Genomic DNA, 53,820 nt, shown 5'->3' with positions numbered 1-53,820 from the left:
TAGCCGCCGCAGTGGCAACCCTAACGCCGTCATTCCGTAAGGCGCACTTTTTGAATAGCGGTGGCGATAGATCTGAATGCCGCATCAATGTCGATGCCGTTGACATCATAAAAATGGCTGATGCTCGAGGCGCAGTTCTGCATCTCTGCCCGACCCTGGCTACTCACCTGAAACCCAATGGTGAAAACAATTACGCCGTTTGCTTTCGCCCGGTTGCAGACCGCATACATGCTGTCTCTAGCACTGTTCCTGTTCTGCGATGTGTAGTTGTCCTGTTCTTTCGCTCGTGGGTAGTCATAAACATTTGGCCGGCGCTGCTCGGTAATGTCACCATCTGTCATCAGAACGATGAACTTTATCGTGTTCGGGTCATCGAAACGGGCAGGACGGCTGGAGAACTCTGCCGGCACCATCCCGTGGGAAGCGGCGTACGCCATCAAAGGCTGAGCGGCGGGTTCTAACAGCAGCATGCCCCACTTGACGGCAATAGCAGTACCAGTCCCGTCATACATTATCAGAGAGTCGATACGGCTCTTGAGGTAGTTCGCGTCGTTGGTGATGTAGCTTATCGAGGTATCCTCCAGGGGACACCAGGGCCAGCCTAGCCCAGGGTAAGAAACACCCTGATGAGAATTAGTGAAGTGAGCAACCTGTGTGCGCTGGTTGAACGGGATAACGCCGGTTGCGTAGTCCCCCGCGGTGAACTCAACACACGACGAATGGTTGTGCCGTCGCGGAATGCCAAGTCCCCCGAACGCCATAGCTCCTGGGTTTACTGAACCTGCATAGGGGACGATGCTGACCGAAGTGTAGGCGGCACTTTCTTCGTTCAGAATAGTCTCAATGAACTGCTTAGCTGCGGGCTTTAGAAGGCGAATACGGGATGGCGAGCCGTTCCGCATGGACCCGGAGATATCAAGAACAAGGGAAATCTCGATGTTCTGCCGCTTTTCCACCGCTGTAGCCCTAGCGGTCACGTCTATGCTCTCTATGCTAATCAGGCGCAGAAATGACGTTTCCATGTTGTAGGTCGCCGTGACAGTTACCTCGCGGTTATTTGTTGAACTATCTGCATCAACTTGCACATCAACATCAGTAATAAACGGCAAGGACTTAAGGTACTCACCCACCGTAGCTTCGATCGGTTGGGTTTGACTGAGCGATGCCGCCGCAAGAACAGCGCGATCGACGCCATCCTGAAGTTGAACGCGATACGACTCGTGCCGAGCGACATCTGTTGCGCCGCCAGCGAGGACCAGCATGGGAATTAAGGAGAATGCTGTAAGGACAGCGACGTTTCCGTTGGTTGCTTGATTGAACTCTTGGATCAGGTTCTTGATTCGACGCACCTGCAGGCCCTCTCATGAACGCACTGCCCTGTCGAAATCTAACAAAACGCGGTTTACTGCGGGTTAACTCTGGTGTTGCTGGGGGCTACCCTTAAACATACTATGCACAGCCGGATGGATAGGCTCGCAAGCGCGATCCAGATCGGCGGAGGCAAATGCGCGGGTGATGAGGTTTGGGCTGTTTCGCCCTGCCCGACCGAGATAGCGTAAGCGCATGAGCCTCAACATCACCATAGACCTAAACGAACCCAACCGCCTGCTGGATTGCCAGGTGCGCGTGATCTCCGTAGAGGAGCACCACCTTGGCATTCTAGAACTGGACACAGACCAGGGCTTCCTACCGATCTCGGTCAACAGGAGCGCGGCGGCGACGCTCATCTCCGCGCTTGCCGAGTTCATGGCCGCCACAGAGGTGGACGAAGAAATCCCGATCGCCAACGACGACGACCCGGTGGACTGATGAAGCACGCCACACTGCTAATTGCCGCGGTCTTGATGCTGCAAGCTGCCCTGCCCGCGGCAGCTCAACCCCATCCCCGCTTGCGCTTGGAGATGTGCGGCAATCAGCCAAACACGCCAACCAAGACCTGCGTGGTGGATGGCGACACGCTGTGGCTGCACGGCGAGAACATCCGGCTCAAGGACTTCGACACGCCCGAACCTCAAAGCAGCATCTGCGGTGGCGATCGGGAAGTCACGCTCGCTAAGCAGGCCAGTACCAGGCTCTTGGAACTGCTCAACTCAAACGAGTGGACCATCGAGCGCTTCGGCCTCGACAGCACCCGCAGCAAGCGCCGCCTCGCCACCATCAGGATCGACGGCCGGGATGTGGGCGACATCCTGATCGAGGAGCGGTTGGCCAGGGCATGGCCGAACGGCAAAGAGTGGTGGTGCAACTAATAGGCGTGCCTCAGCTAGTGAGATGCGGACTGAGACAAGAGGTTTACGATCAGCACCCCGGCGATGATGAAGCCCAACCCGACGAATCCCCAGAGGTCCAGCTTCTGGCCGTAAAGCACCCAACCTGCTGCTGACACCAAGACAATGCCCGCGCCAGACCAGATGGCGTAGGCCAAGCCAACCGGAAAAGTACGAAGCGTCAGCGATAGGAAATAGAACGCCACTCCGTAACCCACCACGACCACGACAGACGGCCAGAGTTGGGTGAACCCTGCGGAAGCCTTGAGCGCCGAAGTGGCTATCACCTCACATACGATAGCGATGGCGAGGAACAGGTAGGGTTGCATGGGAGCGCTCCTTGTCACTTGGAGCGACTTCCAAATCAGGTCTAGACTATCCCGTCACGTTCACGAGCGCGTGAGCGAACGAACTCAATGGTGCAACTGATGATGCGGGGCCCTTCAATACCGAAGCTCAAGCCAGCCCTGATCGGCATGGTCGAGGATCTCATCGGTCCAGGTGTTGGGGCCGAGGAGGATGAGCGGCAGGATAAGGCCGGGGCGCAGGCCTTCCTTGACGAACTGGACCGCAAGGCAGACGGAGCGGCGAAGCGGAAGTGAAGCCTGCCTACCAGTGGACCGATGACGATGATGAGGTCGCCTTCGACGCGATCACCGTCGGGATAGGCAACGATGCAGCGGCTTTAGAGGAGCTCGGCATAGAGTTTGGCGAACCTGCGGCTTCGGTCTACTGGCCGGATTGGGTCGCCCAAGGCGACAAGGTGCAGGCCGGGATGCAGGGCCCCTACCCCGTTCCTGCTGCTTTGGAAATCGCCGACGTCCTGCGTAAGGTTTGGGCCTTTGACCGCGTGGTCATCAGCCTGCAGGAGCGCTCGCTTTGGCGGGATGAGTGGGGCACACTTACGGAGTTTCCGGGGTATGACTGATGCGTGACGAGCTATCGGGCAGAGAGCGCCAAGTGGCAGAGCTTACGGCGCAGGGTCTGACGTGCGCCGAGGCGGGGGAGGTTTTGGGACTCTCTGGTCGGACTGTAGAGGTCTATCGGGCCCATGCGATGATCAAACTTAAAGCGCGGAACGCTGCACACCTTGCCGCACTGCTGAACATGGAGACCTTAGCTGCGCTCACGGCTCGGATTGACAACCTGGAGCGCCAAGTTGACCAGCTGATGGTCCGCATCACCAAGCAAGAGGCCTGACGATGTGCGGCCGCTTCACCAATGAAATGAGCTGGGCGGATCTCCACGCTCTCTATCAGCTCAGCGATGAGCTTTACCCCGTGGCGCCGTCCAACATGCAGCCGCGGTACAACATCGCGCCGACTCAGGATGTGCAGTTCGTGCACCACGATAAGGCCGGCCACCGGGAGCTTGATCAGGGCCGCTGGTGGCTGGTGCCGTTCTGGGCCAAGGAAGTGCCTAAGGCGACGATGTTCAACGCTCGCATCGAGACGATCGACAGCTCTCCGGCTTTCCGAGAGCCGTTCAAGAAGCGCCGCTGCCTGATCCCGGCCGACGCCTATATCGAATGGACCACCAATCCCGAGGACGGCAAGAAAGACCCGTGGCTCCTCTGCCTACCGGAGCACCGTGGCTTCAGCTTTGCCGGGCTCTGGTCGCGCAACGACAACCTTGGCGTGACCAGCTGCACCATCATCACTGCGCCGGCTGTGGAGCACATCGCCCATATCCACGGGCGGATGCCGGTGATCCTGGAAGAGGATGCCTACGATGCCTGGCTGTCGGGCGATGCCCAAGGTGATGAGGCGAAGGCCCTACTGCTCGACAATCATCTCGACAGCCAACTGCAGTTCCACCGGATCAGCCGCGCCGTGAACAACAGCCGGTACGAGGGGACGGACGTGAAGAAGCCGGTGATCAATCCGCTGTAGGCGCACACCAAATCATGTAGACGGGCTGAGGCCACTCTCCATGCTCGGTGGTGGGAAAAGTTATGGGTTGGGGAGGAAAATATAGACCCTACGCATCCAACGGGATTAGCGCTTTACGTACCGCCGGATTCTATTATCGTTTTCCTAAGTGATTTGGAGAGCGCAGATGGACGCCACTTACCAGTTGAACGGCGCCCTAAAGCCGACCCTTAAGCGCTTCGCTGATCTGGACGGCCCTGACTATTTCCCCACGCCCAAGTGGGCCACTCACGCGCTAATCGATAACGAGAAGTTCGATGGCGACATTTGGGAGTGCGCTTGCGGCGATGGGGCGATGTCCAAGGTGCTGATGGAGACCGGCAACCCGGTTTACAGTTCCGACCTCTACCAGAGGCCTTTCGGCGAGACGGGCAAGGACTTCCTGACCGAGGATCGGCGCGCGGCAAACATCGTTACCAACCCTCCATACAACAGCGCTGAGGGGTTCGTTAAGGCTGGGCTTGAAAAGGCCGAAAAGAAGTTGGCGCTTCTACTCCGGCTGGCCTTCTTAGAAGGCTCTAACCGAAACCGCACCATATTCACAGTGAACCCGCCGAGCCGAGTTTGGGTGTTCAGCGAGCGGATAACCTTCTACCCAGCGGGAGCTGCCGTCGCCGGTTCAGGCACGACAGCGTACGCATGGTTTGTGTGGGACAAAGAGGCGCCGGGCTCAACCGAATTGAAGTGGTTCAAGCCCGGCTACAAAGCCGAGCATTCCTAAGGGCGCTTGAGGCCAGCAGGGGTGATGCGAAGGACGCCCCGGCTGGGCGCAGTCAAATAGCCCTCGGCTATAAAGTTGCCTTCGTTCTGGGAATGGGACTTGATGTTACGCAGCCGCTGCTCCCAGACCGGCTCGTTGGGCCGCGTATCTGACTGTGCAAGATCATCGTTGCTTAGTGGAATCACTGTTGGAATGAGTTTCTTCAAGGCAGAGAGCTTCGCCTCGCCGCTCTTGGATGCTTTCAGTATTTTTACGACCGCTTCCGAAATCTCAGCTTCAGTAGTTAGACCAGTCTTCGCCATCTTCGACTCCGTGATGAGCCGACAACGTTAGTCCGACTTCATTGTAGAGTCGATGGACCCCTTGCCGACAAACAAGCTGCAGCAGATGCCGCGACTCAAGCCTGGTGGGCGCATGTAGCCACGCCCATACCGCGGGACGTGGAAACCGAAATCGACGTGCTGGTGGCTCGGGTGCTCGTTGTGCCGCCACCTAACTACCTGTTCAGCGAGGATAGTGAGTTCCTGCGCAAGCTGATCAATGCTCTGCGGTTGCAGTTCGAGCCGCAGATGCGGGCAGGGGAGGTGCCAAAGGTCGTGGAGGACCTGCTGGCCAACTTATCGGTGGAGCTGTACCGCCGCAGGGTGGCTAAAGAGAATTGATCAGTTCTGACAGCAAAGGCCCACCATGTTAAGCAAGCAATGCGGCACGACGAAACTTTGTCTAATGGAAGGGTTATAACCTGCCCGTTCTGCTCAAACCACTTGGGCCAAGCGACCAACCAGAACCATTGACGCTCCGTTGGAAGATGCTGACGCAACTCAATCGCGGCGCAGCGCTCCGGATGTCGGCGGCCGGCTGGATAAGCCACAAAGCGCCCGCCCTCGCGGTGCCACTGGAGCCTTGCTGAGACCATGGCAGATCAATCGCGCTGACCAAACTTTTTGCGCACCCTCTGCTTGGCCCTGAGTGCATGGCGAACGTCTGAGGGTGCCGCGCCGAGCTTCTGCGCAATGTCTTGTTCGGTCATCTCCGGATGCAGCTGCTTCAACGCCCTGGCTCAGGTCTGAATGCTTGGAACAATGGCAATGGACATGGGCCGACTCCGGCACTTCTCGGCTGCCGGAACGGGGTCGCGTACAATCAGCATCAAGCGCGTTTAAAACTGCGCTTGAGCCGTTAGGGGTACGAGCAAACGGCAGCTCTAACGATGTAGCTCCAACGATGTACTCAACGCAGCGAACGGGGGCTCCATTTGCCAACACGTATGACACTGGTCAGGGGCTTCCTCGAGCAGGCCTTAGTAGTCCTACCTTACAACGATCCAACTTCGGTTGAGCTGGAAGAAATGATCGAGCGCGCTATTGCGCTAACCTACACGTCCAGCATCGCACATCGCAATGTTGGCCAGAACGTTGTCGATTTCCAAGTCGCCGCTGAGCGGCTTAGGCCCGCGTTGTAGTGGGGAGCCGGAGGCCAGACCGATGCTCCTGCAGCCCCTAAGGCTGGGCGGCACTGATGGTAGCGACTGCCCATCGTGGCCCTAGCTACACCCACCCACTTAGACCCCAACACCCCCGTTGGGGTCTTTACCCCACCCCATTGGAAGCGGCCGGCGGGGTATGGCACGAAGCTCGTCGCGCATCATTTCAGGCGCGCTGCAGGGGTCCATTGACTACGATTGGGCCAGCGATGGCCTAATTGTTACCCTCCATATCAACCCTGTGCGTCTAGCTGCTTAGGCAAGTTTGTTCTTACACAGGGTTGGAGGCATCTGCGCTTCCTCAGCAGCAGGGGGGGCGTAATCAGAGCCTTCCTCACGCTCGGTGAGTAGGCCGCCCCAGACTGGCTGCCAAAGCCCTGCCTCGCCGGTGACGAATAGTTCTGTATCGTACTTGTTCCCCATCCGGATTGCAGCGGCAAAGGCCTCCTCCAGCGGTAAGCAGATGGCGAGGTCGCTTGCATTCAGAGGTCGTGTAGCCACAGAACTTCTTGGAGCCGTTGCGGTGCCTCTGGGCGTCCCGTTCAATGTCCTCAACAGGTGCAGGGTCACTGCAGCGCTTGGAGCTACCAATGCGTAGCGGAACTGACCTCTGGAAGTCCCGGCAGACTGGCGGGTAAACATCTTGTATTGATCAAAGCTGGACACAGCTCTTCTCCCATTCAGGGGGCAAGAGCAAATATGTTCTCCCAGCCGTCCGCGCCCGGAAACCGGCAGACGATACTGTTGTGTACCATCCTTATGCCCGCCGTGCTACCAGATGCACGCTTTGAGCGGGCGAGTAAAAGCCGCGTAGCTTGCTTCAGCTACGCGGCGAGACTGGAACAGCGCTAAGAGACTAGTGGCCGGTGGTCGTACGCGTGTTCGTCGTGTCATGACGACGCCCGCGTAGGCCGAGAAGACCAGCAAGTCCGAGCAGGCCCAGCCAGCCCATGTCAAAGCCATCGTCGTCATTTTCGTCGACTTCCACCACAGCGGGCGCGGTAGGCGCTGGCGTCGCCTGAGCGAAGGCACCTACAGAACTGGCGGAAAGCAGTGCGACGGTAAGAACAACTGCAAGGGGGCGAGTTTTGATCATGTTTAGCTCCAAGGTTAGCCGGACCTCGTCGGCCAGGAGCAATTCTAACTCACGGCCCTGTGAATCGTTGCCAGCCTCATGTGCATGTCTCTCTTGGCTTTGTTGCGGAACTCCGAAGGCGCCGCGCCGTTGAGCCGTGCAGATGAGAGTCTGCAAGTTCCAAGGACCTTTTTTGGCGGTGGCCCCGGCTCTAGGAAGGGCTGGGGTCGTCCTTACAAGCCGTCCCATTGACCCTCAGCATTCCACCGGGCCATGGCGGGCCCGTTGCAGTCGCACCTATGTCAGCGCATCAGTCTGCCACCTATTGCCGGCCAAGCTCCGTGCTCGCCTCCGCATAGATCCGACGAGCTGCCGGAACCAGATTGTTCGGCTCTAGGAATCGACAGTCGCAGAGGGTTCTGGTTTATTCAAGCGAGCCTAGCTTTCGACCTGCTGCCCGCCTGATCAGGCGCAGTGCTGTTCATCATTAAGATAAGCCTATCCTTGATGATAGTCGTGCCTATCGACCGATTGGCTTGAAGGCTGCATGGGGAGCGTAAGCCGGACCTTAGGGGAACATGATGTCCGCGCCATACGACGTGACTGCACCGGTATCGGTTTTTGTCTTCGGCCACTGCCATGTTCGCTCGTCCGGAAAGTTGGCCACTCCGCCGCTCCACCTGCTGCGGGTTCTGATTTATGTGCTGCTCGAGGGGCGGGGTAAGCCCGTATCGAGGGGGCGTATCCGTGATCTGATCTGGTCCGACAACGGCTCCGAGCGGGCCAACGCCGACATCCGCCAAAGTATGGGTCGCATTCGCAAGTTCCAGCAAGATTACAACTTTGAGTTGCTCTCGGCAGATACCCAAACGGTCTGGCTCAACCCCGACCAGAACGTCTATATCGATCTGGCGGAGTTCATAGGTCTTATTGCAAGTCCCAGCCCAAGGGCGTGCGTGCGGATGTGCGAAATTTACCGCGGTGAGCTACTAGATTCGTCTGGCTCCGTGGGAAACGGGTTCGAGGAATGGCTTGCGTTCCAGCGCACCGCGTTGCTCCAGGACTTCAACAGGACGGTTTCAGCGGCACTGCAAAGCGGGACAGAACTCACCCCTCAGCAACGCCATTTTTGTGCCTCCCGTTTGCTACAGTTGGACGCCTGTCATGAAGGCGCCCACCGGGCTCTGATGTCTGACGCGGCTGCGAAGGGGGAGTTCTCGCGCGTTAAGCAGCTCTTCAACGCTTGCAGCAAGCAGCTGCACGAGGAACTGGGCGTTGGGCCGGACCACGAAACCGTCCGGCTTTATCAAGAACTGACCGGCAGGAGCCTTGAGGTCTAAGCTACAAAGGATGTTCAGGGAGGCATCGCAAATTCTCTTGCTCGCGTGGGCAGATTCACTTCTGCATCCCACCGGTGCCAGGGCCCCGCCCCATCGCACTCGCACCGACACCAGATGACGAGCCGCCCAACTTCAGCATCCTCGCGCTAGATAGCCCGTCGATCAGTGTGAGTTAAAGGACGGACCGGAAGGTGCCTCCTTCCGGTCCGTCAGGCTTTGGCTATTGAGCGGCGTCGCCTTCCACGGGGGTGTCCTCGGCTGCAGGACCTTCGGTGTCCCCAGCTTGCGATGGTAGGCAGGCGCCATCCACAAGCTGTTCTCCTGCATCACAGTTAGGCTCCGCGGGAGCTGCGTCTTGCTCGGCTGGAGCCACGTTCTCGTCGGTTACGGCATCTTCGGAATCATCCTGAGCTTGGGGCGTTTCGGAGGCACTTTCAGCGTCCGAAGCGGGCTGCGGTTCCTCCACGGCCTCGGAGGCTGGGGTTTCGCTTTCCGTCAGATCTTCTTCAGCTGGCGCGCTTTCCTCGGAAGTCGCATCTTCTGTGGCGGGAACGGCCTGGGTCCGCGTGTTCTCGGCTTCTGGTGCCTCTGTTGTCTCTGGCTCCGTGGTGCCGTCAGCTTCCGTTGACTCAGTCGCCTCAGTGGCTTCCGAGGTGCCTTCTTGAGCGGAGGCGGAGCCTTCGGCCTCCTCATCCTCGGCCGTCGGCGTCTCGGGCGCACCAGCCTTGGTCGTTTCAACTTCCTCCACCGGCGTTGCCTCGGTGGTTGCTTCCGTGGTGGTTTCTGTTGCCGCCTCTGTGCCCGCAGTGCCGCCCTCGGACTGGATCACCTCGACCGCTTCGGTTTGCTCAACAGCTTGCTCAGGTGCCGCTTCTTCCGTCGGTTCGGCGACGGTCTGGTTGAAAATCTGAATAGTGTCCCCTTCGCTCGAAACGCTCACCGCGCTGGGGTCACTGGCCTGTTCAACATTGTAAACCGTCACAGACTGGTTGATCTGCTGCTCGATATAGGTGACCTCCAGCACGTTGTTGACCACCACGTCCCCCGCCACCACCACCGGGCCGAGGAACTCCGTGCGTGTAAAGTAGTCGGGTTCATCCGAGCCGAAAACAATACTCACCGACAGATCGGGTTCGACAAAGCTGCGGGTTGGGACGAACACCCAATAGTCCTGCGGTAGCTCACGGCTGCTGATCTCAAGGGAAACAGCGTAGCCGTCATTTTCCGGCGGGAGTGGCGCCCAGCCGACAACATCGTCGCTCCGGCGCCAGCTGACCCAGGCCGGGGCCCATTGTGTGCCGGGCACCCAGCACCAGCCGAGCTTTTCGTCATCCAGCCAGCGGCCGTAATGGTAGGTAGCCCAGGCAAATGGCTCGTCGGACTGGAAGTACCAACCATAATCGGCCAGATAGACCCAGCGGCCTTCGGTATAAGGACGCCAGCGTGTATCGATGCCCGTTGGGCAGAAGACGTGACGATATTGCGGGTGGCGTACCCAAACCCCGTGTGGCTCAAGCTGGTCAAAGAACACACTGAAACTGACACTGGCCGATTGCGCCTGCGCAGGCGTGGTTGCCAGTGGGCCAGCGGGCATAAGGCTGGTGGAGAGCATAAGTGCTGCTGCTGCGCTGACGAGCATCCTGGTCTTGATCATAAGTGTCCTCCAATTGTGCAGGGTCAATCATCAAAAGTTCGCCCGGACATAGAATGACGCTGCAACGAGAAGCGTTCCTAAATACATGTTCAAAATCAGATGCTTACAGTTAGTTGGCACTGCTGTAAGGAGATCGTCAGCTTTCCGGTCGGCCCCGCCCGAGCTGAGTAGCGCTCCTTTCGATTTGCCAAGCCGTTATCGGTGTAGTGAGACTGACAAGATGGAAGACCTGCCACTCTTGGCTGTAATCGGCGCAACTTTCTTCGCAGCGGGCTTGGTGAAGGGCGTCACCGGAATGGGCCTGCCTACGGTGGCAATGGGCGTGCTAGGCGCTCTCCTAACGCCCCTCGCTGCTGCATCCCTCCTTTTGGTGCCATCCTTCATCTCAAACGTCTGGCAGATCTTCTCTGGACCTCGGCTCGGAGCTATGGTCGTTCGACTTTGGCCGATGATGCTGAGCATTGTTATTGGAACCATCTTCGGCTCAGCACTCCTGATAGGGGGCGACACTGAGGCGACGACAACGGCGCTCGGGATCGCCCTTGTCCTTTATGCAGCTTATTCGCTGCTCGCGCGTCCGCTTCGGGTTTCGCAGAGGCTCGAGCGGATCACTTCCGTGGTTGTCGGTGGGGTTACAGGACTGGTGACCGGCGGCACCGGTGTCTTTGTTATTCCCGCTGTTCCCTTCCTTCAGTCGCTTGAGTTTGACCGGGACGAATTGGTGCAGGCCCTCGGCTTGTCCTTTACAGTCTCAACCGTCGCTCTAGCTCTTGGGCTAGCGTGGAATGGGGACATCTCTAGCGATAATTGGCTTACCTCGAGCTTGGCTGTCGTGCCGGCGCTTCTTGGCATGGCCGTAGGGCACGTGATCCGAACGCGGATCAACCCGGCGATTTTTCGCCGTGTGTTTCTCTTCGTTTTGCTTCTCCTGGGCCTCGAAATGGCAGCGCGATCGCTGTACTGATGCTTGCACCGGTCGAGTTCCCTTTCACCCTGGCGCATTACACTCGGGTGGCAGCTTTTCTGAAGCAGCCGTCAAGAAGTAGGCCGACCACATTCCGCACCGAAGTAGCCGTTGGAGACCGTGACCCGATTATCTAAACGAGCAAGCGGCAACCCATACCTCTTCCGCTGATACCACACCCTACGGCTACTGGTGATTACGTACAATCAACATCAAGCCCCTTTGAAACTGCGCTTCAGCGGTTAAGACTAGGTGTAGGTGGCAGAGGCAAGATGTGCTCACAACAGCCAAGGGGTGCTCGTTTGCGCACACGCATGACACTGGTCAGAAACTTTCTCGAGCAAGCTATGGTCATCCTGCCTTACGGCCATCCAAGTTCGATCGAACTCGAGGAAGCGCTTGAGTGTGCAATTGCCCTTACCGCACGTTAGGACACGTACGGCTTGAAGGCGGCCACAACGTCATAGATTTTCCTGAAGCCGCCAGGCGCCTCAGACCTGCCCAGTAGTGGAGATCTCAGGCCAAAGTCTATGCTCCTTCACCCGCTCGGCTGAGCGGCACTGATGGCGGCGAACGCCCATCGTGATCCTTAGCCTACCCCCGCCCACTTAGACCCCAACACCCCCCGTTGGGGTTTCTTTTTACCGCGCCAGTGTGATTGGTCCGGCGCGAAGTGATGCTCGAGTGGCAACAAGATCACCTCAGCAGATTCGCCATAGGCGCCAATACCGGTGATGCCGGTGGCAAACGCCGCGTCGTGGATATCGCAATTGGGACGCCAGGTTCGGTCGGCCAGAAGGTGCATCCGTCGTCTTCGAACATGCCAAGCTCCGGGCAATAAAAAGCCGCCCGGAGACGGCGATAAGGTCGGTCATGCAACAGTTGCAAGGACGTCACTCCAGCGAAACGTGCCACTGCTAGAGGGGACCAGCACAGTCAACAGGAGACGACATGCTCACCCGACGCACTCTGCTTAAAGGCGCCGGCGCTGCTGCGCTGGTTATGCCCTTCGCCGGATTCGCTGCACCCGCCAGCGCTGCGCAATCCGACCCGCTTTTCCGGTTCGGCGTCATAGCCGATCCACAATATGCACCCTTTCCGAACAAGGTAGGCGGCACCCGGTACTATGCAAACAGCTTGTGGAAGCTGGACACGGCACTTCAGGCCTTCAACAAGGAACCACTTGAGTTTGTGACCACTCTCGGGGACATCATCGATCGGCACTGGGATAGCTTCGGCGACATCCTGCCGATTTACGACCAGCTGGAGCACCCCCACTTTTTCGTTCTGGGCAATCACGACTTCGAAGTAGGCCAAGACTACCTGCGGTCGGTTGTCCGCAATGTCGGGCTGGAGCGCTCCTACTACGACTTCCCTGGTGGCGGTTACCGGTTCCTAGTGATCGATGGAAACGACGTGAGCACATTTGCTCCACCGAGTGGTGATCCCCGCCTGGAGATCGCTGCCGAGCGTCTGGCCAAGTTGAAAGAAGCTGGCGCAGAAAATGCTCAAAGCTGGAACGGCTCACTCAGCGACGAACAATTCGCATGGCTGGAGGAGCGACTTAGCAGCGCGAAGGCTGCCGGAGAAAAGGTGATCGTTCTCAGTCACTATCCGGTCTATCCCGCCAACGTTCACAACATGTGGGACAGCGAGCGGATCGTTGATCTCCTCACCAGCTACGACAACTTCGCGGCCTTTTTCAACGGCCACAACCATGCTGGCAACTACGGCGCCATTGGCGATCAGCATTTCCTGAATTTCAAGGGCATGGTCGAGACTCCCGATCAGACCGCCTACTCAACCGTGAGCGTCTTTGATGATCGGATTGAGGTAACCGGCCACGGCTTGGAAGAGGACCGCAATCTCACCATCGCTTCGTAAGCTTATGCCGTGACATGTCGTACCGCGCTTCTTACGGCATCCTCAGCATGCTTCTGAGCCAAGGCTAGGTCACGACTGGCGAGACGCTCGCCAGTGTTCATTGCTTTCTCGGTGAAATAGCCCGCGTTGGGATGCCGGGGCGGGCTATAATCTGGCGACCCTATTAACCGCCCCGAACTAAGGACGGTGCAACGATGCGCTCTGGACCCTTTCTTTTCGGGCCTTCGATCAGGCCTTCGCGGATGGCTTGCTTGCGCGCATCTTTGCGAACTCGGCGTACAGCCTCCCCGGCCTGCCGCGCACGCTTCTCCGAGGGTTTTTCGTAGTAGGCGCGGAGCTTCATTTCGCGGAAGACGCCCTCCCGCTGGAGCTTTTTCTTGAGCACCTTCAGTGCTTGGTCGACATTGTTGTCTCGGACTTGAATCTGCAAATGGTTTCCTAGCTCGGTCGCCGCTTCACCGAACGGGACAAGCGGAGAAAGCGCCCTCTGGCGCCCCGGCGGCATGACCTAGCACGTTGATTGTCGGACCGCATAGGCCGGACCATCGCTTTAGTGATTGAGCCAAGCCCGGTCCTACCGTTGCGTACCCATGAGCCACCACGTCGATCCGAGCGAAGAAGCCGAAGCAAGAGAAGCCGAAAACCAATGCTTCCGAACCGAGCCTCAAGGGGTTTGCGGCACCGACTTCTGGCGCAGGCAAGAAGAAGTAAGTTAGCCGATTAGCCGTATGGGCTTACCCAAGTTCCAAGCAGTGAGAACAGACCCACTGCTTGGTCGCGGTGCTCTAGCCGCAGGAAATCTCGTCTATGATGCTGGTATCTTGGTCGAACCAGACATTCACTCGGTCGAATCGCAGATCCGAAGTCACGGCGCACTCTGTGCAGGCAGTGCGTAGGTCCTCGCCAACTTCGTCAGCTGGGAAACTGTCTAGCGGTTGGCCAACCAGCTCCTGAAAATCCGAGGCCTTGCACTGATCCCCGAAATAGTAGGCCGCCCGCTCTCCGTTCTGCTCGGCAATCCACACGCCCCCACCATTGGGGTGATTGATGATTGTGGAGCCTTCCGGAGCCCAGTACGTAAATGGCGGGGGCGGGTTGGCTTCCATCACCACCCGAGGCTCGGGTAAACCGCCCGCCTCACCTTCAGTGTCTTCCGCAACTGCAACGCCTGGCAGGGCGAGCAACAGAGCAGCCAAGCACCATCCTAATCCTGAAGTCCGCATGTCATTGCTCCCACGGGGCACCATCGAAGCAGATCATGGATCCGCGACGGAGCCTAGCCTGCCGTGCACGACTTCACCAGACCGCCTAGATTGAGGCTACGTGGCTCCTAATACCGCTTCGCTCACCTCCCCGCTGCCAAACTCATCAGTGCTGATCAGCGCCAGTTCCTGCTCATAGTCGCGCTCGGCGCTGGTCTTGAGCGTGGAGCTGCATGCGGCGTTCAGATGCTACATCAGCAAAGGACGGCCCCTAATCCAGCCTCGCCTCCTTGTCGGGTGAAGGCCTGCAACGCAGCACCGCAACAGCCACGTATTCGGGGGAGAGCTCTACCGCATAGCAGCCGCGGTTTTCCAGTTCCGCGGCGATTATCGTCGTCCCCGAACCACTGAATAGCTCCTGCCCCGTTGCGCCATTCAGATTGTATTCTCCGCCATAGGGTGGGTCGTCACACTCGTCAGTCGTTGTTGACGGCCAGGCGCGGGCCGGATGGGGGCGCAAACTTGCTGCCTTCAGCCACAGCGTCTGCTGCCTGCTGCTGGATTTCCTTCTTCCCGGGGCGTGGCGTAGCCGCTGACAGCGTCTCGCGCTCCTTGAGCACCGTTGCCGCCGCCGATGCCCCAATCAGCTCCAGCATCTTCGTTTGTGCCGATACGTTGCCGCCCATAGCGGAACGATACCGGGCCAGGAGCAGGTCCGCGCGGACCTTAGCGGCACCGCGATCCAATTCCAAAACAAAATGCTTGGCCAATGTGGGCACAGACAGCCCAATAGCCTCAGCTATCGCCTCCTGAGACATGCCTCCAGCCTTGAGAACACGGACCTTTTCGCGCTCTTCATCGGTGGCACATGCTCCCGCCGTCCGCTATTCTTGTTGCCAGCCATCGGTCAAAATCTCGGTGTGGAATAAAAAATATCGTGGTGAGGGGGACGCGGGTCCAGACGGAGATCGCCTTCCAGACTTTGGACCACCCCCCCTAGTCCCAATGCCTCAGCACCTCAACCTTGATGCCGGTTCGATCAACTCGGGTGTGCTGAGCGAAGCCGCCCACGGCGTGCACACCCTTGCCGCCGGTCGCTGTGTCCCACTGCTTGGATCGCTGCAGCTCCATGACCGCTAAGCCATAGGTCGCCGGGTCTGATTCATCGGGCTCTAGCTTCCGCAGGTCCAGGTCGTAGGGAGTGAGGCTCTTACGCACCTCTCGGGCGAGGTAAGGGGCTACCGCAGTAGCTTGATTGCACAGCACCCAAGCCTGTGGCGCGTCCATCGCCTCCGACCAGCCAATCAGAGCGGCCTCGAACCTGCCGGGTGGGAAGAAGCCCTGAGTGCGGGCGTACTGTTGAATGGCAGAACCAAAGCCATGGGCCACCTGGTCAAAGGTGGTGAAGCCGGGCTGCGTGATCGCATCCCAGATCATGTAACCCACTGCGGCCCAGCCGTTGCTTGCGATGGCTGCGTTCAGGTGGGGGAAGATCTGGACCTTATTGCCGATGCCGACCAGCCGCCCGGCCTGAGCATCATACAGCCCACCATCGGTAAATAGGTGGGCCGCGTGCTCCCTCACCAGGGCGTTAAGCGCGGTCACTTTTGGGCTTCCTTGCGCTTGGGCGTGCAAGCAAACTCTTTGTGGGTGGCGTCGATGGCCGGGATCGTGGCGCCGGCCATGAACGCACTCATACCAGCGCCGACCAGGGCAGCGGTGATGGATGTGAATATTGCCATTAGACGTTCTCCTCACGAGGTGAAATCAACTGACCCACAATGTCTGGCCATTCGTGCACACGATTGATGGTGACGCCTTCGGCATTGATGACTGCATGGTCGACATGGCCGCCGATGTAAAAGCCCTCGGCTGCGCCGTCGAGCGGCTTAGCCGTCCACTTCCGCTGCATGTCGAGCAAGGCCACTCCGGCGCTGACAAGACCATTGCGGATGCCACCAATGGCTGTGATGTGCTCACTGGAGAAGCCAGGCCCTGACGCGGCGATGCTGGTCCAGGTCGCTTGACGGGGACCGTGTGCGCTGCCCCGGTGTATGTGCAGCAGGCGCGGTCGAGTGCCTGCTTGCATGGTGGCAATGGCCAAGCTGAAGGAACCATGGCTGGCGAAGAGGGTGTCAGCCAACTCTGGCAGCGTCTCGATCAGGTAGTCGTTGGCGCTGTCCTGGTTGTCCTGGAAGGTGACAGTGGACTTCATGGAGTGGATGAGCAGCATTCCGCAGGCATAGGAATGGCCGGTGGCTACCGCTGCCATCGGCATCAGTGGAGACCATTGGATCTTGGTTTCGGCGCGCACCAGCCGCGCTTCACCATCGGTGGTTGCTCCATCCGAGACGATCTCGACGCGGTTGTGGTACGCCACTGCGAAGAAGGCGCTCAAGCCGCGAGCCCCAGCTGTTCAGCCATGGCATTCAGGCTGGCTGTCTGGTCCCCGAGGCAGGCAACAGCATCGGTCCGCCGGTTGAGCATGTCTATCTCGCGCTGCTGATTGGCCATGGCCTCGTTGAACCGCTCCAGTGGGGATTGGCCACCGCCGCCGCCACCGCTGCCACTGGTGCGAGCGCCACCAGTACCGGCAGGCTTGCCCTCTTTGATAGAAGCCGTTTGCTGCGCCAGCCTCGGGCGCGTGGCAAGCTGCTCTCGCCGTTGACCCTCGACATTGCTGCCGGATGAATGCCCCGCAGCTGCCGCAACAACGGCCGCCGCTGTGGCCACGGCTTCGGAGCGGGTTGCAAGCAGTTCAGCTCGCAATCCTTTGAGGCCATCCACAACCGCGAAGTTGACGGACAGCCCGCCGAGCTCGCGGAGCGCCTGCATTAGATCGTCTGACGATGTTTCCGCATCGCCGAGCAACGCGACGAAGGCGTCAACGCGGGCGCGCTGCTCTGGTGGCACCAAGTCGATGTTTTCGAAGCCCAGCATCACTGCCAAGGCGTTGCGGGCAGCAGCGTCCAGGTGCTCAAGCTTCTCCGCCCCATCGAAGGCCCGAAGCCCGTTGTCACCCAGACCGTCGAAGAAACGCCCAAGGCGCTCGAACTCATCAATGGTGTTGCTCAGGGTGGGGCCATACCCGCTACTTTCAATCCAACGGTTCACATCGGAAAGCCACTGCACGAACCGGCTGTCAGTAAGCCGCTCGACGGCTGCGGCCAAGCGATACAGGTCCGCCGAGAAGGCGGCACTCGCGCCGGTGGCTCGATCAAAGTCGCCAGCTGCTTGAACGAGCGTCGTCTGAAGCGATTGGAAGCTCTGGTCGATCGTAAGGACCGAGCTTGCCGCTTTCTCGCGAAGGCCCGCAGCGCCAAGCTGAAAGCCCCGGAAAAACACGTCGCTGGAGACTTTACCATCAACGACCAGCTGGCGAAGCTTGGCCACGCTGCCCCCGGCCTCGGTTATGCCGGCCGCTGCCGCCTGGGCAATGGTTGGGGCCCCTTCCAAGATCGAACTGAATTCTTCAGCCCGAACGGTGCCGGCGCCCAGCGCTTGAGACAACTGCGTCAGCGCCCCAGAGGCGGCTTGTGCATCGGTGCCGGCCACGCGCAGCGCCACGGCCACGTTGTCGGCGAACTGGGTCAAATCCTCGGCGCTGACACCAAGCTCGTTCTGCACCAGCGCAGCGCGACCATAGAGGCCGGCCAATGCCTCGAACGAGGCGCCGTTCCGCTTGGCGGATGCGGCCAGCTGGTCGTAAACCTTGGACAGTTGCTCGCCCTCAAGGCCCGCGACCTTGAGGCTGTTCGTGATGCGCGTGTTGGCGTCAAGGAGCTGTTTCGCGCCTCCGAGAGCCGCGCCACCGCCGGCGAACGCGAAAGCTTTGCCGAGAGCCCCGGATACGTTCAGCCCCGCCTTTTCGGCGCGCTTCTCGATCTTTCGCATCTCGGTGTTTGTCACGGCGTTCGCGCGCTGCATCGATCTTTCGAACTTGGTCGTGCTCGCCTCGAGCGATACGACAAGGCGCTCTAGGTCAGTTGCCAATGTCGCCTCCATCTTCGATGCGACGGGCCAGGTCGCGGAGATACTTGGCGGTGGCCTTCGCACCATCCGCGCAGATCGACAGGGCGACGGACTGGCGCATCAAAGGGCCGGCTATATCGTCCGGCTTCACGCCGTCGGCGAGGAGGCCGGAGGCAAGCTCCTGCAGCTGCGCGTCGATCTGTTCAAAGTGCTCTGCCATTGTCCTTGCCTATGCCTGTGGCGCTCATGGGCGCCGGAATGGTCTTTGAAGGAGGTGGTTGGGGCGCTGAGGGCTAAGCTATGCCGGGCCACCGCCCACGCTATCTGCTCGACCTCTGCCAAGGTCGGCAGCGCGGCCAGCGGACTTTCACAAATTATGCCACGCCGCCGTTGGCGGCGACGTGACGTGTCACGGTTTACGGAATGCCACCGCCACCATGTTAGCGACGGCGCGCTCAAGCGCCCGTCGCACTATCTCGGGATCATCACTGCCATGGCTGGGAAGATACCCGGCGTCTGAGAGTACGGCTTCGATCTGAACTTCATCTACCTCTATGGAATAGACGCGACGTCCGGCCTTACGCCGGCCGCGCCGGCGACGTTCGCGCTCTGCATGTGAATGCTGGGCGCGGCTCGATATCACGCAGCGCCACCAGGCTGTTGAAGACCAGTATTGCTCAAGCGGCACATTTCCGAGCTCACCGTCTCGGCGAACGCACGGAGCTGCCGATCGATTTCAGCATCATCCATGCCGACCTTGTCCAGTGTGCCGGCCATTCGGTTGCACACTTGGCTCCAGTACGTCTCGCGCTGGGGTCCTTCGGCTCGGCGCAGCAGCAGCACGGCCACGTGTCGGGCTTTGCCGATGTTGCGGCGTTGCGGAAAACAAATGATAGTCGCGCCCGCAGGCGCCGGCACTGAGGCTTCCATGACAATCTCCTGAGGCGGGGTCCATGCGAACAGGTCGAGTTGCATCATTTCCCAGCCTTCCTGGGTGGGTGGATTTGTTCTCTTAAGGTGTTGGGGTGAACTGGAGTGCATGTCGCGACATGAAGTGGAGTGCATGTCGGACCTGTTTTCTGATGTGAACTGTAGTTCATGTCGGGAATCGGCTTTTTGCTGCGGGTCCGACCCCGGCGCCGATCCATCTCCTGCTCCTTCAAGCGGGCCAGAGCGGCGGGAAGATTGTCAGCGATAAACTCATATTCGTTGGATTTTTGCCGATTACCTCGCCGCCAGTGAAGCCATCCGCTGGCCTGCAACCTGCCGAGGCAGGTGATGACGTTTCTCACCGTCATATGCGTGAGGTCGGACAACGTTTGTTGCGACGGGTAAAGCAGCCAGGTGGCACCGTTAAGGTGGTGCAGGAGTGCGAACGCCACCCTTACGTCACTGGCGTGCAGGTTGGGGTCGAACGCCATCGCCTTCATCATGTCCAGCTTCCAGCTGCTAAAGCTAGCTTGGACCAGCTTGGCCTCAGTGCGGTCGAGGTTGTCAGGCTTGCTCATGCTGCTTCACCATAACGATGCGCTCAGCGCTGGCAGTCCTCTGCCGACGCTGAAGGTTCTCTTGCTGACGGCGAAGCACATGCTGTCGGCCCAAGGCTTTGGACCAATCCGGGCGCCCCACTATGGCGTCGTAGTGCCAGGGCTCGCGCTTTGTCATCGGCCAGCCAGTCCCTTCTCCCCTTCGCAGTGCATCTCCCACAGCGCTTTGCGGGCCGCGGGCAAGGTGCAGAAGGTGGCGATGTACTGGTCGGCAGGACCGAAGGCCTCATAACCCCGATCGGTGAGGCGTATGGTGCCGATGGTCGTTGTGCCCAGGGAAACGGTCTCGGTGAGCTTCATGGCTTAGTACCACGCGCTGAGGGTCGCAGCCCGTTGGCGTCAGCTGCGCCTGAACAGACGACGCAGACGCCTGCGTCCTCGTCCATCTCTTCGGCACGTCTACAGACCGGGCAACGCCAGTTGAAGCCGTCGTGAAAAGGCATGGCAGGGCCGTACCAATACGAGGGGGTGGGGATAGGCTTTCTCATGCTGCCACCCCGAAATGTTCGGCCAGTGCGCTCCTGCTGACCACCCATTGAATGCCCACCTTCCGCGCTCCGGGCAGATAGCCAGCCTCGAGCATGGCGAAGGTGGCGCGCTCAGTCTTGCCGATGAGGCGCGCGATTGCTCGCGCACCCCATACCAGGTCTAAGGGTTCAGCTTGCGTCACAGGGCACCCCCGCCACGCTCACTTTTCGACGCTCTTGCTGGTGCTCCAGGTAGTCAGCGCCGACGGCGCTATCGACGGCTGCGTGCAGGGTGCGCAGCTTCTGAATGGCAACTTCCAGCACATCAACCACGCAGCCCTTTTCCTCGCCCGACATCAGCGCGGCCCGTGAAACGCTGACGAGGCTTAGGGCCCGGCTGATTTCGTCGTGCCCGGACAGGATGGCATTGAGCAGCTTGGGATTGAGGCGGGCGAGTTCAGCAGCGGTTTTCAATGCCGTGCCTCCCCGCATTCGGGACCGGGCATAGCCCGCACCGCCTCGTTCATCAGGGCGGTGAGCTTGTCATCGAGGTGATCGGACAGCTTCCAAATCTTCTCGATCGCCCAGCTTCTGGCCTCGAGCTTTTCCTTAGATACCCGCCCTTCAAGGTCATCCTCCACGTCGTGTGTGAGGTCGTTGGCCAGGAAATGCGCAATCTGTTTGAGGTCGTACAAGTCGCCCCAGGCGGCGGACAGCGCCGTGTGAACGGCGATGGCTTCAAGAGTGGCCATTTGCACCTCCTGCAGCCAGCAGAGCACGGCAGGCTAGGACGTCATCCAGCAGCGCGGCAGTACGGCGCTGAGCCTCGAAAATCAGAAAGGCGTGGGCGTTTAGGTGATCGCTCGAATCGTAGATCCTCACGAACGTCCCGTCTGGCCCTTTCTGGCCGTTGGCTTGATCCTCCATGAGGACCAAGAGCAGTGACACGCTGCGCAACTCCATGACGCTATGTTCCAGGCCTTCGAACGCCCTGAGCTGTGCGGTTGGTTGATCAGTCATTCGGACCTCCCGCAGTGCGCTGGCATTCAAGAGCACGGGCGAGCTCGTTTCGTGCTCCGTGGATGACAGCTTGGCAGTCATAGGCGAGCACGCTCACGGCATCGTGGTGCTCGGCGTCGAGCGCATGCGCCGCCATGGCGATGCCCTCGCACCGGATGGATGCGTTGCTGAGCTGATCGAGGATGCTGATGATCTGGCTGGTGGTGATGGTTCCGGGGGCCATGGCTACGCCTCCTCATTGCTGGGTATGGCTAAAGTCGGCGTCTGGAGTTTGGAAGAGGCGCTGGACGCATGAAAGGGGCTGGTGCCCATTCGCATCGGCCAGAGGGCACAACCTACGGCAGTGCACTTGCGAACCTCGGCCACGTTATTGCCGCTGCAGTCGATGCACTTGGCGCGAATGGCCTTGATCGGGCTCTCAGGCTGCTGGAGCAGGCGAAGTTCGGCCACTGGAATTTGGCGGGGGTCCTTCCCGACCATCTGGCCGCCATCAGCCTCGAAGCTCGACGGTTCGAGGAAAGTTGCGCCGCGTGGCAGCGGCGTGGTAATGGTCTGCATCATCAGTTCCATGGGAATGGGGTTGATAGGGATGCCGCCTTGCAGGGCGGTGCTCATTGGGCCGGGGTGGTTACAGCCACCTCGGCCTTTTCATTTTCGGGCAGCGCCCGCTCGAGCAGGACGATGATCTCGGAGTTCATCGAGCGCCGGTTTGCATCCGCTGCTCGGCGCAGCCGCCGCTTTAATGGCTCAGGCAGCCGGATGCCCAGCTGGGGATCTGTTTTAGGCATTCACCTTCTCCTATCGCAATAGGCGATAACGCATTAACCATCGCCTAGTGCGATAATTGCGTCAAGCACTTTTATCGCCTATTGCGATATAGATGTTGCGAGGATAGATTGATGGCACCGCAGGACACCCCCAGTCGGAAGCTCGATCAGTACATAGTCCGCTTCCCTGAGGGGATGCGGGACGTGCTGAAGGCGGAGGCTGAGAAGAATAAGCGTTCGATGAACGCAGAAATCGTGCACCGCTTGGAGCGAACGTTGGAGATGGACAGCTTCCAAGGCGAGAATGCCGACTATCTGGAGCACCTTGCCTCCGCCGCTGGGGATGAGTACGTGCCGACCCAGTTGGATGCTGATTTGGTTGCGGACGAGAACTCCTTGGACCGCGATATCGAGCGCGCCATTGCGTTGGCGACAACCAAGGCCGTTCTCGAGGTTCTCAAAATGCACGGCGTCAGGCTCGGCAAAGGTGAGCGAGATGGCCGCTAAGCCCGCGCTCATCCGCCAGGGCGACGTCACCCGCATCCTGAAGGGTGCTGCGGCTGCAGGCATTTCGATGGGGATCGTTGTTACGCCCGGCGAGGTCCGCTTTGTACCAATCGACACCCAAAAGCCGGAGCAACAGCTGTCCGATCTCGATCAATGGAGAGCCAAGCGCGATGCGCGGCAAGCCAAAGAGGCCGCACGTTTGAGAGGCCTCGGCCTGGATCCGGACGCGCCGAAGACCGGACGCGGCCGAACCAAGGCGAGAGGTGCATTGTAATGTCCGTAAGAAAGCGCACCTGGATCAGCAAGGGCGTCGAGAAAACCGCCTGGGTGGTCGACTACGCCGACGGCCAGGGCAAGCGCCGGCTGAAAACCTTCGGCAAGAAGAAAGAGGCGGACGCCTTTGCGGCGAATGCCACTGTCGAGGTGCGCGACGGCATCCACGTTGCCGACGGCGCCACCATCACCATCGAGGAAGCGGGCAAGCTGTGGCTGAAGTCCGGTGACGCGGCCGGCCTTGAGCGGACTTCCCTCGACCAGCGTCGCCAGCATCTGAACCTGCACCTAGTGCCGTTCGTCGGCCCCACCAAGCTGACGAAGGTTACTGTACCGTGGGTACGGGCGTTTCAGGACCAACTGCGCGAGGCGGGCCGCTCGCCCGCAATGGTGAAGCGGGTAACGGTCAGTCTGGGCAGTATATTAGCGGACGCACAAGGCCGCGGCCTCGTGGTGCGCAATGCCGTGCACGAAGCTTCACGCGCACGGTCTGGCACCAAAACGTCAGACAAGCGCGCCAAGGCCAAGCTTCGGGTTGGCGTGGACATCCCGACCAACTCAGAGATCCGTGCCATCCTTGATGCTGCAACAGGCCGCTATCGGCCCTTGCTGGTGACGATGATCTTTACAGGCCTTCGAGCCAGCGAGGCTCGCGGACTGCGCTGGGAAGACATTGAGCTCGGGAACGCCATTCTGCACGTGCGGCAGCGAGCCGACCGCTATGGCGACATTGGCATGCCCAAGAGCGAGGCGGGACAGCGAGCAATCCCCCTGCCCCCCATTGTCGTGAACACGCTCAGGGAGTGGAAATTGGCCTGCCCGAAGTCGGACGCCGGGTTGGCGTTCCCGAACCAGTCAGGCAAAGGCGACTATCACCCCAACATGGTGCAGCGCGGCCTATGGCCGGCGCAGCTGGCCGGTGGAGTGACCGTGGTGGCTGGGAAGACGGAAGACGGCACGCCCGTGTTGGCGCCGAAGTACCCCGGCTTCCACGCGCTTCGCCACTGGTATGCCTCCTGGTGCATCAACCGGAAGTCGGACGGCGGGCTCGAGCTCACGGCTAAGGCCGTCCAAACTCGGATGGGCCATAGCTCAATCCAAGTGACGTTCGACACCTACGGCCACCTGTTTCCGTCGGCGAACGAAGGCGAGGAGATGGCTGCCGCTGAGCGCGCACTGTTTGCAACATAGCTGCAACATGGAAGCGGACAGCCCCGGAAATACTGGGCCCTGCCAAACACTCTGACTCCGTCAATCTTGGTTCGAATCCAGGTTCCCCAGCCACACTCTCAGCAAAACTCTTTGTTCCCAGCAGGTTAGTGCCAACGCCGCCGGCCCGACTGCGTGGTTTCCCACCAGTTTGGCCACCAGACACGATTCGGTTTGCGGATTTGCAGGGGAGCAATGTTCGCAGCCAAAGCTGTCGTTCCGGTCAGTTGGGAGCATGCATCGACATGCGCACCGGACATTACACGCGCCTGAAAGGTCGCGTGACCTACTTCCGCCGGAAGGTACCTGAGTTCCTTCAGGTAAGGCTTGCATCTACAGAGATCTGTTACAGACTTGGGGTCATCTCCTCCGCTTTGGCAGAGCGGCTTGGCCGCAAGCTGGCCTGGCTCAATTCGCGAACGGCGCGACCCCGGCCCGAGTTGAGGGATGGGGCCGCGAGGCGCGCGTAGTTGGTTGGGCCTCCATCGGTCTTGGCTCCGTGGACGTTCCGACCAAAAGTGACCTGACACTTCTCACCCCGCGCCAGTCGAACTGCCGGAACAGGCGCAGTGCTGAACAGCGGCTTGGACCATTCCAAAGGTCCGAGCACCTGCGCCGGCATGCCGAGGGCCGCAACACCTTTTACGGTGCGGGTCTTTTTTGGTATCCGATCAAGGCCGCTGAGATTCCCCCGTTCGGTGTCATGCCGGGATCGATACGGACATACTCGCCTGAGATTCCAGCTTGGCGTCGCTGAGCTGCTCGATGAACATTCGCATGACGGGAGACGGTTGCCGGTCCCAACGCGTAACCAGCATATAGGGCTCGGAGCGTGTGCGCAGGGTCACCGGCAGCACGCGGACCGCCGCCGATTGCGAAAAGAAATTACCTACGTCGGTCGACAGCAGCGCTACCATCTGATGACTGTGCCGCATTAAAGACATGGTAGCAAAGGCAGACGTGGTTTCCACCAGATTGGTCGGGAACTGCAATCCATACTCATTGAACTCGCGCTCGAGTAGCCGGCGCATCGGCATATTGGCCGAGCAGACGATCCACGGATAGTCTGCGACATCCTCGAGAGTCACGGCGCTCAGCTTGGCGCAGGGATGTTGCACGCTGACTGCAATGCACAGCTGCTCATCCTTTACCTTGAGCGTGTGATACTGTTCAGGTCGGTGGCTGACGCTGGTGCGGCAAATGGCAATGTCGAGCCGGCCGTCATCGATAAGATGAAGTAGCCGGGCGCTGGTATCCTCGTGCACCTGAACCGAGAGTTGGGGCTGCTTGTGCAGCAAGCGGGAGAGGCTCTGCATGGCGAGTGGAACAGCGCCCATTATCATGCCGATTGACAGTCGCCCGCCGACCCCTTCGAGCACCGCCTTCATCTCGTCGCGCAGGTGTTGCATGTCCATCATCACCATCCGTGCATAGCGGATCACGCAATGTCCAAGCTCGTTCGGCTCCAAGCCGCGATAGTTGCGGACGAACAACTGCTCGCCCATGGCAGCTTCTATTTCCTGCAATGCCTTGGTCGCACCTGGCTGGGTCAACGCCACCGCGTCGGCCGCCTTCTGGATGGAGCCGTGGTCTTCAAGCGCGATGAGCAGTCGGAAATGGCGCAGGCGCAGGCGCGCCGCCATGGAATCCAAAGATGGCAGCACTGATATAACTCCCCCTCATACCATTATCAGAACACCTCATTATACACGCTAGTAAGCGGCCGCTAGAGAAACCAGCATGCGTGTAATCCAAGGACCCGCCATCTCAAGGCGGACACTTTGCGCATGAGGAGGGCTGGGGTTGAACAAGCCAAAATTCGTCATCTTTCGCTGGATGGAGCATTTGCTCGTCCTGGGCATGGCCGTGATGTGCCTCTTGGTCTTCTGGAACGTGGTGCTGCGCTACGGCCTGCGTTCGGGCATTCCCATCTCGGTGGAAATATCTCGCTTGATCTTCGTCTGGATCATCATGCTGGGCAGCGTCGTCGCTCTGCGTGAAGGCGCTCACCTTTCGGTCGACGCCGTTATCAACCGCTTGCCCACTCGTGCTCGCGTGGGCGTCCTCTGGATATCCCACCTCTTGATGTTGGGTTGCTGCTGGCTGGTGTTCTGGGGGTGCCTGCGCCAGACGCAGCTCAACTGGAACAACGTCCTGCCGCTTTCGGGCGTGTCGTCCGGCCTGATCTACGCTTCGGGTGTCGTCGCCGCACTCCTGTGGGCCGCCATCCTCCTCTTCAATCTATTTAGTTCGGCCCGCGGCAATCATGCAGCACTCACCACTGCGGCCCTGCCTCTCGAAGCGAGTCATGGAGCTGGCCAATGAGCCTCGTCGTCCTTATCGGCTCGCTCGGTGTAGCCATGGCTATCGGTATGCCCATCGCCTTTGCCCTGATGGTTTGTGCCGTCGCCATGATGTGGTTCATGGGCCTCACCGATCCCCAGTTCCTGGCCCAGAAGATGATCGACGGGGCGGACAGTTACCCGCTGATGGCAATCCCCTTCTTCATCCTGGCAGGTGAGTTGATGACCGCAGGTGGCCTTTCACGCCGCATCGTGGACGTGGCAATGGCCATGTTCGGGCACCTGCGTGGCGGTTTGGGTTATGTCGTCATTGGCACGGGGGTGATCCTCGCTTCCCTCTCCGGTTCTGCGATTGCCGATACTGCTGCCCTTGCAGTCATGCTGATGCCCCTGATGGTCCGGGCCGGCTATGACGTGGGGCGCACCAGCGGACTTATGGCTGCCACGGGCATTATCGCCCCCGTCATCCCGCCATCGATTGGATTCGTGGTTCTAGGCGTTACGGCCAACCTTTCCATAGTCAAACTGTTTATGGCTGGGATTGTACCCGGACTGCTGATGGCATTGAGCCTCGTCGCGGCCTGGTGGTTCATCTCGCGCCGGGACAATGTCCAAACCCTGCCGCGTCAGAGCGGCCGTCAGGTTCTCTCGGCCATCCGCAGGGCGATCTGGGCCCTGCTGCTTCCCGTCATCATCGTGGTCGGCTTGCGCATGGGCGTATTCACCCCCACCGAGGCCGGCATTGTGGCAGCGGCATATGCCATGCTGGTTAGCGTGGTGATTTACCGCGAGATGACGTTCAGAGGCCTCTACAACTGCCTCTTGGCTTCGGCCAAGCTCACCGCGATCATCATGCTGCTGGTCGCCGCATCAAGCGTCAGCGGATTCCTGATCACCGTGGCGAATGTTCCGGCGCAAGTGATTGGCCTGCTTAGCCCGTTCATCGATCAGCCGATATTAGTTATGGCCCTGATGATGTTGGGCGTCTTCATCATCGGCAGCGTGCTCGACTTTACTCCGTCCATCACCATTTTGGTGCCAGTTCTCATGCCGGTAGTAAACGCCGCCGGCATCGACCCGATCTATTTTGGTGTCGTATTCATCATCTGCGCCGCCATAGGCATGATCACTCCTCCCGTAGGTGCAGTGCTTAACACCGTTAGTGGTGTGGCCCGCATTCCGCTCGAACGCTCGATCGTGGGTGTCCTGCCCTTCCTGCTGGCCGAATGCGCCGTGCTCATCTTGCTGATCTTGTTCCCAGCCATCGTTACCGCCCCACTTTCCTTGTTCTTTTAAACGACCCAACAAAAAAACCGGAGGAACCAATGAAGCTAACGCAACTGCTCACCGCCACTGCCCTGATGCTAGTTGCAGCTGGCCTGCCCGCTACAGCCCAGACTGCCCGCATTGGCTACGTCCCGACCGAGGATCACCCCGTCGGCCAAGGTGTCAACAAGTTCGTCGAACTGGTGAGCGAAAAATCCGAAGGCCGCATTGAGATCCAAAAATTCGGCAATGGCACGCTCGGCAACGAGCCCCAGATGCAGTCCTCGCTCCAGGGCGGCATCATGGAGATGATGGTCGGACCGACCTCTAACCTCGTCGGCTCCATCCCCGAATACTTGATCTTTGACCTTCCCTTCTTCTACCCCGATTTCGAAGCCGTCGATAAGGTCATGGACGGACGCGTCGGCAACGCCCTGTTCGCCAAGCTCGACGCCCTCAACATGGTAGGACTTGCCTATTGGGATAACGGTTTCCGGCACATGACCACTGCGGTGCGCCCGATCAATTCGGTTAATGACGTAGCCGGCCTCAACATCCGCGTCATTCCTAATCCGCTGTTCATCTCCACCTTCACCGCACTCGGCGCCAACCCCGTTCCCCTGCCTTACCCTGAACTCTTCACGGCGCTTGAAACCCGCGCCGTGGACGCTCAGGAGACCCCTGTAGGCCTGATCTATTCCAGCCGCTTCTACGAAGTTCAGGATCATCTGGCACTGACCGGTCACGTCTACACGCCATACCTGCTGCTGGCATCGAAAACATGGTTCGATAGCCTTCCGGCCGAGGATCAGGCGCTGGTGATGGAAGCTGCCCGGGAGTCCGCCGATTTCCAACGCAACCTTTCGCGTACTGATGCGGACCGACTAATCGGGTTGCTCGAACAAGAAGGCATGGAAGTGACCCGACTGTCCGACGAGGAAATGGCACGCATGCGCGAGACCGTCGCTCCCGTCGTCGCGGAATTCACCGAAACCATCGGCGCCGATCTTATCCAGCAGGCGCGCGAAGACATGGGCGCCAATTAAGCAGCCCAGACGGGAGGCGGCTAACCGCCTTCCGAGTTGGGCCCTAGCTACGGGCCCCCACATTTCAAAGATAACGGAGTACTTTTCATGCGGCTGATTCAGTTCGAGCCGACCGATGGCGCGCGCGCCGTTGGCGTGGTTGACGGCAATGCCATTCTCACCCTCAACGGCACGGCCACGGTCCGCCAGCTAGCGCTGGACGCCATCGCTGCCGGCCATTCGCTCTCCGAAGAGGTCGAGGTTCGGGGCACGGGCGAAACGCATGACTACGATGCGCTCCTGGCAGCCGGTCGCGTCCTGCCGCCGCTCGACCATGAAGATTCGGCCCATACGGTTATAGCCGGCACTGGCCTGACCCATACGGGCAGCGCCGCGGCCCGCAGCCAGATGCACGCCAAGATCGCTGGCGCCGAAGCTGAACTCAACGACTCCATGCGCATCTTCAAGTGGGGCGTCGAAGGCGGCAAGCCCGAGGCCGGTAAGGCCGGGGTTCAGCCGGAATGGTTCTACAAAGGGGACGGCGCTATCGTGTCCCGTCCGGGCCAGCCGCTGCCGATGCCAGACTTCGCCGAAGATTCGGGCGAAGAACCCGAAGTAGTTGGGCTCTATGTTATTGCCCCTGATGGCGCGCCCTGGCGCGTCGGCTTTGCGGTGGGCAATGAGACCACTGACCACGTCACCGAAAAGAAGAACTACCTCTACCTCGCCCATTCCAAGCTGCGCTTTTGCGCCTATGGTCCGGAGCTGCTCATCGGCGACCTGCCGTCAAATCTTGTCGGCCATGTCCGTATCCTGCGTGACGGCGCAACTCTGTGGGAAAAGTCTTTCCCCACCGGGGAGGACAATATGTGCCACTCCCTCGCCAACCTCGAATACCATCACTTCAAGTATGACCAATTTCTGCGCCCTGGCGATGTGCATGTGCAGTTCATGGGCACTTCGGTCGCCTCGTTCGGCGATGGCATCAAGACCCAGGTCGGCGATGTGTTCGAGATCAGCATCCCCGAATTCGGCCGTCCGCTGAGCAATGCCATTTCCTTGGCCCCCTCTAGGAACGGCCTCAACCCGGTCAAATCGCTATAATGATGGTGACCTCGCGCCGGTAATGGCGCGGGGCCAACTCACGACGACCCGGGGGTAGTTCAACCATCCTCCTGCCGCGACGGCCTGACAATGTAGGCTAAGTCCAGCCGCCGTCGACGACCATGATCTGGCCTGTGACCATACGGCTGTCGTCCGAGGCAAGCCAAGTGGCCATGTTGGCGATGTCCTGGGGGTAAACGGGGTCTGGTAGGCACTGCTTCTCCTTGATGGTCTGGAGCGCAGCATCGTCAATCCACAGGGTTAATTGCCGTTCGGTCATGGTCCAACCGGGAATGATGCAATTAACGCGGACGCGGTCCGGCCCTAGGTCGCGGGCGAGTGCTCGCGTCAGGCCCTCGATGCCGGCCTTGGCCGTCATGTAGAGCGGCATGTTGCTGAAACCGCCGCGCCAACTGATCGAGCCGGTATTGATGATCACGCCGCCACCTTTGGCGCGCATGGCGGGAGCGACCGCACGGGCGGCCAAGACGAAATGCTTGAGGTTCACGGCGATGCGCTCGTCGAAGAACTCGGAGGTGACGTCATCTAGTCTATGGCGCTGATCATTGGCGGCATTGTTGACAAGCACATCGATGCTGCCATTGGCACCAACAATGGTGTGGATGGCGTCCTGCAAGGCCGAAGCGTCGGTGAGATCGGCTGAAACAAAAACCGGCCGCTCATGACCCGCAGCAACCACGGCTTCCACCAAAATTTGAGACTCGTCCCGGGCGATATCAACGAAGCCGACGCGCGCCCCCTGCTCGGCAAAGGCTTTGACATGCGCGGCGCCGATGCCGCTGCCGCCGCCCGAGATGAAGACCGATCGCCCGGCCAAACTGGGATGGATCGACCGCAAGGCGGTGTCGTCATAGGCCATGGTGAAGTTCCATTTCATCGTTCTTGGCGCTGGCTCGGCCGCGCCAGCCGCAAGCTGTGTTCGGCGCTCACGACAGCGCAGCAACGCTCCGCAGCGCCTGAACCGCGAGCCGATGATCCTCCACATCGGGCAAGCCGCTGACCGCCACGGCGCCGACCACCCCGACATCGCGCACGCAAATCGGCACGCCGCCGCCACTGGCGGCATAGTCGCTGTCGGGGAGCCGGTAGCGAGCCGCAAAGTTCCACTGCTTGCTCTCGCACAGAAGGCGCATATAGAGTGAGCTGTGATAAAAACGCAGCGCCACGGCGCGCTTGCGCCTTACCCAATCCACATTGTCCGGCGTCGAGCCTGGCATCAGCGCCAGGAAGACGGGCGTTGCGCCATGCGACACCTCAATGCCGATGGGCAGGTTGCGACGGCTCGCTTCCGCCTGGATAAAGGCGCCGATCTGCCAGGCCGTGGCGTAGTCAAAGCGGCTCAACAGCAGGTCTGCCTCCTGGGCGAGCAGGTCGTCCAGCGTTGGGGGGGTGGGTGTCACGATTGAACTCCGGCGATGTTGGGCTGTTCTGAAGCGGATAAAGACTGGGAGGATCTCGCCCCGTTAGGTGATGGAATAGCCGCCATCGACGACTAACGTCGATCCGGTGACAAACCCGGCCGCCGGCGAGCACAGATACAGCACCGCATTGGCCACGTCCTCGGGACGGCCCCATCGCCCCATCGGGGTGCGCGCCAGGATCGGGTCCGAACGTGCAGGATCATCGCGCAGCGCCTGCGTCAGCGGCGTCGCGATCCAGCCCGGTGCCACCGCATTGACGCGGATGCCGTCCCTGGCAAAGGCGATGGCGAGCGACTTGGTCAGCTGATTGACGCCACCCTTGCTCGCCGCATAGCCCGGCACCAGCCCACCGCCGAAAAACGACAGCATGGACGCAAGATTGACGATGCTCCCCTGCCCAACTGCCGCCAGCAGCGGCCGCGCCGCCGAACACATTCGCATCGTGCCATTAAGATTGACGTCAAGCACCTGCTCGAACACCTCTGGATCCAGTTCCTCGCCCCGCCGGATCATCCCCGCGCAATTGACCAGGATATCGAGCGCCGGCAGCTTGCCCACGAGCTCTCCGATGGCCGCGGCATCGCGCACATCGAGGAGGCCCAGTTCCGCCCCGGCAAAATCCGCATCCCCGGACAGCGCATCGATCTCGCGCTGCGCCACGCCCGTCGCAGTGACGTGGGCACCCGAAAGCACAAACGCCCGCGCCACGGCGGCGCCGATCCCCGAAGTGCCGCCAGTCACAAGCACCCGCTTGCCCGCGTACCAGCCGCGGGCCCAGTCGTAATTCACGGTCTCAGCGGATGAACTGGTCGACATAGTCCGCCCCCAACCCGATTTTGTCGTAATGGGCGCGGCACATGTCGATCTTGGTGAACACGTCCTCGTAGCCGACATGCTGGTTGTTCTCGTCGAGATAAACCATCGAGCCGGTGATGTTGAAGAAGGTGATCATCTCCTCCACATCCTCGGGCACCAGCAGCGTGTGAATTTCGCCGGGCGGCTCGAACACATAAGAACCCGTCTCGGCCACCCAGTCATGCTCGCGATAATGCCAGCGCCCCTTGATCACATAGCCATGCACCGGGTTAGGATGCAGGTGCCGCGACAGCACCCCCGAGCGGCGCACCCGCAACAGATTGCACCACTGTCCCACCAGCGTGTTGAGCATCAGCGGCCGGAACCACACACCCTCCGCCTGCGGCACCCAGACCCGCTCATCATCAGGCACTGCCTTGACCGCGATCTCGGGCGGCGCCAATGGATGCGCCGAGCCGTTCATCGTGCTGTACATTGCTGCATGTCCCTTACTTCTGCAGTGGATTCTCCGCCCGCCAGGCCTGATATTCTGGCTCAGCTTCAGCGCTCAAGGGATAATATTTGCGCAGATCGGCACCTTGCGACAGGCGCAATCGTGCAAATTCTTCCCACTCCGCATGCTTGCTGGCGCCTTCGATCAGCTTTTCGGCCAGCCCCACTGGCACCACAACGACGCCGTCATCATCGGCCACGATGATATCGCCCGGCATCACCAGAGCGCCGCCGCAGGCGATCGGCACATTGACGGCAAAGGGGATGAGATTGGTCTGAGCATGGTAGTTCGGGGTAACGCCCTTGACCCAAATACCGAGGTCGAGCTTGGCCGCTTCGGCGGAGTCGCGAATGCAACCATCCACCACGATGCCGGAGCCGCCCCGGCCGGCGAGATAGGTCAGCATCATCTCGCCGAAAATGCCGCTCCCCATGTCGCCGCGGGCATCCACCACCACCATGTCCCCATCCTGGGCGTAATACATGACATGACGGTGCAGCTGGCGCTCCGGGTTCTCATATTCGTCCGAGCCATAAAGGTCCTCGCGCTTGGGCATCATCTGCAGCGTCAGCGCTGCCCCAGCGACCGAACGGCCGGTCTTGAGCGGTCGCGGCCCCCGGATTTGGGCGTCGCGAATGCCGAGAAGGCTCAATTCGCTGCTCGCCGTCGCGGTGCCGATCTTGGCGAGCGCCTCGCAGTGGGCGCGCGATGGACGCACGATGTCCTTGATGTCTTCGGGAGATTGCATAACTAACGCCTTGAGAAGGGAAGAATGGTTGCCCGGCTGACGGGCATGTTGCAGTAGGACCCGAAGGGTCAGTCCCGGCAGTGCCTTAGCCCTGCTGGATCCGCTTGCCAGTTTGGCTGTCGAATAGGTGAATACGCGCCTGGTCGGCCCGCACGGGGATAGTTTCGCCTGGCCGCGCAGTAATGCGCTCGCGGAACACACCGACGACATCATGACCGGCCAGCCGCATGGCGACCTGGGTTTCCGAGCCGGTGGGTTCAACGGTGATGATCTCGGCCGGAAATCCGGTGGGATCGAGCACGAAGTGCTCGGGCCGGATGCCCAGGCTTACGGCACGCCCGTCCATCCCTGTCGGAGCGAAAGGCAGCGCAATGCCACTGCCATCGGCGGCCAGGAACTGGCCGCTCTGCAACTTGCCACCCAGTATATTCATGGAGGGCGAGCCAATGAAAGCAGCGACAAACAGGTTGTCCGGATAGTCGTACAGCTCGAGGGGCGTGCCGATTTGCTCCACAATGCCATCATGCATGACGACGATACGGTCGGCCATGGTCATGGCCTCGATCTGGTCGTGCGTTACATAAACCGTCGTGGTGCTCAGGCGCTGGTGGTTCTGCTTGATCTCGGAGCGCATCTGGACGCGCAGTTTCGCGTCAAGGTTCGACAGTGGCTCATCGAACAGAAACACTTTCGGGTCGCGCACCATGGCACGGCCCATGGCCACGCGCTGGCGCTGCCCACCCGAAAGTTGGCGCGGATAGCGATCGAGATAGGGATCAAGGCTGAGCATCTGGGCGGCCACGGCGACGCGGCGATTGATCTCGTCCTTGGGGGCGCGAGCAAGCTTGAGTGAAAAGCCCATGTTCTGCGCCACCGTCATATGCGGATAAAGCGCATAGCTCTGGAACACCATGGCGATGTCCCGTTCCTTGGGAGGCAGCGCATTGACGACCTTGCCGTCGATGGCGATCTCACCCCCCGAAATATCTTCGAGACCCGCCAGCATGCGCAGCAGGGTGGATTTACCGCAACCCGACGGACCCACCAGCACCACGAACTCCCCGTCCGCGATATCGATGGAAACACCGTGAAGAATTTCGACGGTGCCGTAGGATTTGCGAGCGTCGCGAATGGAAACTGAACCCATGGAGAAACCTTTCTCGAGCGAACCCGTCAGTCGTCCCAGCGCGGAGACTTGGTCGGGTTGATGTGGCGATAACCGCGATCGAGCCGGCGGATGGCATCCATGTGCTCGGGGGTCAGGGTGATGGTGGTGGCAGCCCAGTTGCTGACCAGATTGGTACGGCTGGCTGAGGCCGGAATGACGATGTGCCCCTCGGCCATGAGGAAGGCCAGTGCCACGGCCGCCGGGCTGCTGCCAAGCTCTCTGGCAATACCGACAAGCACGGGATCGCTCGCGACCTGCCCCTTGACCAGGGGCTGGTAGGCGGTGAGTTGCAGGCCCGCACCCCGCGCGTAGTCGCGCAGCTTGGGAACCTGCAACCAGGGATGAATCTCGACCTGGTTGGTCGCCAGCGCTCCCTTGCCCAGCAACTTTTCAGCCCGTTCAAGCAGCGCAATGGTGAAGTTCGACACGCCAATCAGCCGGGCATGGCCGGAGTCCTGCGCCTCTTTCAAAGCGCTCATATAGCTTTCGAACGGCACCGTTTCTTCGGGTACCGGCCAGTGGATCAGCAGCAGATCGACCTGGTCCACCCCGATCGTCTCGAGGCTCTGGCGCACGCTCGGCATGAAGTCGGCCGGCGCAAGGCGCGTATCGGCGACCTTGGTGGTGATGAACACTTCCTCCCGTTTGAGGCCCGCGCGCCGCACGGCTTCGCCAACCGTTGCTTCAGTGTCGTAGCTTTGCGCCGTGTCGAGATGGCGATAGCCGATCTCGAGCGCCGTCGAGATCGCCTCGATTCCTTCGGGACCAGTGCGCCCAAAGGTACCAAGGCCCAGGGGTGGAATAGATGTCGAGACTGCCATGAAGTCGGCCCTTTCGGTGGTTGGAACTAGCCCTTGGTGGCGCCAGCGGTCATGCCGCCCACAAACAGGCGCTGCATGGATAAGAAGAGGATCGCGATCGGCAGCGTCATCACCACTGAAGCGGCCATCACGGCGCCCCAGTCGGTGTTGAACTCGGTCGAGAATTCCGCCAACCCGATCGGCAGCGTCTTGACCGAGGAGTCCGTCGCAAAGCAGAGCGCGAAGATGAACTCGTTCCAGGTGGTAACAAAGGCATAAACCAGCACGGAGACGAGCCCGGGCACCGACAGCGGCAGCGTGATTCGGAACAGGCAGCCGATGCGGCTCGCCCCATCGATGATCGCGGCTTCCTCGAGCTCTACTGGAATGGCCTTGAAATAGCTCGTCAGCATCCACACGGAAAGCGGCAGCGTCAGGATCATGTAAACGAGGATCAGCCCCCAATAGGTGTTCACCAGGCCCAGCACGCGCAGGGTGATGAACAAGGGCACGATGATCGCCGCTGTCGGAAGTAGCTGCCCCACCAGCACAAAGCTTTGCAGCACTGGCTTGCCCCGGAAGTTGAAGCGGGCAAAGCCATAGGACGCAAAGATCGCCAGGATCAGTGCCAGCCCGGTCGAGCCGACCGACACCACCACGCTGTTGAGGAAGTAGCGCGGGATGTTGGATTCAAACAATACCTTCCGATAGTTCTCGAGCGTGGGCATGCTCGGCCACCAGATGGGCGGAATGGTATAGAGTTCCCGCAGCGTCTTGATCGACGAGAGCCCCATCCACCAGAACGGAAACAGGCACACAAACACCAGCAGCAGCGAGCCGATGATGATCAACGGCACCGGCAATCCCGTGCGCTTGAGCTTGGCAGGGACGGAAGCAACAGCGCTCATCGGGTCTCTCCGGCATTGGAGGCGAGGGTGCGGATATAGATAAAGACGACCACGATCGCGACGGCGAAGAACATCACCGACAGTGCCGCGGCCTGGTTGAACTGGGTACTCTCAAAAGCGGTGCGGAAGATCTGGATCGGGGTGATCAGTGTCCGGTTGGCAGGCCCGCCGCGGGTGATCGCATAGATGATGGTGATGTGGTTGAGTGCCCAGATCACGAGCAACAGCGTCACCGCGACGATCACCGGCCGCACCTGGGGCAGCATCACGTACCAGACCTCTTCCCAAAAGCTGGCGCCATCGATCCGCGCGGCTTCATAGAGATCGTTGGGGATGGATTGCAGGCCCGCCAGCACCATGATGGCGACAAAGGGAAACATCTTCCAGATATTAATGGCGATCATCACCGGCAGCACCGTGCTGCCGTTGGTCAGCCAACCCACGGGCTCGGGCATGATCCCGGGCGCTGTCAGCATATAGTTGATGATGCCGAATTCGGTGTGGAGCATCCAGGCCCAGGTCGTTGCGGCCACGATACCGGGCACGACCCATGGGATCAGCGTCACAGAGCGCACAATCGCGCGGCCCCGGAAGTTCTGATTGAGGAGGATCGCGGCCAATACGCCCAGGATCACCTGGAACACGATGGAGCCGAATACCCACCAGAGCGTGTTCATGAAGGCGGTGGGGGTGGCGCGAGCGCCCAGGATGCGGGCGAAGTTTTCCACGCCGACATAACTGCCCTTGTTGTCAGTGACGCTGAGCAGGCCCGTATAAGCCACCGGATAGGCGATCAGCAGGCCCAGCACTAAAAGGGCGGGCAGAACAAACAAATAGCCTGTGGACTGTCGTTGCATGGCGGCCACCGAAAGCGAGGGATAAACAATACCCCGGCGGCTTTTGACCACCGGGGTACGGGGAGAAGCAGAGTTTAGAGCAAGGCTTCGATTTCTTCGGCAGCGCCGTCCATGGCGGTCTGCGGATCCTCGTCACCCAGCAGGATGCGCTGGATGCCATCAAAATAGGCCTGGGTAATCTGCACCCAGTTCGGATGGGCCGGAGCCGGACGACCGAAGGGCAGCATCTGCTTGTAGACCTGCAGGATCGGATCGTCGAAGCGCGGCAGTTCCATAGCGCTCAGGCGGGCCGGGAAGGTGTCAGTCAGAGCGCCCTGGTTTTCCGCTTCGGCAAGGAAACCCACCAGGACCTTGGCCTCGTCAGGGTTCTTGGCGTCCGCCGGCACCACAAAGCTCCAGCCACCCAGCACCGCTGCCGTGTCTTTGCCCTCAGGATGCGGGATGGTCATCACCCCAATATCGATATTGGGGTTCTCGGTCTTGATCGAGTTCACGTCGAACTGGCCCGCCTGGTACATTGAGACGGTTTCGGCAATGAACAGACGCCGGTTGGCGGTGCCGTCATTTTCCAGGGTGGAGCTGGGGGAAATGCCATTCTTGTAAAAGTCGGTATAGAACGTCACCGCTTCCACCGTTTCGGGGCTGTTGACCAACACCTGCGTGCCGTCTTCCGAGATGATGCCGCCGCCATTCATCCACATGAAGGGCATGGAGCGGAAAATCGTGTTGCCGACTTCCCCGCCGCCGGTGATCGCAAAGCCGGAACGGCCGTCGCGCGTCAGCGCCTCACCTGCCGCCACCAACTCGTCCCAGGTCTGGGGCGGGTTTTCGGGGTCAAGACCAGCCTCGGTGAAGTGGCCCCTGTTGTAGATCACCGCAATGGATTCAATGCGGTAGGGCATGCCCCAGAGCTGGTTGTCGAAGGTGACGTAATCGAGCGCGGCCGGAACATAGTCCTCGCGATCCTGCAGCACGTCATCGAGCGGGATCACGAGATTATTCTGGGCATAGCCGTTCACCCAGCCATGCTGCACGTCGATCACATCGGGGGCAGCCCCGGACTGCAATGCAGTCAGCACGCGCTGTGGCAAACCATCGGTCGTCGTGATCTGCAGGTTCACGGTGATTTCCGGATGCGCTTCCTGGAACTTGGTCACCAGTTCACGAGCACGCGCCTCGTTGAAGTTGGGGGTCCACCACACAACTTCGCCGGCGAAAGCCATGCCGCTGCTCAGCGCCACGACCGAAACGGCGCCCGCCAACATGGTCTTGATCGTCGAATTCTTCATCATTCCTCCCATAGCGACAAGGTCGCGGTTACAACGCGCCGGCGTCCTTCACCGGCGGAAACTCGAACGGCCCGGACGCCGCAATCACCCGCCCACGGCGGCTCGGCCTCAAAGGCCCAGCGAATTTGCAAGTCTCCCGGCCAACAGCGGATCTTATGAGCGATCCAGTTCATATTTGAATTCTGTTAGTTCTATTATGCACTGTGGCGCAGAAGCCCACCTCTTGTCAACCAGTCTGGCCGTCAAGTTCTGCCTGCCCAGCTCAGTAGTGACGCCCTTCGGATCTGCCATCCTCAAAGCTGTGGAGCACCTGCCCGCGGCAGACGGTCAGTTCATTGCGCAGCCGCCAGGGCGCTTGTCGTCTCTGCCCCTCGGAATCCACCAGCTCGTCTCCACCCGCCTCGAGCCGAAACACCGCGAGATCGGCCTCGCCGCCAACGCCGAGCCGCCCAAGCTCAGGGTGCCGCATCACCGTTGCAGGGCTGGCCGTCACCAGCCGCAGCACCTCGACGAGATCCATCCCCAGCGCGCCGAACTTGGCCATAACCGCCAGCAGATCGAACACCGGTCCATCGACGTTGTGCGCATGCAGATCGGTGCTGATGGCATCGGGCAGCAAACCCTGATCCATCGCGAGCTCGGCGATCCGAAACGAAAAACTGCTGCCGCCATGCCCCACATCCATGCGCACGCCACGCGCTAGGGCGTCGCGCACGCTGGTCCGCAGCTTGCCGCGAGCATCCAGAACGCCGCCCCCAAGGGCCGGATTGTAGATATGGGTGAGGATATCCCCTTCCGCCAGAAACGGCAGCACCTCATCGATAGTCGGGGGCGCCGCGCCCACATGGACCATCAGCGGCACGCCGAGCATATCGGCGGCCTCACGTGCCAGCGGCAGCAACATGGGCCCGTTCTCGCCACAGGCATTGTTGCTCGCCCGCAGCTTCACCCCGGCGATCTCACCCCCATGGGTGTCGCGCATGCGCGCCAGTTCACGCAGATCGGCAAAGCGCCAATCGTGCAGCTCGCCCACATCCATGCTGAGATTGCCGGCTGCGGTCAGCCCGATATAAGACAGGTTGATCAAGGGCAGGATGCGCACCCGGCTGGGCCGGATCACATGATACAAAAAGCCCTCAAAGGTCGCCGCACCAGCGCTGCCGCAATCCACCCAGGTGGTCACGCCTGAACGAGGCCCCAGCTTGTCGGCATTGACGCCCAGCAGCGTGCCACCCCAATAGGCATGGGTGTGCATATCAATCAGGCCCGGCACCACAAGGGCACCATGGGCATCGAACTCCGCCCCATCATTCGTCGGCAAGTCACGGCTAATCGCCGCCACCCGCCCTTGCGCCAGCAGCACATCAGCCACCTGGTCAAAGCCCGACCCGGGATCAATCACGCGCCCGCCCCGGATAAGCAGCGGCTCGGGCGACTGTTCGCCCGAGTTCGCGCCCCCCACCGGCCAAACCCTAGTTGCCAAAGGTCTGCTTACCCGTCGCTACGCCCGACGTGTTCATCGACCCATCAAACAAGGGCACATTGGTCGCTTCATAGGGGAAGCGCGCGCAGGCTTCCTCGATCAACTCGACGCCCAGCCCGGGGGCGGTCGGCGCCAGCATAAAGCCGTTCTCGAACTGCAGGGTTTCGCGTACCAATTCCTTGCGCCATGGCACGTCAACGGAAACCGTCTCGAACACCGAGAAGTTCGGAATGGCGACGGACATATGGAGCGTCATCGCGTTCATCACCGGCCCGACGGGATTGTGTGGGGCAATGGGGATCAGATGCGCGTGCGCCGTGTGGGCAATGCGCTTGGTTTCCCCCAGGCCACCGGCATGGGACACATCGGGCTGCAGGATATCGACGGCCTTCTTGTTCAAGGCCTCAATGAAACGGGCCGGTTCATAGAACCGCTCGCCCGCCGCGATCGGCACCGGGCTGTTGGCGCGCACATCGGCCAGCGCATCGATGCTTTCGGGCGGCGTCGGCTCTTCGATCCAGGTCAGGTCATAAGGCGCCAGCGCCTTGCACATAGCAATGGCCGTCGGCACGTTGAGGCGACCATGCACGTCGAGCATCAGGTTCACATCTGGGCCGACGGCGTCGCGCACGGCTTCCACGATCTCGATGGTCTGCCGTCGCTGACGGCGATCCATTTCGAGATCGGCAACATCGAAGGGGTCCCACTTAAGCGCATTATAGCCCATCGCCACTGCATTGCGGGCATTGGCAGCATATTGCTCGGGCGTCGTGGCCCCAAAGAACCAGTGATTAGCGTAACAGGCAACTCGGTCGCGATATTTGCCACCAAGCAGCTCGAACACCGGCACGCCCAGCGCCTTGCCCTTGATATCGAGCAATGCCGCCTCGATGCCGCCCAGAGCAGTGCGGAACACCGCTCCGGTGCGCCAATAGCTATCCCGGTGCAACTGTTCGACCAGGGCATCCACGGCAAATGGATCCTTGCCGATCAGGACGCGCTCCAGCTCCTCCAGCGCAGCAACCACAGTGTTGGTTTTCCATTCCAGCGTGGCTTCGCCAACGCCGTCGATCCCCGCATCGGTGTAGAGCTTGACGAACACGAAATTGGTTCGCGACACATTGGCCACGAAGGTCTTGAGGGCAACAATCTTCATTGCTTGGATTCCGATGAAGCGGGGTCGGCCATGGCCGCTTCGAGAATAGCGCGATAATCTTCGGCCGATGCCGCGCGCGGATTGGTGGGGTGGCTGTGATCAGCAAGCGCCCGCTCGATGATCCAGTCGAAATGGTCGCGACGAACGCCCATCTGCGCGAGGCCCGCGGGCAGTGCGAAGGAACGGTTCAGCGCCTCAAGCGCATCGGCCAGGTCTGCATCTGGGCCGAGCCCCATTGCCGCCTTGAGCCGGTCGAGCTTGTCGCCAACGGCGGGCGCGTTGAACCGCAGGACGAGCGGCATCAGGATGGCGTTGAGGGTGCCGTGATGGAGCTTGAGGTCCTGCATGCCGCCCAGCGCGTGGCTGAGCGAATGCACCGCCCCCAAACCCTTCTGGAACGACAACCCACCATGCAGCGCCCCGAGCATCACCTCGGTGCGCGCCGCAACATCGGCGCCGTCAGCAAAGGCCCGTGGCAGGTTGCGCCAGATGCGTCCGGCCCCATCCAGCGCAATCGCTTCGGCGGTCGGGTTGAAGCGCGGCGAAAAGAAGGTTTCGATGCAATGCGAGAGCGCGTCGAGCCCGGTCGCGGCGGTCAGGTATGGCGGCAGTCCCAGGGTCAGCTCTGGGTCGCAAATAGCCCGGCGCGGGATCAGATGTGGACTGATGATCCCGAGCTTGCGGCCATCCTCCAGCGTCAACAGCGCCGCCCGACCCACCTCTGCTCCGGTCCCGGCCGTCGTGGGAATGGCAATGGTCGGCGCGACAGCAGAAGTGATCCGTTCCAATCCGCCATAGATGGCCGCATATTGCTCAAGATTGCCCGGATGGGTCGCCAGCAGCGCCACGCCCTTGGCCAAATCGATGGGCGAACCGCCGCCCAACGCCACGACGCCGTCGCATTGCCCTGCGCGATAAGCCTGCAGCGCCGCATCCACCGCCCCTTCGGTTGGGTTCGGCGGGGTTTCCAGAAACACCGCGCTCCGTTCCGGCAGCAAGCTCTCCACCCGCGCCAGCAGGCCGGAAGCGGCGATACCCCGGTCCGACACCAGCAGGGGGCGGGCAATTTTGAGCTCGGCCAACGCGGTGGGCAGCGAAGCCAGCTCCCCTGCCCCAAAGTCGATTGCCGTGAGATAAGCAATACGTGCCATAATCTTACTGTCCCTTGATCCGGGCCACTGCCTGGGCCTGCATGGAATTTTCCGCCATCTGCATCAACTCGATGCGGTGCCCATCAGGATCCTCGATCCAGGTCTGCCAATTGCCATCGGCGCCCTGCACTTTGGGCCGGATCTCAACCCCCACTGCATTCAGCTCGCGCACGGTCTGCTCGATGTCCGGTACCTGCAGGCACATATGGTTGAAGCCCACCGCCTCGCGCTCGCTGGCCCGCTCACCCTCACCTTCAGGAAAAACTTCCAAATACTGGTCGTCGGTGATGCGCAGATACACCAGCCAAAGCCGCCCATCGCGGTCGAGCCGCAGCATTTCAGCGAAACCCAGCTTGTTGATGTAGAAATCAAGCGTGCGCTCGATGTCCTTTACCCGGATGGCGACATGGGCGATCGCGGAAACCGTCAGCATGAAACGAGACCTTTCAGGATCGAACCGCCCAACGCGAAATGGCAGGTTCGTAAGAGCCGCCCACTGGGCGACGTAAGCTGGTAACGCATTGAAATCCTCTCGAAGCGACGTTGCGCCGGGATGACCGCTTCACGACCTATCCAAATATGAACTTTGACAGTTCACAAACTTATGGTAGTCAGAAGGCATAATTTGTCAACTGCGGACCGCATGCCTTGAACAGCGAGCTCGAATCCAGCGCGGCCCACAAGCACACCATTCCGGTGATCGATCGGATGATGGACCTGCTGGGCGCACTGGAACAGCGCGGCTCAGGCATGACTATCAGCGACCTGACGGCAGTGCTCGGCCAGCCCCGCACCTCGATCTACCGCATTCTCAACACCCTGCAGCAGCATGACATGGTGCGCCGCGACGATGCCGGCGCGTACCATCTTGGCTCGCGCCTGCTGACGCTGGCGTCCCATGTGGCCTCGCGCGCCACCGATATCGACCTCGTCGCCATTGCCCAGCCCTTTATCGACAAGCTGGCCGCTGAGTTGGGCGAGGGCGTCAAGCTCAGCGTCATCGACAATGAAGGCATTCTGGTGCTGGCCGCCTCGCAGGGCCGGCGCGAATACGCGCTGACCGTCGCGCCCGGCCAGCGGATGCCCGTCCATGCCGGCGCCGCAAGCAAGCTCCTGCTCGCCTATCTCGACCCTGAGGAACAGGCGCGCTGGATCGACAGGCCACTCAGCGCCTTTACCACCAAGACCGTCACCGATCCCAAGCGCCTGCGCAGCGAACTCGCGCGCATCCGGCGCCTGGGCTGGGCTCAGGACAAGGGCGAAAACGCCCCCTCGATCCAGGCCTATGCCGCGCCCGTTTTTGCCAAAACGGGTAAGATGGTCGCTGGCGTCAGCGTGCCCTTTCTCAGCGGCACCGAGCCCGCCCGCATGGAACTGATCCGCATGGCGGCGATCGAAACCGCCGCCGCCATCAGCCAGGCCATGCCCGCATAACAATCGCTCCGGGGGGACAGAAGTGAAAATCATTGATCTGAAATGCGCCATCATCGGCAAAAGCCCGATCGTGCGCATCGTTACCGATGAGGGAATATCGGGCTACGCCCAGGCCGAAACCTGGAAGCCGTACCTCAAACCCCATATCCTCGCCTTTCGCGACGCCCTGATCGGCGAGGACCCGACCCTGGTTGAGCGCGTCATGCTCAAGATCCGCCAGCGAGGCGGCTTCAAGCCCTGGGGCACGGCGGTGAGCGTCATCGAAATGGCCCTTTGGGACCTTGCCGGCAAAGCCGCAGGCCTGCCCGTACACAAGCTCTTGGGCGGCAAGATCCGCGACAAGGTGCGCGTCTACAATGGCTCGGTGCGCTTTCCCTTTTCCGGCCACCGCCCGGAAGACTATGCCGACGACATGAAAAAGATGATGGCCCTGCCCCAGGGCTTCACCATCTTCAAGCAGCCCATTGGCTTCCATTCGCCCATGAAGCGGGAAGTGCCCAACTTCTACTATGGCGAGCCGGGCGCCGGGGCCTTCCATGGTGCGCTTGACCGCGGCCCGATTACCGAAAAAGGCTTGCGTCACTTCGTTGATTGCGTCGCCGCGATGAAGGAAGTCACCGGGGACGATGTAGGCCTCGCGCTCGACTGCGGCCCCGGCTGGATGCTGGGGGACGCCATTCGCCTCGCGCGCCTGCTCGAGCCCTACAACCTGCTCTGGATCGAAGACCTGCTGTCGGGCGACTACACGCCTTGGGTCAATGCCGGCGTTTACCGCGAACTCACCCGCACCTCCACGACCCCTATTCATACCGGCGAGCAAATCTACCTTCGGCAGAATTTCAAGGAACTGATCGAGACCCAGGCAGTGCATGTGGTTGGCCCGGATCCCGCCGATGTGGGCGGCATCGCCGAGCTTAAATGGATCGCCGAATATGCCGATCTGCACGGCATCACCATGGCGCCCCACGGCACGGCCAACGGCGTGCTGGGCTTAGGCGCTCTGGTGCAGGTTTCGGCGACGCTCCCCAACAACTTCATCGCTTTTGAGTATACCCATGGCGATCCCGACTGGTGGAACGACATCGTTGAAGGCCTGCCGCCGGTTGAAAACGGCATGATCACCGTTCCTGACCGCCCCGGCATGGGTGTCGATATCGTTCCCGAGCGGGCCCAGCGCTATCTCGGCCCTGACGATCTCGACTTCTTCCGCTAACCGACCGCTAGGGACCCCTCATGCACACCATCGGCATCCTGGGCGCTGCCGGCATTGCGCCCCGCTCCATCATTCAGCCCACCCGCCGCCGCCGTGATGCGGTGATCGGCGCCGTCGCCTCGCGTCGCCTTGGTGCCGCGCAGGCTTATGCCGAAGCGCACCGCATTCCCGTGGCCCATGAAAGCTATGAGGCCCTCCTCGCCGATCCCGCGATCACCATTGTCTACAATGCCCTGCCCCCGACGGGCCATGCGGAATGGACCATCAAAGCCCTCGAAGCGGGCAAGCATGTACTCTGTGAAAAGCCCTTGGCCACCAGTGCGGCCGAAGCCGCCCTGATGGTGGCGGCAGCGGAACGGGCCAACCGCCTCCTCGCCGAAGCCTTTCACGATCGCTACCATCCGGTGTTCTTGCATCTGCTCGACCTCAAGCAGTCCGGCGCCTTTGGCACGATCAAGTCGCTGACCGCCAGCTTTCACGTCGATATCCCCTTTGATCCCAAGTCCATTCGCCACGACCCCGGTCAGGGCGGTGGCGCAATGATGGATCTGGGCTGTTATCCCGTTCATTGGCTGCGCTCCTTCATGGGCTGCGAACCGGAGGTCCGCTCCGCCACGGCCGTGCTCAACCCGCTCGGCGTGGATCAGCGCATGGAAGCCGAACTGGTGTTTCCTGGAAACGTGCCGGCCCAGATGATCGCCGATATTGCCAGCCCACCCTTCCGCGGCCTCCTGCGTATCGAAGGAGAACAAGGGATCGTGGAGCTCGACAATCCTTGCCTGCCCCACAAGGGCCATTCATTGCGCGAGTGGTTCGGCGAGAGCTATCGCGAACACACCTTGGGCGCTGGGACAACCTATGACTATCAGCTGGCGGCGTTTCTCGAGGCACTAACCGGCGGCACACCCTTGCCCACCGGAGGGATGGATGCCGTGGCCAACATGGCGACCATCGACGCCATCTATGCAGCCGCGCGAGCAGGCGGAACGATGCGCGCGCCTTAGCTGGTGCTGCAGCCACGCTGTACAAACGTCTGCCTCAAGCGAGTTTAGGCCACGAACCGAGCGATTGACCTGAGGCGCAAAGCCGCCCGCCTGGGCGCGTATGACGCTGCCACCGGCACCTCGGCCGAGATCGGGCTTTCAAGCGGTGCGAACTACGCAGTAACCATTCGCGATGACACGGGAGCGCACGTTTTTGAGAGCGGGTTCCAATCGATGCGGGGAAGGCTAGGCTTGAGGGGTAAGCAGCTGCCGGGCGCCTCCTGCGCCCGCTCAACGGGAGTGTCCCGGGGTGAAGCGACGACCGGTCTATATCGGATCGAACAAGGTGCGCACGGGCCAGCCGTCGGCTCGCGCTACGGCCACACGCCCGCTTCCCCAGGCAGCTGATCCTGCCGCCCAAGAACCTAGTTTCTCCCACCGCGCGCGCCAGCACCTGCACCGGACCTACAACCAGCATCAAGGCAAGGTGCTGGTGCTGTCCTCGGTGCTCCTCGCCCTCTTGCTGGTGGGACTTTACGAAGTGTTGCGTGCGCCCGGCCAGAACCTGAGCCAGGGCGACATCAACGACGCCGTGAACTTCGCCCTCGACGAGCGGGGACGGCCTCCTTCCATCGCTTCCCAGGCTTATGCTGCCATCATCCCGTCGGTGGTGCGGGTCAATGGCTATGATCCGGCTGCTGGGCAAGAACCTGCCGCTGCCGCGCCTGGTGGCGAGCCGCCGGCAGCCGAACTGCCCCAATCAGGTGAAATCGAAGAAGATTTCCATGAAGAGTTCACCGCTGTCGGCAGCGGCGTCGTCATCGACGACCAGGGCACCATCCTGACCAATCTGCATGTGGTGCGCGCCGCCAAGCGGCTGCGGGTGTCGTTCTTTGATGGCACTGAAGCCGATGCCACGATCATTGGCGCCCGACCCGAACTCGACCTTGCGATTATCCGCCCCAGCGTGCTGCCCGATGACCTGCTCCCGGCAACGCTTGGCTCAAGCAGCAGTCTGCGCCCGGGGGACGATGTTGTGGCTGTCGGCTTTCCTTTCGGCATCGGTCCTTCCGCCTCGGCTGGCGTGGTGTCGGGCCTGTTGCGCGTGCTCGAGCGGGAAGGCGAAAGCACGATGCGCAACCTGATCCAGTTCGATGCCGCCGCTAATCCCGGCAATTCGGGCGGCCCGCTGGTCAATGCCGATGGCGAGGTCGTCGGCATCGTCACCGCCATCCTCAACCCCTCGGGGCTGCGCACTTTTGCCGGCATCGCCTTTGCCGCCACCATCGAGGAAGCCGGGGGCGCCGTCGAAGAGTCACCGCTTTAGCCAGGAACGGAAGCAGCCATGGACGATCCAATTGAGACCCCGACGCCCGCCGCCTCCCTGATGGAGCAGGTACTCTATGAAGTCAAAAAGGTCGTGGTCGGGCAGGACCATTTCCTTGAGCGCGTGTTGATCGCCCTTCTGGCCAAGGGCCACCTCCTGGTCGAGGGGGTTCCGGGCCTCGCCAAGACACTGACCGTCAACACCCTCGCCCATGCGATCCAGGGGCAGTTCAAGCGCATACAGTTCACGCCTGACCTCGTGCCGGCGGACCTGGTCGGCACTCGCATCTACAACAACAAGGATGGCGAGTTCACCACCTCCCTTGGCCCGGTGTTCTGCAATCTGCTGCTGGCCGACGAAATCAACCGGGCCCCGGCCAAGGTGCAAAGTGCCCTTCTCGAGGTGATGCAGGAACGGCAGGTCACCATTGCCGGCCAAAGCCACCGGGTGCCCGAGCCCTTCGTCGTGATGGCGACGCAAAACCCCATCGAAACGGAAGGAACCTACCCGCTGCCCGAAGCGCAGGTGGACCGGTTCATGATGAAGGTGCTGGTCGGCTATCCCTCCGAGGAAGAAGAATTCGTGATCGTTTCGCGCGTCACCGGGGTGATGCAGACCGTGGCTAAAGTGGCGACCACCGAGCAACTCATTGCCCTTCAGGCGCGGGCGCGGCAGCTTTACGTCGATCCGACGCTGATCCAGTTCGTGGTGCGGCTGGTTGCAGCCACCCGCAACCCCGAACTGGTCGGGCTCAAGGACCTGCAGCGCCTGATCACCTATGGCGCGAGCCCGCGGGCCAGCATCAACATGATTGAAGCCGGGCGAGCGCTCGCCTTCCTGAGGGGCCGCGAGTATGTCTTGCCCCAGGATGTGATCGACGTGGCGGCCGATGTCATGCGCCACCGCATTGTCCTGTCCTATGAGGCGCTCTCGGAATCCATCGGTCCCGACGGGATCATCAACCAGATCCTTCGGGCCGTCCCGGCACCCGAACAACCCCTGCAAACCCATGCCCGCCTCGCCTCGGCAAGCTGAAGCGCTGCTCCAGCGCGTGGAATGGACCGTGGTGCGCCGCCTCGATGGCGCGTTGCAAGGCAATTACCGCACGCTGTTCCGCGGCGCCGGCCTCGATTTTGCGGACCTGCGGGAATACCAGGCCCACGACGATGTCCGCCACATCGACTGGAACGTCACCGCGCGCACCCAGGTGCCCCATGTGCGCATCTTCCACGAGGATCGCGAGGTGACCGCCTGGTTCCTGCTCGATCTCAGCCCCTCGGTCGATTTCGGCTCCGGCGACACCAACAAGCGGCAGGTGCTGACCGAATTCACCGCCGCGCTCGCACGAATATTCGTGCATCACGGCAACAAGGTGGGCGCCATTCTGTTTGATGGCGTCGACGAGCTCATCGTTCCCGCCCGCGGCGGCCGCCGCCATCTGCTGCATCTGATCGACAAGTTGCTCAGCCATCCTCGGCGCCTGCGCGCACCGCAGACCGATCTTGGCGGCTTTTTTCACCGCGCCGGCTCGGCGCTCAAGCGCCGGTCCATCGTCTTTGCCGTATCTGACTTTGTGTCGCTTCCCGGGTGGCAAACCTCTCTTGGCGCGCTCGCGCGCCGCCACGAAGCCGTTGCCGTGCGGCTGGTCGATCCCCTCGAGCAGGCACTCCCAGATCTGGGTCTGCTGGCCATTGAAGACGCCGAAACGGGCGAGCAGTTGCTTGTCGACACGGGCGACCGGACCTTCAGGGATCGGTTCAGCGCGCTGGCCGGGCAATGGGAGGAAGAGATCGTCGATGGCTTCAATCAGGCCGGAATCGATGCGCTTGAACTCTCGACGGCCGACGATCTGGCCAACGCGATCCTCAGATTCGTCACCATGCGCCGGATCAGCGCCAGTGGCGCCATAGCAGGAGCAACGGCATGACCTTTCTCTGGCCCGATATGCTCTGGTTGTTGCTGCTCCTGCCGTTGCTGGTGGGCACCTATGTCTGGCTTCTGCGCCGGCGCAAGAAAACGGCGCTGCGCTATGCCAATCTGCCGCTCATCCGGCAGGCGCTTGGCAAGGGGCCGGGCTGGCGCCGCCATGTGCCACCGGCGCTGTTGCTGCTTGCCGTTGGCGTGCTGGTGCTGGCCGTGGCGCGCCCTGCGGCGGTGGTCACCCTGCCCAGTTCCCGCTCCACGGTGATCCTGGCGATCGACACCTCCGGCTCCATGCGCGCCACCGATATGTCGCCCTCGCGCATTGCTGCCGCGCAGGAAGCGGCCAAGGCCTTCATCACCAGCCAGCCCATGGATGTGGAGATCGGCATCGTGGCCTTTGCCGCTTCTGCTGTCCTGATGCAGGCGCCCACGCTCGACCGGGAACTGCTCACGGCCGCCGTCGATGGCTTTGACCTGCGGCGCGGCACTGCCGTGGGCGCGGGCGTGATCACGGCGCTTTCCACCATTTTTCCCGACCGCTCCTTTGAGATCGAAGGCTATGATCCGCGTGATCAGCTGGGGATGCGAAGCGGTGGCGTGACGCCCCAGACCGGCCGCTCGCTCGACAATGCCGAGCCTGAGCCCCAGCCGGCAGAACATGTGCCGGTTGAACCGGGATCCTACCAGAATGCGGTCATCATCCTGCTCACGGACGGGGCAACCACCACCGGCCCTGATCCTCTGGCAGCGGGGAAATTGGCGGCCGATCACGGCGTGCGGATCTATACGGTGGGCTTTGGCTCGACCGGCGGCGAAGTGGTCGATTTCGGCGGCCGCTTCATGCGCGCCATGCTCGACGCACCAACCCTGCAGGCCATCGCCGCTACCACGGAAGGTGAGTATTTCGAGGCCCAGTCCGCCGAGGCGTTGTCGGAGGTTTACGGAACGCTGGCGACCCGCCTGATCGAGGAAAAAAAGCTCACCGAAATCGCCTTCCTCTTCGCCGGCCTCGGCGCCCTCCTCACCCTCGCCGCCGCTGGGCTGTCCATGCTCTGGCTTGGGCGCATAGCCTGATCTTTGGCGCGAGCTCTGCGGGCAAAGCTTAAGGTGCCGAGTGTGTTGTTACTTTCTGCTTCATGCATCCCCGGAACGTCTCGTCTAAGGGCCGGAATTGGTGTATAATATCCAGTCACAAGCACCTCGGCCAAGCGGCTGGTGAGGCCTAGTCGAGTTTGGGCTAAAGAAGCAGTCCCACCTTGAAATCGTCTGTCGTGATTGACGGCAGAGTGCTTCATCCTTGCCACATCGATAGTAGCTCAGTGCGATAACGGCGCCTAAGGGCCCAGCCCTGCGAGCGCAGCCAATCGCGGTCATCAAGATTGAGCCTGTCCCGGAGCACGTCACGAGCCGCAGGGGCGACCCAGAACCATGCTGCCGCGTAGTCGGCGGCAGGATCGCCCACGGCGGATAGCCCCCAAATCGAGCACACCCGGCAAAGCACCACCTCGGACGATCAGGTTGTCAGCCTTGAGGTCACCGTGCAGCCAAACTGCCCGCCCCATAAACTCTGCGTGCAGACCTCGTCCCAAAGAGCATGCTCGCGTCGGGCGTCTATTTCGTCGGCGACAATGTCAACTCAAGTACCCGATGAGCACGCCCGGACGAGGACCGCAACTGCAAAAAACCGGGTCGCCGGGATTGCTGCTGAGGCGGCCGCGCCTGACCGACCCGGGATGTTTCCAAACGGCTGAGTAGAATAAACTGGGGAATGTCCCGGCTAGCCATATGCTAGTTAGGGCAACTCATTTTATTGCGCAGGCACGACTTCTTCCTGCTAGGTCTTAAGCTCGGCCCCGGCAGTCCAATTCAGCTATTTTGGAGCCTAGGCCATGTATGATGTTATCATTATCGGCCTCGGCGCCATGGGCAGCGCGGCGGTCGCCGAAATCGCGGCCCGCGGGCACAAAGTGCTTGGTCTCGAGGCGTTCCAGCCGGCGCATAAGCTCAGCTCTTCGCACGGCGACAGCCGTATCATCCGGCTCGGTTACCATGAGGACCCAGCCTATGTGCCGCTGCTACAGCGCGCTTATCGCAACTGGGCCCGCATGGAACGCCGGCTCCAAACCAACCTCCTGAGCAAGGTCGGCGTGTTGCAGATCGGCAAGCCGGGCAGCGACCTGATCGGGGGCATGTTGGCCTCCTGCGCAGAATACGGCCTCGCGCACGAGATTCTGGATCAGGCTGAAATGGCCGACCGCTATCCGGCCTATCGGCTGGCTGGGGACGAAATTGGCGTCTTCGATCCAGAAGGGGGTTATATTCGTCCCGAAGCCGCCATTTGGGGCAATCTCAAGCTGGCAACCGCCGATGGGGCCCATATCCATATCGGCGAGCGCATCACCAGCATCGAGCGAGGGGCAACGATTATGGTTCGCTCGCCCCAAGCGAGCTACGAAACGCGCAAGGTCATCGTTGCCACCGGCGCTTGGATATCGGAACTGGTCCCGGAGCTTGCGGCCCGCGCCGCGCCAATCAAGCAGGTCGTCGCCTGGTATCAGCCGGGCGATGGCTTTCTCGCCCAACCCAACAGAATGCCCTGCTTCCTCAGCGATGAAGGCGAAGACGGCACCTGGTTTGGTTTCCCGCAAATCGGCGTTGATGGCGTCAAGATCGGCAAGCACTGCCATTTTTTCGAGCCAATCGATCCAGACCAGGCCAATCCGGCCGTCACTCACGCGGACATGGATCTCCTCGACGCCTTCGCCGCACGCCGAATGCCGGAGGTCGCAACCACACGGATCAAAGCGGTCACCTGCCGCTACACCATGCTTCCGGGCGAAAATTTCCTCATCGACCTTCTGCCAGCCGATCCTCGCGTTATCGTGTGCTCCGCCTGCTCCGGCCACGGGTTCAAATTCGCCAGTGTCATTGGAGAAATCCTTGCCGATCTGGCGCTGGATGGCGGCACCACCCTGCCCATAGCGCCCTTCACGTTCGACCGGCACATGGTGGGGTAAAGCCTCCTACCCTGAGGAGGAGGTGACGTTTCTCGGAAGCATGAACCAGAGTGGCAGCTTTCCAGTACTGCACTGCACCGCACTGATTTGCTTTACGTCTGCAACCGGGGGCAAGCTGCCGAGCAGAAAAGCGCCCCCCTTCTTGGTCATTTTCGAGAGCTGCAGCTGGCACACAAAAGGGGACATAGACGTATTGCCGCCGAGTAGAGCGGATCAGGGCAATACCCAAGCTCTAGATCACCGCCGCCCTGGGCCGATAAGCCCCTTCCAGCTCCGCGACGTCTTCCGTGCTGAGCTTCAGCGCCAGTGCCGCAACGGCGTCGTCCAGGTGATGCGGTTTGGACGCGCCGATGATGGGCGCAGTGACGACGGGGTTTTGCAGAACCCAGGCGAGAGCGACCTGAGACATGGCGACGCCGTGGCGCTGGGCGACGCTCTGAACGGCGTCTACGATGCCATGGTCCATTTCGGCAGTGTCGCCATAGACTTTGGGAATGACATTGTCCGTCCCTGAGCGACCGGTGACCTGGCCCCATGGTCGGGTGAGCAGCCCCCTGCCCTGCGGGCTCCAGGGAATGACGCCAACGCCCTGATCCGCGCAAAGCGGCAGCATCTCACGCTCTTCCTCGCGGTAGAGGAGGCTTAGCTGGTTCTGCATCGAGACGAACGGCGTCCAGCCGTTCATTTTGGCGACATACTGGGCCTTGGAAAATTGCCAGGCCGACATGGATGAGGCTCCGATATAGGTGGCCTTTCCCGAGCGCACGGCGTCGTGCAGCGCCTCCATCGTCTCTTCAATGGGGGTGTCATTGTCCCAGCGGTGGATCTGATACAAGTCGACGTAATCGGTCTGGAGGCGGGTAAGTGACGCATCGATCTCACGCATGATTGCCCGGCGTGACAGTCCGGTGGCGTTGGCATCGGTTCGACGGGTTGCGCCGTTGACCTTAGTGGCAAGGACCACGTCCTCCCGTCGCACAAAGTCCTTCAACGCGCGCCCCAGGATTTCCTCGGAACTGCCGTCGGAATAAACGTTTGCCGTATCGAAAAAGGTGATGCCGAGGTCAAGCGCTTGGCGGATAAAGGGACGACTTTGGTCCTCAGGCAGCGTCCATGGGTGGTTCCCCTGGTCAGGTGCCCCATAGGTCATGCAGCCGAGGCAGAGCCGCGAGACTTTGAGACCGCTAGTGCCCATTCGCTTGTGGTCCAAAGTCGCTCTCCCGATACTTGTGTTTGGTCCAGGCAAGGGTAAGGCTTAGTGGCGCCGGATGTATAGGACTATTCAGCGGGCCAGCGTGGTCCGCCTTCCAAGGACACGGTTGTTTCGGGACAGAACCAGCTTAGAATGGCGGAACATGCGCTTGGCGCCGCGCAGCGGCGGATGAGAGTACCGGGGGTTGCAGCTCCTTGCGCCGCCAGCGCCCACACAGGGTCTGACGACACTGGGCATCATGGGCATTCTCTCCCATTTTGATTTCTCGTCCATTGCCGAGGACAGCGCCGAGCATGTTCACCTGGTGGTGGAGGCGGTCAAATATGCCTTTCTCGATCGCCACATGATCGCCGATCCAGATAGCTGCGATGTCGATTTCGGTGCCATGCTCGATCCGGCGCGACTTCGCGCCAAGGCG

The 53,820-nt window shown here is 60.9% G+C and carries 66 protein-coding genes and 1 pseudogene (1 of these 67 only partly in view); 27 read left to right on the top strand and 40 right to left on the bottom strand.

Annotation, left to right across the window (positions count from 1 at the left end; all coding sequences use genetic code 11):
* Together HRU92_RS19430 and HRU92_RS19425 are read right to left on the bottom strand one after the other, a co-directional pair.
* Nucleotides 1–33 carry the 5' end (the start) of a TadE/TadG family type IV pilus assembly protein gene (locus HRU92_RS19430; protein WP_173088992.1) on the bottom strand. Its footprint begins 510 nt before the window's first position, so the window shows 33 of its 543 coding nt (coding positions 1–33); it begins with the start codon at nucleotides 31–33; the stop codon falls past the left edge of the window.
* The gene (locus HRU92_RS19425) at nucleotides 30–1,349 is read right to left on the bottom strand and encodes a TadE/TadG family type IV pilus assembly protein (protein WP_173088990.1); all 1,320 of its coding nucleotides are present in this window, start codon (nucleotides 1,347–1,349) and stop codon (nucleotides 30–32) included. Before HRU92_RS19425 ends, HRU92_RS19430 begins: the two co-directional genes overlap by 4 nt.
* A 214-nt stretch (nucleotides 1,350–1,563) precedes the next feature.
* Here HRU92_RS19425 and HRU92_RS19420 point away from each other — a divergent pair, with 214 nt between their 5' ends.
* Both HRU92_RS19420 and HRU92_RS19415 read left to right on the top strand, forming a co-directional pair.
* On the top strand, nucleotides 1,564–1,809 hold the full coding sequence (locus HRU92_RS19420; protein WP_173088988.1) for a hypothetical protein: 246 nt from the start codon (nucleotides 1,564–1,566) through the stop codon (nucleotides 1,807–1,809).
* Complete coding sequence (locus HRU92_RS19415; RefSeq protein WP_248307271.1) at nucleotides 1,809–2,249, top strand: thermonuclease family protein; 441 nt, start codon at nucleotides 1,809–1,811, stop codon at nucleotides 2,247–2,249. Before HRU92_RS19420 ends, HRU92_RS19415 begins: the two co-directional genes overlap by 1 nt.
* A 14-nt stretch (nucleotides 2,250–2,263) precedes the next feature.
* Here the strand turns inward: HRU92_RS19415 and HRU92_RS19410 are convergent, their stop codons facing one another.
* Complete coding sequence (locus tag HRU92_RS19410; protein WP_173088986.1) at nucleotides 2,264–2,596, bottom strand: SMR family transporter; 333 nt, start codon at nucleotides 2,594–2,596, stop codon at nucleotides 2,264–2,266.
* Nucleotides 2,597–2,683: 87 nt separating this feature from the next.
* On the opposite strand from HRU92_RS19410, the gene HRU92_RS19405 reads away from it, so the two are divergent.
* The 5 genes from HRU92_RS19405 (at nucleotide 2,684) to HRU92_RS19385 (ending at nucleotide 4,919) form a co-directional block, all read left to right on the top strand.
* Nucleotides 2,684–2,869, top strand: a complete 186-nt coding sequence (locus HRU92_RS19405; RefSeq protein WP_173088984.1) for a hypothetical protein — start codon at nucleotides 2,684–2,686, stop codon at nucleotides 2,867–2,869.
* A complete protein-coding gene (locus HRU92_RS19400; protein WP_173088982.1) occupies nucleotides 2,866–3,195 on the top strand; it encodes a hypothetical protein in 330 nt (109 codons plus the stop codon). Before HRU92_RS19405 ends, HRU92_RS19400 begins: the two co-directional genes overlap by 4 nt.
* Nucleotides 3,195–3,467 carry a helix-turn-helix transcriptional regulator gene (locus HRU92_RS20800; protein WP_173088980.1) on the top strand — a complete coding sequence of 91 codons (273 nt, stop codon included), beginning with the start codon at nucleotides 3,195–3,197 and terminating at the stop codon, nucleotides 3,465–3,467. Before HRU92_RS19400 ends, HRU92_RS20800 begins: the two co-directional genes overlap by 1 nt.
* 2 nt (nucleotides 3,468–3,469) lie before the next feature.
* A complete protein-coding gene (locus HRU92_RS19390; protein ID WP_173088978.1) occupies nucleotides 3,470–4,159 on the top strand; it encodes an SOS response-associated peptidase in 690 nt (229 codons plus the stop codon).
* Nucleotides 4,160–4,325: 166 nt separating this feature from the next.
* Entirely contained in the window at nucleotides 4,326–4,919 is a 594-nt protein-coding gene (locus HRU92_RS19385) for a hypothetical protein (RefSeq protein WP_173088976.1), read from the top strand.
* Here HRU92_RS19385 and HRU92_RS19380 read toward each other — a convergent pair.
* Complete coding sequence (locus HRU92_RS19380; protein ID WP_173088974.1) at nucleotides 4,916–5,221, bottom strand: hypothetical protein; 306 nt, start codon at nucleotides 5,219–5,221, stop codon at nucleotides 4,916–4,918. The genes HRU92_RS19385 and HRU92_RS19380 overlap by 4 nt on opposite strands.
* A 138-nt stretch (nucleotides 5,222–5,359) precedes the next feature.
* On the opposite strand from HRU92_RS19380, the gene HRU92_RS19375 reads away from it, so the two are divergent.
* Nucleotides 5,360–5,581 carry a hypothetical protein gene (locus HRU92_RS19375; protein WP_173088972.1) on the top strand — a complete coding sequence of 74 codons (222 nt, stop codon included), beginning with the start codon at nucleotides 5,360–5,362 and terminating at the stop codon, nucleotides 5,579–5,581.
* Between the two features lie 1,677 nt (nucleotides 5,582–7,258).
* Here HRU92_RS19375 and HRU92_RS19370 read toward each other — a convergent pair.
* Nucleotides 7,259–7,498: a WGxxGxxG family protein gene (locus HRU92_RS19370; RefSeq protein ID WP_173088970.1), complete on the bottom strand. Its 240-nt coding sequence runs from the start codon at nucleotides 7,496–7,498 to the stop codon at nucleotides 7,259–7,261.
* 557 nt (nucleotides 7,499–8,055) lie between these two features.
* On the opposite strand from HRU92_RS19370, the gene HRU92_RS19365 reads away from it, so the two are divergent.
* Nucleotides 8,056–8,817 (top strand): BTAD domain-containing putative transcriptional regulator, encoded by a 762-nt coding sequence (locus HRU92_RS19365; protein WP_173088968.1) that lies wholly within the window; start codon nucleotides 8,056–8,058, stop codon nucleotides 8,815–8,817.
* A gap of 220 nt (nucleotides 8,818–9,037) precedes the next feature.
* On the opposite strand, the gene HRU92_RS19360 is transcribed toward HRU92_RS19365, so the two are convergent.
* Nucleotides 9,038–10,471: a DUF6600 domain-containing protein gene (locus tag HRU92_RS19360; RefSeq protein ID WP_173088966.1), complete on the bottom strand. Its 1,434-nt coding sequence runs from the start codon at nucleotides 10,469–10,471 to the stop codon at nucleotides 9,038–9,040.
* A 220-nt stretch (nucleotides 10,472–10,691) separates the two neighbouring features.
* Here HRU92_RS19360 and HRU92_RS19355 point away from each other — a divergent pair, with 220 nt between their 5' ends.
* Together HRU92_RS19355 and HRU92_RS19350 are read left to right on the top strand one after the other, a co-directional pair.
* A complete protein-coding gene (locus HRU92_RS19355) occupies nucleotides 10,692–11,435 on the top strand; it encodes a sulfite exporter TauE/SafE family protein (protein ID WP_173088964.1) in 744 nt (247 codons plus the stop codon).
* Between the two features lie 951 nt (nucleotides 11,436–12,386).
* Nucleotides 12,387–13,319 (top strand): metallophosphoesterase, encoded by a 933-nt coding sequence (locus tag HRU92_RS19350; RefSeq protein WP_173088962.1) that lies wholly within the window; start codon nucleotides 12,387–12,389, stop codon nucleotides 13,317–13,319.
* A gap of 163 nt (nucleotides 13,320–13,482) precedes the next feature.
* Here the strand turns inward: HRU92_RS19350 and rpsU are convergent, their stop codons facing one another.
* The 18 genes from rpsU to HRU92_RS19260 all read right to left on the bottom strand — a co-directional run bounded on the left by rpsU (nucleotide 13,483) and on the right by HRU92_RS19260 (nucleotide 22,315).
* Nucleotides 13,483–13,824, bottom strand: a complete 342-nt coding sequence (rpsU, locus tag HRU92_RS19345) for a 30S ribosomal protein S21 (RefSeq protein ID WP_173088960.1) — start codon at nucleotides 13,822–13,824, stop codon at nucleotides 13,483–13,485.
* Nucleotides 13,825–14,104: 280 nt separating this feature from the next.
* Nucleotides 14,105–14,515: a hypothetical protein gene (locus tag HRU92_RS19340; protein ID WP_173088958.1), complete on the bottom strand. Its 411-nt coding sequence runs from the start codon at nucleotides 14,513–14,515 to the stop codon at nucleotides 14,105–14,107.
* Between the two features lie 482 nt (nucleotides 14,516–14,997).
* Nucleotides 14,998–15,339: a hypothetical protein gene (locus tag HRU92_RS19335; RefSeq protein WP_173088956.1), complete on the bottom strand. Its 342-nt coding sequence runs from the start codon at nucleotides 15,337–15,339 to the stop codon at nucleotides 14,998–15,000.
* A gap of 178 nt (nucleotides 15,340–15,517) precedes the next feature.
* Complete coding sequence (locus tag HRU92_RS19330) at nucleotides 15,518–16,126, bottom strand: hypothetical protein (protein ID WP_173088954.1); 609 nt, start codon at nucleotides 16,124–16,126, stop codon at nucleotides 15,518–15,520.
* On the bottom strand, nucleotides 16,123–16,263 hold the full coding sequence (locus tag HRU92_RS19325) for a hypothetical protein (RefSeq protein ID WP_173088952.1): 141 nt from the start codon (nucleotides 16,261–16,263) through the stop codon (nucleotides 16,123–16,125). The genes HRU92_RS19330 and HRU92_RS19325 overlap by 4 nt, the downstream gene beginning before the upstream one ends.
* A complete protein-coding gene (locus tag HRU92_RS19320; RefSeq protein WP_173088950.1) occupies nucleotides 16,263–16,919 on the bottom strand; it encodes a hypothetical protein in 657 nt (218 codons plus the stop codon). Before HRU92_RS19320 ends, HRU92_RS19325 begins: the two co-directional genes overlap by 1 nt.
* Entirely contained in the window at nucleotides 16,916–18,514 is a 1,599-nt protein-coding gene (locus HRU92_RS19315; protein ID WP_173088948.1) for a tape measure protein, read from the bottom strand. The genes HRU92_RS19320 and HRU92_RS19315 overlap by 4 nt, the downstream gene beginning before the upstream one ends.
* The gene (locus tag HRU92_RS19310) at nucleotides 18,504–18,713 is read right to left on the bottom strand and encodes a hypothetical protein (protein ID WP_173088946.1); all 210 of its coding nucleotides are present in this window, start codon (nucleotides 18,711–18,713) and stop codon (nucleotides 18,504–18,506) included. The genes HRU92_RS19315 and HRU92_RS19310 overlap by 11 nt, the downstream gene beginning before the upstream one ends.
* Nucleotides 18,714–19,132: 419 nt before the next feature.
* Nucleotides 19,133–19,471, bottom strand: coding sequence for a DUF6074 family protein (locus HRU92_RS19305; RefSeq protein ID WP_173088943.1), 339 nt, complete (start codon nucleotides 19,469–19,471; stop codon nucleotides 19,133–19,135).
* Entirely contained in the window at nucleotides 19,468–20,001 is a 534-nt protein-coding gene (locus tag HRU92_RS19300; protein WP_173088941.1) for a winged helix-turn-helix domain-containing protein, read from the bottom strand. The genes HRU92_RS19305 and HRU92_RS19300 overlap by 4 nt, the downstream gene beginning before the upstream one ends.
* Nucleotides 20,002–20,154: 153 nt before the next feature.
* On the bottom strand, nucleotides 20,155–20,340 hold the full coding sequence (locus HRU92_RS19295; protein ID WP_173088939.1) for a hypothetical protein: 186 nt from the start codon (nucleotides 20,338–20,340) through the stop codon (nucleotides 20,155–20,157).
* A gap of 184 nt (nucleotides 20,341–20,524) precedes the next feature.
* Nucleotides 20,525–20,710, bottom strand: coding sequence for a DNA-binding protein (locus tag HRU92_RS19290; protein ID WP_173088937.1), 186 nt, complete (start codon nucleotides 20,708–20,710; stop codon nucleotides 20,525–20,527).
* On the bottom strand, nucleotides 20,697–20,981 hold the full coding sequence (locus HRU92_RS19285; protein WP_173088935.1) for a hypothetical protein: 285 nt from the start codon (nucleotides 20,979–20,981) through the stop codon (nucleotides 20,697–20,699). The genes HRU92_RS19290 and HRU92_RS19285 overlap by 14 nt, the downstream gene beginning before the upstream one ends.
* On the bottom strand, nucleotides 20,978–21,259 hold the full coding sequence (locus HRU92_RS19280; RefSeq protein ID WP_173088933.1) for a hypothetical protein: 282 nt from the start codon (nucleotides 21,257–21,259) through the stop codon (nucleotides 20,978–20,980). Before HRU92_RS19280 ends, HRU92_RS19285 begins: the two co-directional genes overlap by 4 nt.
* On the bottom strand, nucleotides 21,246–21,527 hold the full coding sequence (locus tag HRU92_RS19275; RefSeq protein ID WP_173088931.1) for a hypothetical protein: 282 nt from the start codon (nucleotides 21,525–21,527) through the stop codon (nucleotides 21,246–21,248). Before HRU92_RS19275 ends, HRU92_RS19280 begins: the two co-directional genes overlap by 14 nt.
* Entirely contained in the window at nucleotides 21,520–21,750 is a 231-nt protein-coding gene (locus HRU92_RS19270) for a hypothetical protein (RefSeq protein ID WP_173088929.1), read from the bottom strand. Before HRU92_RS19270 ends, HRU92_RS19275 begins: the two co-directional genes overlap by 8 nt.
* A 2-nt stretch (nucleotides 21,751–21,752) precedes the next feature.
* Complete coding sequence (locus HRU92_RS19265; RefSeq protein ID WP_173088927.1) at nucleotides 21,753–22,142, bottom strand: hypothetical protein; 390 nt, start codon at nucleotides 22,140–22,142, stop codon at nucleotides 21,753–21,755.
* Complete coding sequence (locus tag HRU92_RS19260; RefSeq protein ID WP_173088925.1) at nucleotides 22,139–22,315, bottom strand: Arc family DNA-binding protein; 177 nt, start codon at nucleotides 22,313–22,315, stop codon at nucleotides 22,139–22,141. Before HRU92_RS19260 ends, HRU92_RS19265 begins: the two co-directional genes overlap by 4 nt.
* Before the next feature lie 111 nt (nucleotides 22,316–22,426).
* Between HRU92_RS19260 and HRU92_RS19255 the strand changes: the two genes are divergently transcribed.
* The 3 genes from HRU92_RS19255 to HRU92_RS19245 are packed head-to-tail and all read left to right on the top strand — an operon-like array spanning nucleotide 22,427 to nucleotide 24,265.
* Entirely contained in the window at nucleotides 22,427–22,801 is a 375-nt protein-coding gene (locus HRU92_RS19255) for an Arc family DNA-binding protein (RefSeq protein WP_173088923.1), read from the top strand.
* On the top strand, nucleotides 22,791–23,075 hold the full coding sequence (locus tag HRU92_RS19250) for a hypothetical protein (protein WP_173088921.1): 285 nt from the start codon (nucleotides 22,791–22,793) through the stop codon (nucleotides 23,073–23,075). Before HRU92_RS19255 ends, HRU92_RS19250 begins: the two co-directional genes overlap by 11 nt.
* Complete coding sequence (locus HRU92_RS19245) at nucleotides 23,075–24,265, top strand: site-specific integrase (protein WP_173088919.1); 1,191 nt, start codon at nucleotides 23,075–23,077, stop codon at nucleotides 24,263–24,265. The genes HRU92_RS19250 and HRU92_RS19245 overlap by 1 nt, the downstream gene beginning before the upstream one ends.
* A gap of 719 nt (nucleotides 24,266–24,984) precedes the next feature.
* Here the strand turns inward: HRU92_RS19245 and HRU92_RS19240 are convergent.
* Nucleotides 24,985–25,926: a LysR family transcriptional regulator gene (locus HRU92_RS19240; RefSeq protein ID WP_172125509.1), complete on the bottom strand. Its 942-nt coding sequence runs from the start codon at nucleotides 25,924–25,926 to the stop codon at nucleotides 24,985–24,987.
* A gap of 160 nt (nucleotides 25,927–26,086) precedes the next feature.
* On the opposite strand from HRU92_RS19240, the gene HRU92_RS19235 reads away from it, so the two are divergent.
* The 4 genes from HRU92_RS19235 to araD1 all read left to right on the top strand — a co-directional run bounded on the left by HRU92_RS19235 (nucleotide 26,087) and on the right by araD1 (nucleotide 29,981).
* Entirely contained in the window at nucleotides 26,087–26,608 is a 522-nt protein-coding gene (locus HRU92_RS19235) for a TRAP transporter small permease (protein WP_172125430.1), read from the top strand.
* The gene (locus tag HRU92_RS19230; RefSeq protein ID WP_172125432.1) at nucleotides 26,605–27,882 is read left to right on the top strand and encodes a TRAP transporter large permease subunit; all 1,278 of its coding nucleotides are present in this window, start codon (nucleotides 26,605–26,607) and stop codon (nucleotides 27,880–27,882) included. Before HRU92_RS19235 ends, HRU92_RS19230 begins: the two co-directional genes overlap by 4 nt.
* A 29-nt stretch (nucleotides 27,883–27,911) precedes the next feature.
* Nucleotides 27,912–28,898 (top strand): TRAP transporter substrate-binding protein, encoded by a 987-nt coding sequence (locus HRU92_RS19225; protein WP_173088917.1) that lies wholly within the window; start codon nucleotides 27,912–27,914, stop codon nucleotides 28,896–28,898.
* Between the two features lie 87 nt (nucleotides 28,899–28,985).
* Nucleotides 28,986–29,981 (top strand): AraD1 family protein, encoded by a 996-nt coding sequence (gene araD1 / locus HRU92_RS19220; protein WP_172125436.1) that lies wholly within the window; start codon nucleotides 28,986–28,988, stop codon nucleotides 29,979–29,981.
* Between the two features lie 97 nt (nucleotides 29,982–30,078).
* Here the strand turns inward: araD1 and HRU92_RS19215 are convergent, their stop codons facing one another.
* From HRU92_RS19215 to HRU92_RS19150, 14 genes are all read right to left on the bottom strand, one after another.
* Nucleotides 30,079–30,861 carry an SDR family oxidoreductase gene (locus tag HRU92_RS19215; RefSeq protein ID WP_173088915.1) on the bottom strand — a complete coding sequence of 261 codons (783 nt, stop codon included), beginning with the start codon at nucleotides 30,859–30,861 and terminating at the stop codon, nucleotides 30,079–30,081.
* 67 nt (nucleotides 30,862–30,928) lie between these two features.
* The gene (locus HRU92_RS19210) at nucleotides 30,929–31,402 is read right to left on the bottom strand and encodes a heme-degrading domain-containing protein (RefSeq protein ID WP_172125440.1); all 474 of its coding nucleotides are present in this window, start codon (nucleotides 31,400–31,402) and stop codon (nucleotides 30,929–30,931) included.
* 63 nt (nucleotides 31,403–31,465) lie between these two features.
* Complete coding sequence (locus HRU92_RS19205) at nucleotides 31,466–32,239, bottom strand: SDR family oxidoreductase (protein WP_172125442.1); 774 nt, start codon at nucleotides 32,237–32,239, stop codon at nucleotides 31,466–31,468.
* Nucleotides 32,217–32,714 (bottom strand): 2,4'-dihydroxyacetophenone dioxygenase family protein, encoded by a 498-nt coding sequence (locus HRU92_RS19200; protein ID WP_248307269.1) that lies wholly within the window; start codon nucleotides 32,712–32,714, stop codon nucleotides 32,217–32,219. Before HRU92_RS19200 ends, HRU92_RS19205 begins: the two co-directional genes overlap by 23 nt.
* 13 nt (nucleotides 32,715–32,727) lie before the next feature.
* Nucleotides 32,728–33,480: a ribonuclease activity regulator RraA gene (locus HRU92_RS19195; protein WP_172125444.1), complete on the bottom strand. Its 753-nt coding sequence runs from the start codon at nucleotides 33,478–33,480 to the stop codon at nucleotides 32,728–32,730.
* An 85-nt stretch (nucleotides 33,481–33,565) separates the two neighbouring features.
* Complete coding sequence (ugpC, locus tag HRU92_RS19190) at nucleotides 33,566–34,627, bottom strand: sn-glycerol-3-phosphate ABC transporter ATP-binding protein UgpC (protein ID WP_172125446.1); 1,062 nt, start codon at nucleotides 34,625–34,627, stop codon at nucleotides 33,566–33,568.
* A 26-nt stretch (nucleotides 34,628–34,653) separates the two neighbouring features.
* Entirely contained in the window at nucleotides 34,654–35,469 is an 816-nt protein-coding gene (locus HRU92_RS19185) for an aldo/keto reductase (protein WP_172125448.1), read from the bottom strand.
* Between the two features lie 26 nt (nucleotides 35,470–35,495).
* Nucleotides 35,496–36,356 (bottom strand): carbohydrate ABC transporter permease, encoded by an 861-nt coding sequence (locus HRU92_RS19180; protein ID WP_172125450.1) that lies wholly within the window; start codon nucleotides 36,354–36,356, stop codon nucleotides 35,496–35,498.
* Nucleotides 36,353–37,213, bottom strand: coding sequence for a sugar ABC transporter permease (locus HRU92_RS19175; RefSeq protein ID WP_172125452.1), 861 nt, complete (start codon nucleotides 37,211–37,213; stop codon nucleotides 36,353–36,355). Before HRU92_RS19175 ends, HRU92_RS19180 begins: the two co-directional genes overlap by 4 nt.
* A 74-nt stretch (nucleotides 37,214–37,287) precedes the next feature.
* On the bottom strand, nucleotides 37,288–38,502 hold the full coding sequence (locus tag HRU92_RS19170) for an ABC transporter substrate-binding protein (RefSeq protein ID WP_173088913.1): 1,215 nt from the start codon (nucleotides 38,500–38,502) through the stop codon (nucleotides 37,288–37,290).
* Between the two features lie 262 nt (nucleotides 38,503–38,764).
* Nucleotides 38,765–39,964, bottom strand: a complete 1,200-nt coding sequence (locus HRU92_RS19165; RefSeq protein ID WP_173088912.1) for an amidohydrolase/deacetylase family metallohydrolase — start codon at nucleotides 39,962–39,964, stop codon at nucleotides 38,765–38,767.
* 10 nt (nucleotides 39,965–39,974) lie between these two features.
* Entirely contained in the window at nucleotides 39,975–41,141 is a 1,167-nt protein-coding gene (gene dgoD, locus HRU92_RS19160) for a galactonate dehydratase (protein ID WP_173088911.1), read from the bottom strand.
* Nucleotides 41,138–42,292, bottom strand: a complete 1,155-nt coding sequence (locus HRU92_RS19155) for an iron-containing alcohol dehydrogenase (protein ID WP_172125461.1) — start codon at nucleotides 42,290–42,292, stop codon at nucleotides 41,138–41,140. The genes dgoD and HRU92_RS19155 overlap by 4 nt, the downstream gene beginning before the upstream one ends.
* Nucleotides 42,293–42,296: 4 nt before the next feature.
* Nucleotides 42,297–42,725: a VOC family protein gene (locus tag HRU92_RS19150; RefSeq protein ID WP_173088910.1), complete on the bottom strand. Its 429-nt coding sequence runs from the start codon at nucleotides 42,723–42,725 to the stop codon at nucleotides 42,297–42,299.
* A gap of 215 nt (nucleotides 42,726–42,940) precedes the next feature.
* Between HRU92_RS19150 and HRU92_RS19145 the strand changes: the two genes are divergently transcribed.
* From HRU92_RS19145 to solA, 8 genes are all read left to right on the top strand, one after another.
* Nucleotides 42,941–43,726, top strand: a complete 786-nt coding sequence (locus tag HRU92_RS19145) for an IclR family transcriptional regulator (RefSeq protein WP_248307267.1) — start codon at nucleotides 42,941–42,943, stop codon at nucleotides 43,724–43,726.
* Nucleotides 43,727–43,748: 22 nt separating this feature from the next.
* A complete protein-coding gene (locus HRU92_RS19140; protein WP_172125465.1) occupies nucleotides 43,749–44,939 on the top strand; it encodes a mandelate racemase/muconate lactonizing enzyme family protein in 1,191 nt (396 codons plus the stop codon).
* Between the two features lie 20 nt (nucleotides 44,940–44,959).
* Nucleotides 44,960–45,943: a Gfo/Idh/MocA family oxidoreductase gene (locus tag HRU92_RS19135; protein ID WP_172125467.1), complete on the top strand. Its 984-nt coding sequence runs from the start codon at nucleotides 44,960–44,962 to the stop codon at nucleotides 45,941–45,943.
* Between the two features lie 289 nt (nucleotides 45,944–46,232).
* A complete protein-coding gene (locus HRU92_RS19130; protein ID WP_172125469.1) occupies nucleotides 46,233–47,249 on the top strand; it encodes a trypsin-like peptidase domain-containing protein in 1,017 nt (338 codons plus the stop codon).
* Between the two features lie 18 nt (nucleotides 47,250–47,267).
* Entirely contained in the window at nucleotides 47,268–48,284 is a 1,017-nt protein-coding gene (locus HRU92_RS19125) for a MoxR family ATPase (RefSeq protein ID WP_248305142.1), read from the top strand.
* Nucleotides 48,259–49,176 carry a DUF58 domain-containing protein gene (locus tag HRU92_RS19120; protein ID WP_210258710.1) on the top strand — a complete coding sequence of 306 codons (918 nt, stop codon included), beginning with the start codon at nucleotides 48,259–48,261 and terminating at the stop codon, nucleotides 49,174–49,176. The genes HRU92_RS19125 and HRU92_RS19120 overlap by 26 nt, the downstream gene beginning before the upstream one ends.
* On the top strand, nucleotides 49,173–50,246 hold the full coding sequence (locus HRU92_RS19115) for a VWA domain-containing protein (protein WP_172125473.1): 1,074 nt from the start codon (nucleotides 49,173–49,175) through the stop codon (nucleotides 50,244–50,246). Before HRU92_RS19120 ends, HRU92_RS19115 begins: the two co-directional genes overlap by 4 nt.
* An 815-nt stretch (nucleotides 50,247–51,061) precedes the next feature.
* Nucleotides 51,062–52,189 (top strand): N-methyl-L-tryptophan oxidase, encoded by a 1,128-nt coding sequence (gene solA, locus HRU92_RS19105; protein ID WP_172125477.1) that lies wholly within the window; start codon nucleotides 51,062–51,064, stop codon nucleotides 52,187–52,189.
* A 232-nt stretch (nucleotides 52,190–52,421) separates the two neighbouring features.
* Here the strand turns inward: solA and HRU92_RS19100 are convergent, their stop codons facing one another.
* Entirely contained in the window at nucleotides 52,422–53,399 is a 978-nt protein-coding gene (locus HRU92_RS19100) for an aldo/keto reductase (RefSeq protein WP_172125479.1), read from the bottom strand.
* Between the two features lie 178 nt (nucleotides 53,400–53,577).
* Here HRU92_RS19100 and HRU92_RS19095 point away from each other — a divergent pair.
* Nucleotides 53,578–53,820 (top strand): annotated as a pseudogene (locus tag HRU92_RS19095) (gamma-glutamyltransferase); the annotation flags it as partial.

The sequence above is a fragment of the Devosia sp. 1635 genome (assembly GCF_013185955.1).
GTDB lineage: Bacteria > Pseudomonadota > Alphaproteobacteria > Rhizobiales > Devosiaceae > Devosia.
The sequence above is the reverse complement of the archived record's forward strand: the minus strand, read 5'-3'. Positions and strand labels throughout refer to the sequence as shown.

Bases quoted from the DNA above. Each gene is read 5' to 3' on its own strand.
- HRU92_RS19420 (WP_173088988.1), top strand. From the start codon at position 1,564: ATGAGCCTCAACATCACCATAGACCTAAACGAACCCAACCGCCTGCTG.
- HRU92_RS19415 (WP_248307271.1), top strand. From the start codon at position 1,809: ATGAAGCACGCCACACTGCTAATTGCCGCGGTCTTGATGCTGCAAGCT.
- HRU92_RS19410 (WP_173088986.1), bottom strand. From the start codon at position 2,596: ATGCAACCCTACCTGTTCCTCGCCATCGCTATCGTATGTGAGGTGATA.
- HRU92_RS19405 (WP_173088984.1), top strand. From the start codon at position 2,684: ATGGTGCAACTGATGATGCGGGGCCCTTCAATACCGAAGCTCAAGCCA.
- HRU92_RS20800 (WP_173088980.1), top strand. From the start codon at position 3,195: ATGCGTGACGAGCTATCGGGCAGAGAGCGCCAAGTGGCAGAGCTTACG.
- HRU92_RS19390 (WP_173088978.1), top strand. From the start codon at position 3,470: ATGTGCGGCCGCTTCACCAATGAAATGAGCTGGGCGGATCTCCACGCT.
- HRU92_RS19385 (WP_173088976.1), top strand. From the start codon at position 4,326: ATGGACGCCACTTACCAGTTGAACGGCGCCCTAAAGCCGACCCTTAAG.
- HRU92_RS19380 (WP_173088974.1), bottom strand. From the start codon at position 5,221: ATGGCGAAGACTGGTCTAACTACTGAAGCTGAGATTTCGGAAGCGGTC.
- HRU92_RS19370 (WP_173088970.1), bottom strand. From the start codon at position 7,498: ATGATCAAAACTCGCCCCCTTGCAGTTGTTCTTACCGTCGCACTGCTT.
- HRU92_RS19365 (WP_173088968.1), top strand. From the start codon at position 8,056: ATGATGTCCGCGCCATACGACGTGACTGCACCGGTATCGGTTTTTGTC.
- HRU92_RS19360 (WP_173088966.1), bottom strand. From the start codon at position 10,471: ATGATCAAGACCAGGATGCTCGTCAGCGCAGCAGCAGCACTTATGCTC.
- HRU92_RS19355 (WP_173088964.1), top strand. From the start codon at position 10,692: ATGGAAGACCTGCCACTCTTGGCTGTAATCGGCGCAACTTTCTTCGCA.
- HRU92_RS19350 (WP_173088962.1), top strand. From the start codon at position 12,387: ATGCTCACCCGACGCACTCTGCTTAAAGGCGCCGGCGCTGCTGCGCTG.
- rpsU (WP_173088960.1), bottom strand. From the start codon at position 13,824: ATGCCGCCGGGGCGCCAGAGGGCGCTTTCTCCGCTTGTCCCGTTCGGT.
- HRU92_RS19335 (WP_173088956.1), bottom strand. From the start codon at position 15,339: ATGTCTCAGGAGGCGATAGCTGAGGCTATTGGGCTGTCTGTGCCCACA.
- HRU92_RS19325 (WP_173088952.1), bottom strand. From the start codon at position 16,263: ATGGCAATATTCACATCCATCACCGCTGCCCTGGTCGGCGCTGGTATG.
- HRU92_RS19310 (WP_173088946.1), bottom strand. From the start codon at position 18,713: ATGGCAGAGCACTTTGAACAGATCGACGCGCAGCTGCAGGAGCTTGCC.
- HRU92_RS19305 (WP_173088943.1), bottom strand. From the start codon at position 19,471: ATGATGCAACTCGACCTGTTCGCATGGACCCCGCCTCAGGAGATTGTC.
- HRU92_RS19300 (WP_173088941.1), bottom strand. From the start codon at position 20,001: ATGAGCAAGCCTGACAACCTCGACCGCACTGAGGCCAAGCTGGTCCAA.
- HRU92_RS19295 (WP_173088939.1), bottom strand. From the start codon at position 20,340: ATGAAGCTCACCGAGACCGTTTCCCTGGGCACAACGACCATCGGCACC.
- HRU92_RS19280 (WP_173088933.1), bottom strand. From the start codon at position 21,259: ATGGCCACTCTTGAAGCCATCGCCGTTCACACGGCGCTGTCCGCCGCC.
- HRU92_RS19275 (WP_173088931.1), bottom strand. From the start codon at position 21,527: ATGACTGATCAACCAACCGCACAGCTCAGGGCGTTCGAAGGCCTGGAA.
- HRU92_RS19270 (WP_173088929.1), bottom strand. From the start codon at position 21,750: ATGGCCCCCGGAACCATCACCACCAGCCAGATCATCAGCATCCTCGAT.
- HRU92_RS19265 (WP_173088927.1), bottom strand. From the start codon at position 22,142: ATGAGCACCGCCCTGCAAGGCGGCATCCCTATCAACCCCATTCCCATG.
- HRU92_RS19260 (WP_173088925.1), bottom strand. From the start codon at position 22,315: ATGCCTAAAACAGATCCCCAGCTGGGCATCCGGCTGCCTGAGCCATTA.
- HRU92_RS19255 (WP_173088923.1), top strand. From the start codon at position 22,427: ATGGCACCGCAGGACACCCCCAGTCGGAAGCTCGATCAGTACATAGTC.
- HRU92_RS19250 (WP_173088921.1), top strand. From the start codon at position 22,791: ATGGCCGCTAAGCCCGCGCTCATCCGCCAGGGCGACGTCACCCGCATC.
- HRU92_RS19245 (WP_173088919.1), top strand. From the start codon at position 23,075: ATGTCCGTAAGAAAGCGCACCTGGATCAGCAAGGGCGTCGAGAAAACC.
- HRU92_RS19240 (WP_172125509.1), bottom strand. From the start codon at position 25,926: ATGGCGGCGCGCCTGCGCCTGCGCCATTTCCGACTGCTCATCGCGCTT.
- HRU92_RS19230 (WP_172125432.1), top strand. From the start codon at position 26,605: ATGAGCCTCGTCGTCCTTATCGGCTCGCTCGGTGTAGCCATGGCTATC.
- HRU92_RS19225 (WP_173088917.1), top strand. From the start codon at position 27,912: ATGAAGCTAACGCAACTGCTCACCGCCACTGCCCTGATGCTAGTTGCA.
- araD1 (WP_172125436.1), top strand. From the start codon at position 28,986: ATGCGGCTGATTCAGTTCGAGCCGACCGATGGCGCGCGCGCCGTTGGC.
- HRU92_RS19215 (WP_173088915.1), bottom strand. From the start codon at position 30,861: ATGGCCTATGACGACACCGCCTTGCGGTCGATCCATCCCAGTTTGGCC.
- HRU92_RS19205 (WP_172125442.1), bottom strand. From the start codon at position 32,239: ATGTCGACCAGTTCATCCGCTGAGACCGTGAATTACGACTGGGCCCGC.
- HRU92_RS19200 (WP_248307269.1), bottom strand. From the start codon at position 32,714: ATGTACAGCACGATGAACGGCTCGGCGCATCCATTGGCGCCGCCCGAG.
- HRU92_RS19195 (WP_172125444.1), bottom strand. From the start codon at position 33,480: ATGCAATCTCCCGAAGACATCAAGGACATCGTGCGTCCATCGCGCGCC.
- ugpC (WP_172125446.1), bottom strand. From the start codon at position 34,627: ATGGGTTCAGTTTCCATTCGCGACGCTCGCAAATCCTACGGCACCGTC.
- HRU92_RS19185 (WP_172125448.1), bottom strand. From the start codon at position 35,469: ATGGCAGTCTCGACATCTATTCCACCCCTGGGCCTTGGTACCTTTGGG.
- HRU92_RS19180 (WP_172125450.1), bottom strand. From the start codon at position 36,356: ATGAGCGCTGTTGCTTCCGTCCCTGCCAAGCTCAAGCGCACGGGATTG.
- HRU92_RS19175 (WP_172125452.1), bottom strand. From the start codon at position 37,213: ATGCAACGACAGTCCACAGGCTATTTGTTTGTTCTGCCCGCCCTTTTA.
- HRU92_RS19170 (WP_173088913.1), bottom strand. From the start codon at position 38,502: ATGAAGAATTCGACGATCAAGACCATGTTGGCGGGCGCCGTTTCGGTC.
- dgoD (WP_173088911.1), bottom strand. From the start codon at position 41,141: ATGAAGATTGTTGCCCTCAAGACCTTCGTGGCCAATGTGTCGCGAACC.
- HRU92_RS19155 (WP_172125461.1), bottom strand. From the start codon at position 42,292: ATGGCACGTATTGCTTATCTCACGGCAATCGACTTTGGGGCAGGGGAG.
- HRU92_RS19150 (WP_173088910.1), bottom strand. From the start codon at position 42,725: ATGCTGACGGTTTCCGCGATCGCCCATGTCGCCATCCGGGTAAAGGAC.
- HRU92_RS19135 (WP_172125467.1), top strand. From the start codon at position 44,960: ATGCACACCATCGGCATCCTGGGCGCTGCCGGCATTGCGCCCCGCTCC.
- HRU92_RS19125 (WP_248305142.1), top strand. From the start codon at position 47,268: ATGGACGATCCAATTGAGACCCCGACGCCCGCCGCCTCCCTGATGGAG.
- HRU92_RS19120 (WP_210258710.1), top strand. From the start codon at position 48,259: ATGCCCGCCTCGCCTCGGCAAGCTGAAGCGCTGCTCCAGCGCGTGGAA.
- HRU92_RS19115 (WP_172125473.1), top strand. From the start codon at position 49,173: ATGACCTTTCTCTGGCCCGATATGCTCTGGTTGTTGCTGCTCCTGCCG.
- solA (WP_172125477.1), top strand. From the start codon at position 51,062: ATGTATGATGTTATCATTATCGGCCTCGGCGCCATGGGCAGCGCGGCG.